The sequence below is a fragment of the Streptococcus sp. 21.1 genome (assembly GCF_016648635.1).
Classification (GTDB): domain Bacteria; phylum Bacillota; class Bacilli; order Lactobacillales; family Streptococcaceae; genus Streptococcus.
Window position 1 is genome coordinate 1 of sequence record NZ_JACLQL010000004.1, and the last position, 56,419, is coordinate 56,419.

The 56,419-nt window shown below is 39.3% G+C and carries 64 protein-coding genes and 1 other RNA gene; 12 read left to right on the plus strand and 53 right to left on the minus strand.

All coding sequences use genetic code 11. The annotated features are described in order from the left end of the window. Window positions 1–372 precede the first annotated feature (372 nt). From tgt to rplK, 18 genes are all read right to left on the minus strand, one after another. Complete coding sequence (tgt, locus tag H7U01_RS03910; RefSeq protein ID WP_037600045.1) at window positions 373–1,515, minus strand: tRNA guanosine(34) transglycosylase Tgt; 1,143 nt, start codon at window positions 1,513–1,515, stop codon at window positions 373–375. Between the two features lie 204 nt (window positions 1,516–1,719). Next, on the minus strand, window positions 1,720–1,854 hold the full coding sequence (gene rpmH / locus H7U01_RS03915) for a 50S ribosomal protein L34 (protein ID WP_002885866.1): 135 nt from the start codon (window positions 1,852–1,854) through the stop codon (window positions 1,720–1,722). A gap of 194 nt (window positions 1,855–2,048) precedes the next feature. Continuing rightward, a complete protein-coding gene (locus H7U01_RS03920) occupies window positions 2,049–2,612 on the minus strand; it encodes an NAD(P)H-dependent oxidoreductase (protein WP_064523422.1) in 564 nt (187 codons plus the stop codon). Beyond that, on the minus strand, window positions 2,609–3,205 hold the full coding sequence (locus tag H7U01_RS03925; RefSeq protein ID WP_064523425.1) for a TetR/AcrR family transcriptional regulator: 597 nt from the start codon (window positions 3,203–3,205) through the stop codon (window positions 2,609–2,611). Before H7U01_RS03925 ends, H7U01_RS03920 begins: the two co-directional genes overlap by 4 nt. A 105-nt stretch (window positions 3,206–3,310) precedes the next feature. Next, window positions 3,311–4,354, minus strand: a complete 1,044-nt coding sequence (gene jag, locus H7U01_RS03930) for an RNA-binding cell elongation regulator Jag/EloR (RefSeq protein ID WP_064523428.1) — start codon at window positions 4,352–4,354, stop codon at window positions 3,311–3,313. An 11-nt stretch (window positions 4,355–4,365) separates the two neighbouring features. Beyond that, the gene (locus tag H7U01_RS03935; RefSeq protein WP_064523431.1) at window positions 4,366–5,172 is read right to left on the minus strand and encodes a membrane protein insertase YidC; all 807 of its coding nucleotides are present in this window, start codon (window positions 5,170–5,172) and stop codon (window positions 4,366–4,368) included. Between the two features lie 114 nt (window positions 5,173–5,286). Beyond that, entirely contained in the window at window positions 5,287–5,622 is a 336-nt protein-coding gene (gene rnpA, locus H7U01_RS03940) for a ribonuclease P protein component (protein ID WP_037601516.1), read from the minus strand. 84 nt (window positions 5,623–5,706) lie between these two features. Continuing rightward, the gene (argH, locus tag H7U01_RS03945) at window positions 5,707–7,092 is read right to left on the minus strand and encodes an argininosuccinate lyase (RefSeq protein ID WP_002891959.1); all 1,386 of its coding nucleotides are present in this window, start codon (window positions 7,090–7,092) and stop codon (window positions 5,707–5,709) included. A gap of 326 nt (window positions 7,093–7,418) precedes the next feature. Beyond that, window positions 7,419–8,618 (minus strand): argininosuccinate synthase, encoded by a 1,200-nt coding sequence (locus H7U01_RS03950; protein WP_201041164.1) that lies wholly within the window; start codon window positions 8,616–8,618, stop codon window positions 7,419–7,421. Between the two features lie 941 nt (window positions 8,619–9,559). After that, window positions 9,560–10,303, minus strand: a complete 744-nt coding sequence (locus tag H7U01_RS03955) for a response regulator transcription factor (protein ID WP_049545218.1) — start codon at window positions 10,301–10,303, stop codon at window positions 9,560–9,562. Between the two features lies 1 nt (window position 10,304). Then, complete coding sequence (locus tag H7U01_RS03960; protein ID WP_021144662.1) at window positions 10,305–11,621, minus strand: GHKL domain-containing protein; 1,317 nt, start codon at window positions 11,619–11,621, stop codon at window positions 10,305–10,307. 23 nt (window positions 11,622–11,644) lie between these two features. Continuing rightward, window positions 11,645–12,925, minus strand: a complete 1,281-nt coding sequence (locus H7U01_RS03965) for a hypothetical protein (RefSeq protein WP_073950620.1) — start codon at window positions 12,923–12,925, stop codon at window positions 11,645–11,647. A 21-nt stretch (window positions 12,926–12,946) separates the two neighbouring features. Continuing rightward, a complete protein-coding gene (locus H7U01_RS03970; protein WP_014635088.1) occupies window positions 12,947–13,837 on the minus strand; it encodes a hypothetical protein in 891 nt (296 codons plus the stop codon). Between the two features lie 59 nt (window positions 13,838–13,896). After that, a complete protein-coding gene (locus H7U01_RS03975) occupies window positions 13,897–15,204 on the minus strand; it encodes a GHKL domain-containing protein (protein WP_002885760.1) in 1,308 nt (435 codons plus the stop codon). A 450-nt stretch (window positions 15,205–15,654) separates the two neighbouring features. Next, window positions 15,655–17,109, minus strand: coding sequence for a glutamate--tRNA ligase (gene gltX / locus H7U01_RS03980; protein ID WP_037611119.1), 1,455 nt, complete (start codon window positions 17,107–17,109; stop codon window positions 15,655–15,657). 235 nt (window positions 17,110–17,344) lie between these two features. Next, window positions 17,345–19,315, minus strand: coding sequence for a peptide ABC transporter substrate-binding protein (locus H7U01_RS03985; protein ID WP_037611118.1), 1,971 nt, complete (start codon window positions 19,313–19,315; stop codon window positions 17,345–17,347). A gap of 180 nt (window positions 19,316–19,495) precedes the next feature. Beyond that, window positions 19,496–20,185, minus strand: coding sequence for a 50S ribosomal protein L1 (rplA, locus tag H7U01_RS03990; RefSeq protein ID WP_002885800.1), 690 nt, complete (start codon window positions 20,183–20,185; stop codon window positions 19,496–19,498). Between the two features lie 99 nt (window positions 20,186–20,284). Next, complete coding sequence (rplK, locus tag H7U01_RS03995; RefSeq protein WP_002885648.1) at window positions 20,285–20,710, minus strand: 50S ribosomal protein L11; 426 nt, start codon at window positions 20,708–20,710, stop codon at window positions 20,285–20,287. Between the two features lie 171 nt (window positions 20,711–20,881). On the opposite strand from rplK, the gene H7U01_RS04000 reads away from it, so the two are divergent. Further along, window positions 20,882–21,235 (plus strand): DUF3397 domain-containing protein, encoded by a 354-nt coding sequence (locus H7U01_RS04000; protein WP_002885872.1) that lies wholly within the window; start codon window positions 20,882–20,884, stop codon window positions 21,233–21,235. A 95-nt stretch (window positions 21,236–21,330) separates the two neighbouring features. Here the strand turns inward: H7U01_RS04000 and H7U01_RS04005 are convergent, their stop codons facing one another. From H7U01_RS04005 to H7U01_RS04025, 5 genes are all read right to left on the minus strand, one after another. After that, window positions 21,331–21,828: a beta-class carbonic anhydrase gene (locus tag H7U01_RS04005; protein ID WP_002885818.1), complete on the minus strand. Its 498-nt coding sequence runs from the start codon at window positions 21,826–21,828 to the stop codon at window positions 21,331–21,333. A 150-nt stretch (window positions 21,829–21,978) separates the two neighbouring features. Further along, window positions 21,979–22,674, minus strand: coding sequence for a TIGR00266 family protein (locus tag H7U01_RS04010; protein ID WP_002885783.1), 696 nt, complete (start codon window positions 22,672–22,674; stop codon window positions 21,979–21,981). An 87-nt stretch (window positions 22,675–22,761) separates the two neighbouring features. Continuing rightward, complete coding sequence (radA, locus tag H7U01_RS04015) at window positions 22,762–24,123, minus strand: DNA repair protein RadA (protein ID WP_201041205.1); 1,362 nt, start codon at window positions 24,121–24,123, stop codon at window positions 22,762–22,764. Beyond that, window positions 24,120–24,587: an isochorismatase family protein gene (locus tag H7U01_RS04020; protein ID WP_201041165.1), complete on the minus strand. Its 468-nt coding sequence runs from the start codon at window positions 24,585–24,587 to the stop codon at window positions 24,120–24,122. Before H7U01_RS04020 ends, radA begins: the two co-directional genes overlap by 4 nt. 9 nt (window positions 24,588–24,596) lie before the next feature. Continuing rightward, window positions 24,597–25,043 (minus strand): dUTP diphosphatase, encoded by a 447-nt coding sequence (locus H7U01_RS04025; RefSeq protein WP_175057814.1) that lies wholly within the window; start codon window positions 25,041–25,043, stop codon window positions 24,597–24,599. 206 nt (window positions 25,044–25,249) lie between these two features. Between H7U01_RS04025 and H7U01_RS04030 the strand changes: the two genes are divergently transcribed. The 6 genes from H7U01_RS04030 to galU all read left to right on the plus strand — a co-directional run bounded on the left by H7U01_RS04030 (window position 25,250) and on the right by galU (window position 30,670). Continuing rightward, window positions 25,250–25,852, plus strand: a complete 603-nt coding sequence (locus tag H7U01_RS04030) for an NADPH-dependent FMN reductase (RefSeq protein ID WP_002886986.1) — start codon at window positions 25,250–25,252, stop codon at window positions 25,850–25,852. An 18-nt stretch (window positions 25,853–25,870) separates the two neighbouring features. Then, window positions 25,871–27,118, plus strand: a complete 1,248-nt coding sequence (locus H7U01_RS04035; RefSeq protein WP_049545211.1) for an NAD(P)H-dependent oxidoreductase — start codon at window positions 25,871–25,873, stop codon at window positions 27,116–27,118. 117 nt (window positions 27,119–27,235) lie between these two features. Further along, the gene (locus tag H7U01_RS04040) at window positions 27,236–28,027 is read left to right on the plus strand and encodes a formate/nitrite transporter family protein (protein ID WP_021144672.1); all 792 of its coding nucleotides are present in this window, start codon (window positions 27,236–27,238) and stop codon (window positions 28,025–28,027) included. 8 nt (window positions 28,028–28,035) lie between these two features. Further along, entirely contained in the window at window positions 28,036–28,596 is a 561-nt protein-coding gene (locus H7U01_RS04045) for an MptD family putative ECF transporter S component (protein WP_038676838.1), read from the plus strand. Between the two features lie 118 nt (window positions 28,597–28,714). Next, a complete protein-coding gene (locus H7U01_RS04050; protein WP_064525582.1) occupies window positions 28,715–29,737 on the plus strand; it encodes an NAD(P)H-dependent glycerol-3-phosphate dehydrogenase in 1,023 nt (340 codons plus the stop codon). 18 nt (window positions 29,738–29,755) lie between these two features. After that, window positions 29,756–30,670, plus strand: a complete 915-nt coding sequence (gene galU / locus H7U01_RS04055) for a UTP--glucose-1-phosphate uridylyltransferase GalU (RefSeq protein WP_002888695.1) — start codon at window positions 29,756–29,758, stop codon at window positions 30,668–30,670. A 43-nt stretch (window positions 30,671–30,713) separates the two neighbouring features. Here the strand turns inward: galU and H7U01_RS04060 are convergent, their stop codons facing one another. From H7U01_RS04060 to ffs, 7 genes are all read right to left on the minus strand, one after another. Beyond that, entirely contained in the window at window positions 30,714–31,388 is a 675-nt protein-coding gene (locus H7U01_RS04060; protein ID WP_073950626.1) for a rhomboid family intramembrane serine protease, read from the minus strand. Then, the gene (locus tag H7U01_RS04065) at window positions 31,379–31,906 is read right to left on the minus strand and encodes a 5-formyltetrahydrofolate cyclo-ligase (RefSeq protein ID WP_064523472.1); all 528 of its coding nucleotides are present in this window, start codon (window positions 31,904–31,906) and stop codon (window positions 31,379–31,381) included. The genes H7U01_RS04060 and H7U01_RS04065 overlap by 10 nt, the downstream gene beginning before the upstream one ends. A gap of 68 nt (window positions 31,907–31,974) precedes the next feature. Continuing rightward, window positions 31,975–33,108: an N-acetyldiaminopimelate deacetylase gene (locus tag H7U01_RS04070; RefSeq protein WP_073950628.1), complete on the minus strand. Its 1,134-nt coding sequence runs from the start codon at window positions 33,106–33,108 to the stop codon at window positions 31,975–31,977. Window positions 33,109–33,183: 75 nt separating this feature from the next. Continuing rightward, window positions 33,184–33,882 carry a 2,3,4,5-tetrahydropyridine-2,6-dicarboxylate N-acetyltransferase gene (dapD, locus tag H7U01_RS04075; RefSeq protein WP_064520931.1) on the minus strand — a complete coding sequence of 233 codons (699 nt, stop codon included), beginning with the start codon at window positions 33,880–33,882 and terminating at the stop codon, window positions 33,184–33,186. An 85-nt stretch (window positions 33,883–33,967) separates the two neighbouring features. Beyond that, window positions 33,968–34,720 carry an HAD family hydrolase gene (locus tag H7U01_RS04080; protein ID WP_073950630.1) on the minus strand — a complete coding sequence of 251 codons (753 nt, stop codon included), beginning with the start codon at window positions 34,718–34,720 and terminating at the stop codon, window positions 33,968–33,970. Between the two features lie 113 nt (window positions 34,721–34,833). Then, the gene (locus tag H7U01_RS04085) at window positions 34,834–35,673 is read right to left on the minus strand and encodes a methyltransferase domain-containing protein (protein ID WP_073950632.1); all 840 of its coding nucleotides are present in this window, start codon (window positions 35,671–35,673) and stop codon (window positions 34,834–34,836) included. A 14-nt stretch (window positions 35,674–35,687) separates the two neighbouring features. Continuing rightward, window positions 35,688–35,773: signal recognition particle sRNA small type (ffs, locus tag H7U01_RS04090), an RNA gene on the minus strand. A 321-nt stretch (window positions 35,774–36,094) separates the two neighbouring features. On the opposite strand from ffs, the gene H7U01_RS04095 reads away from it, so the two are divergent. From H7U01_RS04095 to H7U01_RS04105, 3 genes are read left to right on the plus strand one after another with little or no spacing between them, the layout of a single operon-like run. Continuing rightward, window positions 36,095–36,253, plus strand: a complete 159-nt coding sequence (locus H7U01_RS04095; RefSeq protein WP_073950634.1) for a class IIb bacteriocin, lactobin A/cerein 7B family — start codon at window positions 36,095–36,097, stop codon at window positions 36,251–36,253. Window positions 36,254–36,272: 19 nt separating this feature from the next. Further along, the gene (locus tag H7U01_RS04100) at window positions 36,273–36,440 is read left to right on the plus strand and encodes a class IIb bacteriocin, lactobin A/cerein 7B family (protein WP_002885883.1); all 168 of its coding nucleotides are present in this window, start codon (window positions 36,273–36,275) and stop codon (window positions 36,438–36,440) included. Window positions 36,441–36,487: 47 nt separating this feature from the next. Next, window positions 36,488–36,739, plus strand: a complete 252-nt coding sequence (locus H7U01_RS04105) for a hypothetical protein (protein ID WP_014635104.1) — start codon at window positions 36,488–36,490, stop codon at window positions 36,737–36,739. Between the two features lie 86 nt (window positions 36,740–36,825). Here the strand turns inward: H7U01_RS04105 and tadA are convergent, their stop codons facing one another. From tadA to H7U01_RS04145, 8 genes are all read right to left on the minus strand, one after another. Further along, window positions 36,826–37,344, minus strand: a complete 519-nt coding sequence (gene tadA, locus H7U01_RS04110; protein WP_014635105.1) for a tRNA adenosine(34) deaminase TadA — start codon at window positions 37,342–37,344, stop codon at window positions 36,826–36,828. Window positions 37,345–38,113: 769 nt separating this feature from the next. After that, a complete protein-coding gene (locus H7U01_RS04115; RefSeq protein ID WP_037601494.1) occupies window positions 38,114–38,506 on the minus strand; it encodes a single-stranded DNA-binding protein in 393 nt (130 codons plus the stop codon). A 228-nt stretch (window positions 38,507–38,734) separates the two neighbouring features. Beyond that, window positions 38,735–38,962 (minus strand): sulfurtransferase TusA family protein, encoded by a 228-nt coding sequence (locus H7U01_RS04120; RefSeq protein WP_003095911.1) that lies wholly within the window; start codon window positions 38,960–38,962, stop codon window positions 38,735–38,737. Window positions 38,963–38,976: 14 nt separating this feature from the next. Beyond that, a complete protein-coding gene (locus tag H7U01_RS04125; RefSeq protein ID WP_021144677.1) occupies window positions 38,977–40,008 on the minus strand; it encodes a YeeE/YedE family protein in 1,032 nt (343 codons plus the stop codon). Between the two features lie 137 nt (window positions 40,009–40,145). Then, window positions 40,146–40,769, minus strand: coding sequence for a YtpR family tRNA-binding protein (gene ytpR / locus H7U01_RS04130; protein ID WP_013991252.1), 624 nt, complete (start codon window positions 40,767–40,769; stop codon window positions 40,146–40,148). A gap of 31 nt (window positions 40,770–40,800) precedes the next feature. Further along, complete coding sequence (locus H7U01_RS04135; RefSeq protein ID WP_201041166.1) at window positions 40,801–41,325, minus strand: hypothetical protein; 525 nt, start codon at window positions 41,323–41,325, stop codon at window positions 40,801–40,803. A 3-nt stretch (window positions 41,326–41,328) separates the two neighbouring features. After that, complete coding sequence (locus H7U01_RS04140) at window positions 41,329–41,643, minus strand: thioredoxin family protein (RefSeq protein WP_155222516.1); 315 nt, start codon at window positions 41,641–41,643, stop codon at window positions 41,329–41,331. Then, the gene (locus H7U01_RS04145) at window positions 41,640–41,924 is read right to left on the minus strand and encodes a DUF4651 domain-containing protein (RefSeq protein ID WP_155222517.1); all 285 of its coding nucleotides are present in this window, start codon (window positions 41,922–41,924) and stop codon (window positions 41,640–41,642) included. Before H7U01_RS04145 ends, H7U01_RS04140 begins: the two co-directional genes overlap by 4 nt. A gap of 99 nt (window positions 41,925–42,023) precedes the next feature. Between H7U01_RS04145 and pepA the strand changes: the two genes are divergently transcribed. Together pepA and proC are read left to right on the plus strand one after the other, a co-directional pair. Beyond that, window positions 42,024–43,091: a glutamyl aminopeptidase gene (gene pepA / locus H7U01_RS04150; RefSeq protein ID WP_155222518.1), complete on the plus strand. Its 1,068-nt coding sequence runs from the start codon at window positions 42,024–42,026 to the stop codon at window positions 43,089–43,091. Window positions 43,092–43,106: 15 nt separating this feature from the next. Then, a complete protein-coding gene (gene proC, locus H7U01_RS04155; protein WP_002892025.1) occupies window positions 43,107–43,877 on the plus strand; it encodes a pyrroline-5-carboxylate reductase in 771 nt (256 codons plus the stop codon). A 26-nt stretch (window positions 43,878–43,903) separates the two neighbouring features. Here proC and H7U01_RS04160 read toward each other — a convergent pair whose 3' ends face one another. The 15 genes from H7U01_RS04160 to rpoC form a co-directional block, all read right to left on the minus strand. After that, complete coding sequence (locus tag H7U01_RS04160; RefSeq protein ID WP_037598525.1) at window positions 43,904–44,566, minus strand: CPBP family intramembrane glutamic endopeptidase; 663 nt, start codon at window positions 44,564–44,566, stop codon at window positions 43,904–43,906. Window positions 44,567–44,678: 112 nt separating this feature from the next. Then, window positions 44,679–45,122 carry a hypothetical protein gene (locus H7U01_RS04165; RefSeq protein ID WP_002892029.1) on the minus strand — a complete coding sequence of 148 codons (444 nt, stop codon included), beginning with the start codon at window positions 45,120–45,122 and terminating at the stop codon, window positions 44,679–44,681. 73 nt (window positions 45,123–45,195) lie between these two features. Further along, complete coding sequence (locus tag H7U01_RS04170; protein WP_002892031.1) at window positions 45,196–45,852, minus strand: CPBP family intramembrane glutamic endopeptidase; 657 nt, start codon at window positions 45,850–45,852, stop codon at window positions 45,196–45,198. Between the two features lie 11 nt (window positions 45,853–45,863). Next, window positions 45,864–46,061, minus strand: coding sequence for a helix-turn-helix transcriptional regulator (locus H7U01_RS04175; RefSeq protein ID WP_037598528.1), 198 nt, complete (start codon window positions 46,059–46,061; stop codon window positions 45,864–45,866). Between the two features lie 246 nt (window positions 46,062–46,307). Then, window positions 46,308–47,501 carry an acetate kinase gene (locus tag H7U01_RS04180; protein WP_002892033.1) on the minus strand — a complete coding sequence of 398 codons (1,194 nt, stop codon included), beginning with the start codon at window positions 47,499–47,501 and terminating at the stop codon, window positions 46,308–46,310. Between the two features lie 56 nt (window positions 47,502–47,557). Beyond that, window positions 47,558–48,514, minus strand: a complete 957-nt coding sequence (locus tag H7U01_RS04185; RefSeq protein WP_002885753.1) for a class I SAM-dependent methyltransferase — start codon at window positions 48,512–48,514, stop codon at window positions 47,558–47,560. A gap of 44 nt (window positions 48,515–48,558) precedes the next feature. Then, window positions 48,559–48,876 (minus strand): competence type IV pilus minor pilin ComGG, encoded by a 318-nt coding sequence (gene comGG / locus H7U01_RS04190; RefSeq protein ID WP_021144683.1) that lies wholly within the window; start codon window positions 48,874–48,876, stop codon window positions 48,559–48,561. After that, entirely contained in the window at window positions 48,854–49,291 is a 438-nt protein-coding gene (gene comGF / locus H7U01_RS04195) for a competence type IV pilus minor pilin ComGF (protein ID WP_002887014.1), read from the minus strand. Before comGF ends, comGG begins: the two co-directional genes overlap by 23 nt. After that, on the minus strand, window positions 49,278–49,508 hold the full coding sequence (gene comGE, locus H7U01_RS04200) for a competence type IV pilus minor pilin ComGE (protein ID WP_014635119.1): 231 nt from the start codon (window positions 49,506–49,508) through the stop codon (window positions 49,278–49,280). Before comGE ends, comGF begins: the two co-directional genes overlap by 14 nt. Before the next feature lie 31 nt (window positions 49,509–49,539). Further along, entirely contained in the window at window positions 49,540–49,968 is a 429-nt protein-coding gene (gene comGD, locus H7U01_RS04205; protein ID WP_260312930.1) for a competence type IV pilus minor pilin ComGD, read from the minus strand. Continuing rightward, window positions 49,928–50,242 carry a competence type IV pilus major pilin ComGC gene (gene comGC / locus H7U01_RS04210; RefSeq protein ID WP_037611125.1) on the minus strand — a complete coding sequence of 105 codons (315 nt, stop codon included), beginning with the start codon at window positions 50,240–50,242 and terminating at the stop codon, window positions 49,928–49,930. Before comGC ends, comGD begins: the two co-directional genes overlap by 41 nt. Before the next feature lie 8 nt (window positions 50,243–50,250). Beyond that, window positions 50,251–51,351, minus strand: a complete 1,101-nt coding sequence (comGB, locus tag H7U01_RS04215) for a competence type IV pilus assembly protein ComGB (RefSeq protein WP_155115607.1) — start codon at window positions 51,349–51,351, stop codon at window positions 50,251–50,253. Beyond that, window positions 51,233–52,174 carry a competence type IV pilus ATPase ComGA gene (gene comGA / locus H7U01_RS04220; protein ID WP_201041167.1) on the minus strand — a complete coding sequence of 314 codons (942 nt, stop codon included), beginning with the start codon at window positions 52,172–52,174 and terminating at the stop codon, window positions 51,233–51,235. Before comGA ends, comGB begins: the two co-directional genes overlap by 119 nt. Window positions 52,175–52,253: 79 nt before the next feature. After that, the gene (locus tag H7U01_RS04225) at window positions 52,254–52,616 is read right to left on the minus strand and encodes a DUF1033 family protein (protein ID WP_201041168.1); all 363 of its coding nucleotides are present in this window, start codon (window positions 52,614–52,616) and stop codon (window positions 52,254–52,256) included. 162 nt (window positions 52,617–52,778) lie between these two features. Next, window positions 52,779–56,417, minus strand: a complete 3,639-nt coding sequence (gene rpoC, locus H7U01_RS04230; protein WP_002887020.1) for a DNA-directed RNA polymerase subunit beta' — start codon at window positions 56,415–56,417, stop codon at window positions 52,779–52,781. Window positions 56,418–56,419: the final 2 nt, after the last annotated feature.

A 56,419-nucleotide genomic window follows, 5' to 3' on the forward strand; every position in this document is an offset into this window, starting at 1 on the left:
ATTCTTGTAAATTGACAGGTTATAATTTCTTCTATCATAACCCTGCACTTGGTTTCTTATTCAGTTCTCAAAGGTCTTTGCCTCTCTTAAGACAACTCCTATATTCTAGCAAATCTAGAATAACTTGTCAACACTTTTTTGAAGTTTTTTTACTTCTCGTGTTCGCCGCCCCTTCCGAAACAGCTTATTTATAATATCATCTCTGACTTATTTTGTCAATAACTTTTTTAAAGTTTTGGAACCTTTTCAAGTTTGTGGCAAGTCTGTTAAGACAACTTTTATATCCTATCACCCAAATCAATACTTGTCAATAGGTTTTTTCAAAAAAAAAAAAAATAAAGCAGTACAATTATGTACTGCTAAATAAATTATTTAAAAATTTCTTTTACTTGCATTATAACCATATTTTTCAATGAAATCTTGGCGAAACTCAAGTAAATTGTCATCTATAATAGCTTGTCGTACCTTGGCCATTAAATTTACCAAGAAGTAGAGATTATGATAACTAGTCAGACGAATTCCAAATGTTTCATCTGCCTTCAACAAATGTCTCACATAAGCACGTGTGTAATTCTTACATGTATAACAATCACACTCAGGATCTATTGGACTAAAATCTTCTGCATACGCCGCATTTTTTACCACGAGACGCCCTTGACTCGTCATACAAGTTCCGTTACGAGCAATTCGAGTTGGAAGAACACAATCATACATATCAACGCCACGGATAACACCGTCAATCAAACTATCTGGTGCTCCTACTCCCATGAGATAACGTGGCTTATTTTCAGGTAGTAGAGGTACAGTAAAGTCTAGTACGGCATTCATCTCTTCATGAGTTTCTCCAACCGCAAGACCTCCAATTGAATAACCTGGAAAATCCATAGAAACCAAATCCTGTGCAGATTGTCTACGAAGGTCTTCAAAACCTGCTCCCTGCACAATTCCAAATAGGCCTTGATCATGTGGACGACGGTGTGCTTTTAGCCCTCGTTCTGCCCAACGACTTGTCCGTTCAATAGAATTTTTCACATAATCGTATGGTTGGTAAAATTGAGGACATTCGTCAAAGCTCATCATAATATCTGAACCGAGATTGTTCTGAATCGAGATCGCTTTTTCAGGAGATAAAAACATCTTACTTCCATTAAGGTGATTTTTAAATGTTACACCTTCTTCAGAAATATTGCGTTTTTCTGCCAATGAATAAACTTGGAAACCACCGCTATCTGTAAGAATCGCTTGATCCCAATTCATGAATTTATGGAGTCCTCCAGCTTTAGCAACGAGCTCATCACCAGGTCTTAGCCATAAATGATAGGTATTGGCCAAAATAATTCCTGAACCCATCTGTTTTAATTCTTCAGGGGATTGCGTTTTTACTGTAGCTTGGGTGCCTACAGGCATAAACATCGGCGTTGGAAAAGTTCCATGAGGCGTGATAATTTCCCCCAGGCGTGCTCCTGTGTGTTTTTCTTTCTTTATAAGACGATATTTAATAGGAAAATCAGTCATTTATACTCCTTACATTAGGAAAAACAGTCCTAAGTATTTTTTAGTCAGTGGTCATTATCCACAACCGCTTTAGTTTATCAAAAATTACAAGAATTGTCAGCTCTATATTTTCAAACTCTCGATGAATACCATCAAACACCAACACTAACATTCATAGCAAACAAAAAAACAACAGTCTCGAGCACTGTTGCTTTCAATAATGTCTTAAGCTGAAAGAACTTTACGTCCTTTACGACGACGAGCTGCAAGAACACGACGTCCATTTTTAGTTGACATACGGTGACGGAATCCGTGTTTACGTTGACGACGGATTTTACTTGGTTGATAAGTACGTTTCACGTTGAATACCTCCTGATAGATTTTCGTATTCGTTTAGCCGGCTATTTTTGATCAGTTACTAAACATACCATACTATTTTATAGCAATAGCTTAATCTTGTCAAGAATTACTTAGATATTAATTTCATTATATCTTTGAAACCCGAAGGCTAGTGATAATTGTAGTCTACAACGCAACCCCATAGCATCGCTTACTCATAACCTTCTTGCTAGTTTAGCTATTTTCTTGAGCACCTCTTTTCGCTTATGGTCACCCATATACTCAACAGGTGAAATCTGGGTAACTTTGACCGATTTAATACCACAAGGTTTTAGGACTTGAAATTTTAGAACTTTGCTGTAATCTTGAACTAAAGGTAGAACTATCTTTGGTGTATTGTGGGTTGTAATAATCCAAGCTTTCCCAGTCAGTTTACCATCCAATCCACGGGGTGTATTTTCATAGGCAAAATTAGCAGCAAAGACGCGTTCAATAAATCCTTTCAAGATAGCCGGCATTCCACTCCACCAAATTGGAAAAATAAAAATCAACTGATCTGCCCAAATTATTAAATCTCGATAGTCTTTCATAGCTACATCGTGCGCTAGGTCTCTTCTCCTATGCGTTGTATCAAAGCGTAAAACAGGATCGAACCGCTCTTTATACAAATCTAGAACCTTTAACTCATGTTTAGACGATAAATTCTCCTTGACTGTCTCTAGTATAGAGGCGTTGTAGCTCTTAGAGTTTGGATGCGCGTAGATAATTAAGATTTTCATTGTTTCGCTCCTTTAACGTAGATGTCTAACATAGTACTAACAGTCTCTTCAATAGTGTTACTATTGAAATTATCACCAATAGGACTCCTTACCAAAACAGCTAATCCAGTAATAAAACTCCAGATATGAACTAATATTTCTGTCTCACTACCAGAAATGTTCATTTCACTTTTTAGCTTCAAAACCACACTCTTAAAGTGCTCAAATCCTGGTAAATGGGCATTAACAGAGATACTGTTCTGGGTTAGTTCCATATAATTGAAAGGAAACTTAATAAATAAGGCCTCAAAACTGTTTGTTTCTTTTTGAGCAAATTCCACAAAATTATACCCCATTAATACTAATTGATCCCTTACATCAAGAGAAGAGTCTATTCCTTGTGTCAGATATTTCAAAAAGATCTCAGATAAACGCTCTAAAACTACCTGAAGATATACACCCTTATTTTCAAAGTGCTTATAGGGTGCTCCATGGGTGATTCCGCATTTTTGAGCCACCGTTCGGATAGATAGTTGATCGATCCCTCTTATTCTTATCTCCTCAATTCCAGTTGTGATTAACTTTTCCTTCAATTCAGCAGTATTACGTTTCATTTTGACTCCTATTTACATATAAGTATACACTGTCTACTTTAAATTGTCAAAAAAAAACTAGCCTTCAAATAAGACTAGTTTCTGTAAACAATAACGCTATTCTAATTATACTTTTGTCACAACAACGTAACGATTAGGATCGTCCCCTTCCGAGTGACTTTCAACCCCTTCAATTTGAGAAAGTGCCTTATGGATAATTTTTCGTTCGCTATTCGTCATTGGATCCATAACATACTCTCGGCCTGTTTCTTTTACTTTAGCTGCCGTTTTTTCTGCTAAATCAATCAGAGTCTCTGTGCGTTGCTCCAAATAATCACGAACATTAAGAACAACACTAAAGCGTTTAGAATGACGATCGTGCAAATAATTTTGCGCTAAAAGTTGTAAAGACTTGAGAACCTTGCCATGATAACCGATAACACGACCAGGCTGGTCTGTTTCAATCTGAATGATAATATTGCGACGATTGTGACTAACCTCTAGGCTAGCATCAACATCCATTTCATAGATAATTTTTTCGAGATAAGATAAAACATCATCTGCAGCAGCTTGAATATCTTCTAAATTATTTTCAGAAGAATCATCTGAACTAAACTCAGATGCCACAAAATCACTGAAATCTCCTTCTGGAGTTTCCAGAGTCTGAACTTTAGCGATCGATTCTAGTTGAGGTTCAAGCGAACTTGCCATAAATTCTGTAGCATCCTCTTCTGATGACTCACGTTTAACAGATAGAGGAATAATTGTTGCCTTTGGTTGCTCCTGTTTCTTATCTAGCAGCTCTTCACCAAGGTGCTCTGTAGACACTGGTTGCTTTAAGTTTTCTTGTGCAATTTCCTTATTATCTGAAACCGTAACGAGTTTTGTCACTTTATTGAAAGCAATCGTTTCGTCTTTTGGACTTGCGACAGAATCGTCGAATTGTTTTATAGCATCAGGAGCCACTTTAACGGTGTTTTGATCTGCTTCATGAGCTATCTTTTCATTTATTGGTTCAACGCTAACTCGAGCTGGCTTCTTTCCGAACCCTAAAAAACCTTTTTTCTCACGAGAAATCACCTTAATATGAGCCCTCATACGGGGTAAATTAAGATCTTTCAAACCTTTTTCAATAGCTTGTTCGACTGTTCGTCCAGAATAGACAACCATAATAAGCCTCCTTATTTACGTTTATGCGCCTTTTTCTTGGCACGACGAATCTTAGCTTTACGTTCTTTTTCTTCCGCTTCCAAACGATTACGTTCTTCGATGATTTTAAACGGATTATTAAAAACCAAAATCTGAATAACTTGGAAGGCGTTTGAAACCGCCCAATAAAGTGCTACCCCTGAAGAAATCTGAGTTCCAAACCAGAAAATAAAGATTGGAAGCATGATATTCATAACAAGAAGCATTGCACTACGATCTTTAGCTGCCTTATTGGTCAACCAAGTTGAAAGGAAGGTGAAAGCAGCCGCCAAAATCGGAAGAATAAAGTAAGGGTCTTTCTGACCTAGGTCAACCCAGAGGAATGTTCCTTCTCGCAATTCTGGCACTCGCGTGAGTGCTCCATAAAGAGCCATCAAAATAGGAAATTGAATCAAGAGAGGAACAAAGCTTGCGTAAGGATTTACACCATGCTCTTTATAAAGATCTTGTTGTGCATAAGCAAGAGCTTCACGATTCTCGCGTCCAGGATACTCACTCTGCAAGCGACGTAACTCTGGCTGCAACTCTTGTAGTTCACGGCTTGACTTAATTTGGCGATTATAAAGAGGAATCATTACCGCACGAATTAAGATCGTGAAAATGATAATCCCTAATCCAATGGAACCTCCGAATGAGAGCCCTTGAATAGCCTTCCCAAACATTAAAATGAGACGTTCCCAAAGGCCTGTAGAATGACTTGTAACATCACTTCGTCCACATGCGGACAAAAGTAAGAGAACTCCTGCACCTAAAACAGATAAATTAAGTTTTTTCTTCACTAAAAACTCCTTTTTAATACGATAAAGAACTGCTTGCTTCCATTCATTAAGACTATCTCAAAAATCAGGAATGATCTTAGTTTATCCTACAATATAAAGAAGCAAAATAATTTTCTAGTCCTTATATAACTTTGCTATTTTTAAGACATGAACGAGATTGCTATAAATGTCTTGATAACTTAAGTCTTCGACACCTTTACGAGCAATAACGACAAAATCTTGATGTTCTAACTGAGATGACATGTCCATCAGTGCATGTCGTAGACGACGTTTTACCCGATTCCGAGTAACCGCATTACCAAGACGCTTACTGACCGACAAACCTACTCTAAAATGAGGCAGATCACGATTCAGACTGTAGACAACAAATTTTCGATTAGCAACACTGTGTCCCGCATCAAATAATGCTTTAAAGTCTTTCTCTTTCTTAACGCGATAAGATTTTTTCAAAATGCGACTCCAAACTCAAAATTAGTACTATTATATCATAAATAGCAAAAAAGCCCAAAACCTTATGGTTAGGGCCTTAGAGACTTATTTTTTTAGAGCTTTTTGAGCTTCTTTGATTTGCCATTTAACCTGGTCAAAACCAGTTCCACCAAGGGAATGACGACGTTCAACAGCTGTATGAGATTTAAGCGTCTCATAGATGTCCTCTTCAATTAAATCTGAAACTCCTTGATAACGTTCGAGAGGAACATCCTGAAGATAATAACCAGCTTTGGTACACTCAAGGACAAGTTTTCCAACAATCTCATGTGCTTCACGGAATGGAAGTCCTTTAGACGCAAGATAATCAGCCAACTCTGTAGCATTTGAAAAATCTTTCTCTGTTGATTCTGCCATATGCTTGTCGTTAACAGTCATTGTATTGAGCATACCTGCGAGAATATCAATAGCAACAGTAATCGTTTCTACCGTATCAAACATACCTTCTTTATCTTCTTGGAGATCTTTATTGTAGGCTAAAGGTAATGACTTCATCACAGTCAATAATCCAATCAGATTGCCATAGACACGACCTGATTTTCCACGAATTAGTTCTGCCATATCTGGGTTTTTCTTTTGAGGCATAATGGAAGAGCCTGTTGAAAAAGTATCTGATAGAGTCACAAACTTAAACTCGTTAGAACACCAGTTAATGATTTCTTCACAAATACGTGTCATATGCATCATTAGAATACTTGAGTTTGACAAGAATTCGAGAATAAAGTCACGATCAGAAACAGCATCCAAGGAATTGCTATATGGCTTTGCGAAGCCCATTAAGTCAGATGTCATATTACGATCAATTGGGAAAGTTGTTCCTGCCAGTGCAGCAGCTCCAAGTGGAGAAATATCCGTATGCTTGATATTAAATTCAAAACGTTCGGCATCACGTGTAAACATGTTGTAATAAGCCATCAAGTGGTGACCAAAAGAAATCGGTTGTGCATGCTGCAAGTGGGTGTAGCCTGGCATAATTGTGTAGGTATGTTTGTCTGCTAGGTTGACTAAAGTACCACGTAAATTATCAAGCTTCTCAATAACTTCCACTAATTTAGCTTTCAGATACAAGTGCATATCCGTTGCCACTTGGTCGTTACGTGAACGTGCTGTATGAAGTTTTCCTGCTACTGGTCCAATTTTAGCTGTTAAAAGGCTCTCCATATTCATATGAATATCTTCATTGGAAACATCGAATTCTAGTTTACCAGCCTTATATTCCTCAAGCAGCTCTTCCAAGCCCTGTTTAATTTGTAAAGCTTCCTCTTTAGTAATAATTCCTGTCTCACCAAGCATAGTGACATGGGCAATAGACCCTTTAAGGTCAAACTCTGCCATCTTTTGGTCAAAGGAGATTGAAGCACCAAATTCTTCTACCCATTTTTCAAGACTAGCTTCGAACCGACCGCCCCATAGTTTATGATTTTCTGCCATAGTTTTATTTTGAAGATTTCCCTACACTGAGATAATCTTCCATCCTTTCTTAATACTTATAACAAGCAACGACCTCTTAGGTCACAATAACTTAAATGAAAAAAGCTAGATAGTATTTGTCTAGCTTAATTTGTCTCTCTGGACACTTGTTTTCCTAAATCTCGATCTCTGTCGTAGTTTATTTAGGCTCGTGACGCCTCTCAGAACGCCTTAACGATAATAATATAAGTTATAAGAAAAGAGTATCAGATGTGGCTCCCTGTCCACTTTTATCTGATATTAAGAATTTTCCTTCTCATATCCTGCTTTTCTTATGAAATCTGTCATTAATTGTCAAACGGATGGTTAACTTGAGAATTTACCTGTGTTGGAAGCCCCCAAAGCTTGATAAATCCAATCGCAGCATCCTGATCAAAGCTGTCCGCTGATGTGTAAGTAGCCAAGTTTTCATCATACAATGAATTAGCTGATTGACGTGCTACTACTTGAGCATGCCCTTTGTAAAGTTTTACTTTAGCGATACCATTAACAACTTTTTGTGTTTCCTTAATATAAGCAATGATAGCTTCTGTTGCCGGACTAAACCACAAAGCATTGTAGATAAGGTTTGACAATTCATTTTCAAGAATTGGTTTGAAATGAGAAACTTCACGTACCAAAGTTAGGTCCTCAATTTCTTTATGAGCTGTCAAAAGCGCAATAGCTCCTGGGCATTCATAAATTTCACGTGACTTGATACCCACAAGACGATTCTCAACGTGGTCGATACGTCCAACACCATGTTTGCCAGCAATAACATTCATTTCTTGGATAAGGTCAGCCAATTTCATTTCTTTACCGTTAAGGGCAACTGGTTTCCCTTCTTTGAAGGTTACATCGACATATTCAGCTTCATCTGGTGCAGACTCTGGTGAATTAGTAATTCCAAAAGCTTCTTCTGGAGCTTGATTCCAAGGATTTTCAAGAACACCACACTCGTTAGCACGTCCCCAAAGGTTTTGATCGACTGAGTAAGGATTATCAAGGTCTGCTGGAACTGGAACACCATTAGCCTTAGCATACTCAATTTCTTCCTCACGAGACCATTTCCATTCACGCACTGGCGCTACTACTTTAAGACTTGGATCTAGGGCAGCAATGGCAACTTCGAAACGAACTTGGTCATTACCTTTACCAGTACAACCGTGAGCGATAGTTGTTGCTCCTGTTTCATGAGCAATCTCAACTAATTTTTTAGCAATAATTGGACGGCTAAGCGCTGAAACCAAAGGATATTTTTGTTCATAGTAAGCGTGAGCCTGAAGTGCTGGAAGCACATAGTCTTCAGCAAACTCATCTTTGACATCAAGCACGTATGACTCGATAGCTCCAACTGTCAAAGCTTTGTCATGGATGAACTCAAGATCTTTACCTTCACCGACATCCATACAAACAGCGATAACATCGTAATCTTTTTTAAGCCATGTAATAGCGACTGAGGTATCAAGACCTCCCGAATAGGCAAGAATAACTTTCTCTTTTGACATAATATTTTCTCTTTTCTTATATTTTCTTACGGTTGCTATCTCTATCAACCTTACGAGATTTATTATATTGCATATTTATTCACTTGTCAACACTTTTTTGTTATTTTTTTATATTTATTTCGTTTTTATTTGTTTTTATTTACTATTTTGACCTAAAAAGTGCCTAATTCTTAATTTTTATTGATTTTTATGCAAAAGGTGATGAAAAATAAAAAACACTTTTGAAACTATACAAATAGATTCAAAAGCATCTTTAACTATTTATCTTCTAAAATGCCAAAAGGCCTGTACAAAGTACAGACCTTTTGAACAACAGCATCATCGGTAGAGAACACAACAGCAATTTTAGATAGAATGAATGAGGGAAATTATTATGTTTAAGGGACTAACTTAAACCATACATTCTTCTTGCTCTCTAACCTTGATTACATTATAGCATGCAATCCCCAAATGTATATCTTCATTTCCTAAAATGTCGAATTTCACTCACAGAATGTATTTTTTTATCCTAATCTGCACTAATCCCCTTAAAAACAAAAAAGGCTTGATTTCTCAAGCCTATTAATTTCTATAAAAAAGATATGTAATTGGACGAGCGGCCAATAAAAAATGGGGATTAGGAAAAAGTTATATAAAAGTACATTATTTATTTTCATAAAGTGTATGTAGATTTCAATAAGATTGACGATGTCTCATTTCCGAATCACATATCTTGATTACATAATAACTTTTTTCAATTTAATTGTCTACACGATTTCATAGAATGTCGTTTTTTCATCCTGAACTGCATTTTTTTTAGTTATTTTTTTATAAATCTCTAAATTCCATCACTAAAGGACATCTATTTTGTGTTTTTACAGAATTTGCTCACCTATAAGATAATCAATCACCTATAAAATAAACACATGCTTTTTTAGACTAAAAAGAACATTAGTCGATGACTAATGTTCTTTTACATCTGACCATTTTTTAAGCAAGGCCTTCATTTTCAAACGTGAAACTGGACAAGAATCGCCATTCTCAAAGTAAATCATCAACTGACTCTTATCAATACGAGAAATATTATCCAAATTAACTAAAAACGAACGATGACAAGAAAAGAGTTTTTTATTCACCGAAGTAATATCTCCAAGATTGGCATAAAACTCCAAACGCTCTGTTTTGGTAATCAGCATCACCTTATGAGGTGTCACAGCAGTCGCAAAATAATAAATATCTCTCATAGGGACTTGGATTCGAGACTGTGCTGTTTCAAACACAAATATCTCATCATCATCCACATCTCCAACTTTTTGATTTACAAAAGTCAATGTTTGTTTTAGTTGTTGTTTGAACTCTGCATTAGAAACTGTCTTATCAATAAAATCTAACGCAGAAACCTTGTATTTAAAACTAATCGGTGCAAACTCTGAGTGAGTTGTCACAAAAATAATAACCGCATTAGCATCTTGTTGGCGAATTTCTGAGGCGACTTCTAGCCCCTTCTTTCGCTCACCATCAATATCGATATCTAAAAGGAAAACCTGATGGTTGCCCTTTTCATTGATACTGGACAATAGTTTGTGAGGTTTAGAAAAAACTTCAAGTTTTCGTACGGAAAACGTGCCCTCTGAAACCAATTCTCTGATGATGTCACTAATACGTGTTTGCTGCATTAAGTCATCTTCTAAAATGTATATATTCATATTAGGGCCTCATTTCTAGTATTTGCATCATTTTATGATTCTGACTACGGACAGAGAAGGACGTGTTCGGATAACGTTCCAAAATATCTTGAACAGCATTAACACCTATACCACCCTCAGGATGAGAAAGCTGGGTACTCATCATTGAAAGTGGCACTTGCTCTTCTGCAATTGTACTTTCAATAATAAAACTCTGGCAATCCTCTTCATCAAAATAGGCCAGACTAATAAAACCTTCACTGGCTTTACGAGCACCATCAATAGCATTATCCATGAGGTGACCCAAAACAACAGCTAAATCTAAATCAGTTAGATAGTTATGAATCACTGGATCTGGAATCTCTGCATGAATATTGAGGCGATGCATCTGAGCTTCATGATATTTTGATGAAAGTAGACTATGAATACTTGGATTTTGGATATTATCCAAATCAGTGACCTGAGTTGAAAAACTATGCTGATCTCGATTGACATAAAGATCAACCAAATCTTTTTTATAAGAACGAATATCCCCTGTTCTTTCAATATCTCTCAGATTATTAAGTAGGAAATTATAGTTAGAGCGAACATGCATCAAGTCTCTATACAAACCTTCTACCCTAGTATTCTCACGCTTCAAATCATCAAGATAGTTAGCCTGCTTCATCGCTAAATCCTGCTCTATTTTCTCCTTAGCAAACTGGTTTACAGCACCAAGTACAAAGAGGAGTAAGTAGAGATATCCCATTACTAATGGCAACCTAAATCTACTCTCAAGATGTAACTCTGGAAAATAAGTATCAAATGTCGACACTAAAAAGATAACTAAATAATAAAGCAAAAGAAGCATGTTGACCAAACCCAGACGGTTCTTTTTTTCTTGTTGGGCAGCAACTTTCAAGATATCTGTAAAATCTAGACGTAAAATAAAATCTACTATTCTGACCGTCAACATGACGAAGGAAAGTGGTACCATAGACCACCAAATATTAGTGTTTAAAGTATCAACAGTTATGCCAAGTATCGGTGGAAAGAAGAAAGTAGCCAAAAAACGTCTTGCCAAATCGACTAGTACCACTGGGTAAAAACCTAGAAAAAAGCGCTCTACGGAGGTGACACTTTTATTCAATTGGTAACTAAATGTCAATGTTACAATGGCTACTAAGGGAGGTACTATGCCTATATAGCGTCCAATGAGTTGTCCCCAAATGCATAGAGCAACATCAAATAACAAATAAAGTATACGATTTTTAAGATTAGTGTTTTGTCCACCAATACGTAAGTAGATATCCCAAATAATGATAAACATCAAAATTTGAAATAGGATGTTACCCAGCATAGTTATCCCTCTCCTTTCTACGATTATAGTCCTACCGTGACAATTTGATAGGTTTTAAATAATTCTTTTTTATTTGTTAAACCGATACCGTTTGACCAGCAAAACTGGGCAAAATCACGACTAATAGCCAGACTACCATCGAGTTTCGGATCAGCTTCCTGATTGGTATTCTCAAGAATAAAGCTGAGATTACCATGCTCATTCTGTTGAATAAGGAAACCAATATCTGTCTCCGGCTCCTTGGCCCAAAGTTTTTCAGCTAAATTCATGCAACGTTCTAAAACTCCAATAAGAACTGCAATATTTAAATTGTTAGGATAAGCATCAACATTGACATCCAGCCTAACGGTGATACCTTTTTGTTCCAAAGGAATGATTTGGTTTACAATCCAACTTCTTAATACCGGATAAGGAATCTCAAACAGAGGAGCCAACTTATCATTTAAGTCCAAATTATCAAGTTTAAGATGATTCAAATGCTCATGATAAACGGATAAAACTTCTGATAATTGATTTTTAGCCAATGGGGTCTCAAGAGCTACCAAAAGACTCTCAAAATCTTTTTCAATAGGTTTTACTTTTGTAAAAAGATCCTCAATATGCTTATTATAGACTTCCAAGTTATAGACATAAGTCTCCACAGCTTCCTTACTACGTTCTCTGACAAATTTATGAGAATAGCGGTTCAAGGTTGTTACCATTAGGAGATAAACTGCCATCGCAATAAAAATTGGCCCTCCCACATCACTACCTGTTGATACCAAAAGAGTACTACAAATAATGTAGAGTGCAAAGGTCAGATCAACGGCTATCAACAGACGTTCACGACCACGTGAATAAATCAATTCCTTGACCTTATCAACATCTGAACTGGAAAGATAATTGATATAGAGAAAGAATGGGTAAATCATCACATAAGATAACAATTTAAGCAAGAAGTTTTCTTGAATCTCACCCAAGGTCATATTTGTGAACAGATTATTGAATACATAAAATGGGGTAAAAGTCGCAAATAAATCTGTAAAAAGAACCGAGAAGGCTCCAAAAAAGAGGCTTGCCCAGAGCGTCAAACGATGTTCCCGCCGTTCCTTTAAGGCCAAAGCTAAAAAGATAACAACTTGATAATAGAAGCCATCACCTTTACCAAGTGATACCACTATACCTAAGAGACTTAAACAAAATACTTTCCAGTAAGCTAATGTGCTCCTTGTTAGTTTTTTATAAATAAACCAGGTAATATGAAAACTAATAATCTGAATAATACTATTTTCAAGGGATACCATGGTCCAAAGCTGTAAGTTCATGATAATATTTCCTGTTTATACTCAAGAGACATTTTCGTCATCTTCTTCAATGAGTTCTTGACCTGCCTTTTTCAAAATATCCTGATAGGTTTGTTCAATAAGGTCAAAATCCCCACTATCAATACTTGTCTGCATACTAATGAGTATGTTTTCATAATCATGTTTAAACGAACGTACACTCTTATAGGCAGTTTCGATTTTTTCATTATAAGCTTCCAGACTCCTCAAGTGCTCCTCTTGTTCTCTGAGAATTTTGCTATCTCGTACGTCTTTACCGTAGGAAACAAAACGAACAAGAATATACATGTGTATAAGGAAACCAACCCAAATATAAATTTGAGGGTAACCTGGGAGGTAGGTCTGACTCAGAAGCAAGGAGAATATCTCCTGTTTAAAGAGGATAAGCAGATAACTGATAATTAAAATAAGATCAACTTGCAAGAGCATGCTCTTATATTTATCCTGCAAGTCCTGATAGGGTTCCTGGAAGAAGCTATCTAAACCAAACATTTTTTGCAAGCCTAGAAAGAAGGGAAGAACAACACTATCTACAGCCAGGATTCCTAAATGGTTTGGAACCAACTCGACCGGCTTATTAAAGAAAACTCGGAAAAGATAAAAACTAAAGAAACTTGTAATCAAAGTCCAAAAGACAGGGGCAAAGAAAGCATAAAAATACTTTTCTTCTCGTAGAGCCTGAGGTTTTTCAATAAAAATAAAGACTAGGAGATAGATTGCATCTGGAATGTCAATTTGCCATAGCACCTTGGCTAACCACTTAACGGCAGTTACTACGATTACATAAGGAATGTAACGGTAAGTAAAAACATCTAGATAAGCCATTCTAGCTAAAATCACAAGATGTGAAACGACAACAACCAAAGCAATAAGGCCATCAATCGCAAGTTGCATATGCTTTTCCCCTTTCTATTTCCCTTATCCTATTCCCCACAAATAGTATCTTTGATTTATCAATTATCCTGAAAAGAGAGGACCTGTGTAAAATGATGGTCACAACTACGAGTCTCAAGATTTACTTTTGGATAGCGATTAAGTATATCTGCGACCTTAGACAAACCAAGCCCTCGGCCTTCACCTTTGCTAGAAACCCCTTCATCAAAAATCCTTGACACAGGAATACGTTCTTCTCTGGTTGTATTGTCAATAACCAAGATAAGATAACCTTGATTTTTAAAGAAAGATATAGTTAAAGTAGGATCTTCAGAATCCACCGCCGACTCAATAGCATTATTTAAGAAGACAGAAGAAATCACAACCAAATCTAAGGCCTCTATCTGAGTTGACGATATGACATCTGGCAACTCCAAGTTAACCTTAATTCCTAAGTTCTCTGCCTCAAGCACTTTAGCAGAAAAGAGACTCTTGAGAGATGTGATTTCTAAGTTGATCAAACGTGATAATTCATAATTTGATAACGTTAAGCTATTACCAGATTTCTCTAAAAGTTCTGCATACTCTTGTTTCAAAGCAGGTAAGTCTCGACGTTGGATACTAACCTCCATTGTTTTAAGCCCTTCGAGATAATCCTTCTTCACCTGAGAAATATCATTATAGAGTTTTTCTAAACGGTGGCTATATTCTTCTAAACTTTCCTCGTGTCTAGCCATTTCTTCAGCCAACTGATCCTTCACTCTTCTCTTAGAATAAATATTAAGCTGAGCAAAGAGCAAAATAAAGAGGATGGAGTAGACAACCGTAATACTGCCTGCTAAATAAATAAAGAGGCCTGTGTAAGGAAAGATGTTACTAGCATAGAAAATAATTAAAGATAAAATAATATAAGCCAGAGTCACCCCAACCAATAAGCGTTGTCTAACTTGGTAAGTATGGTTATTTCCCATAACATTGAGAGCACCAAAGTCAATAAAGAACACTTTGACAATCAGATGAAAAATTGGGTAAATCAAGAGATAAGACAAAGCAATGAGTACTGGGGTGTCTTTGACCTGTAAATAATTAATTTGAAAAATCCATGGGAAAAAATAAAGTTGAAGCAGTTTCGAGGTGACTTCAACAAAAACCCACGGCAAAAAGGTGAAAAGAAAAGAATTCTTTTCACTACTTGATATTTTATTTAAGAAAAGATAGCAGAACAAAAGTGCTAAGAGCGACCCTGTAATGCCTCCAACAAATAGAGAGAGCAAGAGACTCCCTGCGATAAACCAGCATTTACTCTTCCAAGTTTTGAGTAAACCTGACATATCGTGACTAACAATTAAAATAGCCAATAGACGTAGAACCGTAAATAAAACGATCATCTCTAGACTCCCCCCTTCCTTTCAAAATCAACCTACTTTATTGTAACATAAATATATAATTTAGCGTCACTCCTATTAGAAAAAGCTAAAAATATAAAGCTATTTTTTCCTGATTCAGAGCAAGCTAACATCAGACGACCCCACATATCCCTTACTTTTCATAAACATAAAAAGAGCTTAGAAAAACTAAGCTCTTTAACTGACTCATTACCTCTTTTTATGGGTACATGCCAATAACGTAGTAGAAATACCAACCAAATCTTCTCATAATGCTCACTCCTCCCTAATTTTTATTACCAATCTATTATAAAACTAATTTAAAGTTTTTAAAATGATGATATGGTTACGAAATATCATCATTATATTACAAAATAGGTTTAGCAATTATCATATAATCATTGACATATCGCTTATGTGCATTCGAAAACCCAACAATTGTTGGGTTTGTTTTTATAGTGTTGCAAGAACTTGATCAATATGTTTGATTGATTTTTCACGTCCGAGCAAGAAAATAGTATCTGGCAATTCTGGACCGTGCATTTCTCCTGAAACAGCAATACGAATTGGCATGAAGAGATTTTTCCCTTTGATTCCTGTTTCTTTTTGAACAGCCTTAATTTGTGGGAAAATGTTTTCAACAACAAACTCATCATCAGACATAGCTTCGAGTTTGGCTTTAAAGGCTTTAAGTACTGTTGGTACTGTTTCACCAGCCATAACTTCTTTTTCAGCCTCTGTCAATTCTGGGAAATCTTCAAAGAAGAGATCTGTAAGAGGGACAATTTCTTCTGCTGCTGTCATTTGTGGTTTGTAGAGTTCCACTAATTTTTCAGCTTTATCTGTCAAACGACCAGCTTCTTCCAAGAAAGGTTTGCAAAGAGCAAAGACCTTATCGAAATCTGCATTCTTAATGTAGTCGTTACTCATCCAGTCCAATTTTTTCTGGTCAAAGGCCGCTGGTGACTTGCTTAGACGGTTTTCATCAAAAAGTTTAATGAGTTCTTCACGAGAAAAGATTTCGTCTTCACCGCCAGGATTCCAACCAAGAAGAGCAATGAAGTTAAAGACTGCTTCTGGAAGGTAACCTTTTTTACGATAATCTTCGATAAATTGAAGGGTGTTAGTGTCACGTTTAGACAACTTCTTACCAGTTTCAGAATTGATGATAAGGGTCATGTGTCCAAACTCAGGTGCTTCCCAACCAAGAGCTTCATAAACCATGAGTTGTTTTGGTGTATTGGCAATATGGTCATCTCCACGGATAACGTGTGAAATTTGCATATCATGGTCATCAACAACTACCGCAAAGTTGTAAGTTGGGTAGCCATCTTTCTTCTGGATAACCCAATCACCACCGATATTACCACCTTCAAATTCGATATCTCCCTTAACGATATCATGCCATTTATAAATCCCTGACTCATTAACCGCCAAACGAACTGTAGGTACAATACCTGCCGCTTCACGTTCTGCGATGTAGGCAGCTTTTTCTTCTTCAGTCATGCCAAGGAACTCGTTAATGTAACGAGGAGTTTCACCAGCTGCTTCTTGACGTTCACGCTCTGCAGCTAACTCTTCTTCAGTTACGTATGACTTATAGGCTTTACCTTCTGCCAAAAGTTGATCAATATATTTTTGGTAAAGCGGTAAACGTTCTGATTGACGATAGTTTTCGTGTGTTTCAGGACTTTCATCCCAGTCAATTCCCAACCAACGCAAGTTATCAAGCTGTGAACGCTCACCATCTTCAACGTGACGTTTACGGTCAGTATCTTCAATACGGATAATAAATGTACCGCCATGATGACGTGCATAAAGGTAGTTAAACAATGCTGTACGAGCATTACCAATGTGTAGAAGCCCTGTTGGACTTGGTGCGTAACGAACGCGGATATCTTTAGCCAAGATAAATCTCCTTTTTATGTTTCATTCTTCAGTCTTTGGATACCTATTGAGCCTAAAGTCCCTTTCTTAGGACTAACTTAAGATGATAAGTACCAGTAGGCAACTCTATCCCCCAAACTTTCCAAATAAAAATCTAGAAGCGAGTACCAATCTTTCTTATTATATCACAATCTAGGGGTGGTTCGAGAAATTTTGTTAAAAAAACGACTACCTAAAGGTAGACGTTTTCGATAGATTACTTAACGTGTTTGGCAAGATCTTTTTGAGCTTTATCATTAGATTTCGCTCTTTCTTTAAGCCAATCTTTATAAGCTGAATCGTATTGTTTCTTAGTCACAATATCATCTTGAGATTTAAGATACTTAAAGTAGTATGTAGAACCTTTATCACCAGCTTGAGCATAAGCTCCTGAGAATGGCTTAATACGAGAAACTACAGCGGCTGCACCGTTATAAGTAGTCGTTGGGATATAAAGTGCACTATCCGTCAACCATGCCTGAGCTTTTGCATATTTTTCATAACGAGCCGTCAAGTCTGTTGTTTCCTTAGAAGCATCATCAACCAATTGGTCATATTCTTTAAGACCTACTTTTTGAACCGCTTGACTATTTGGATCGTCATAACCCATGAAAGATTTAGTATTTTCACTATTTGTAGTCTTCAAAACATCAAGATAAGTTGATGGATCAAGGTAATCAGGCTCCCAAGCCACACCTACTGACAAATCCCAATCCTCTGCCGCTGCATTTGAAGCAGAGTAGGTAATGTTATAGAAATCATCAGTTGACAATTGGTGAAGATCAAGTACAACATTATCTTTTCCAAGAGCTGATTCAATAGATTGTTTAAGTGACTGCACTTGGTTCACAAAGATTTTATTTGACTGATTGACAGGAACATCCAAATGGATTGGGAACTGAACCCCTTCTGCTTGAAGAGCTTCTTTGGCTTTAGCAAATTCAGCCTTAGCTTTTTCTGGATTATAAAGACCATCTTGACTATCTGCAAGATTCACACCAGACCACTCATCACCATAAGCTGGAAGTTGATCCATTACCATTGTTCCGAAGTCCTTACCATCTGCTTGAACAAAGTCTGGTTTAACATAGATATTACGAACGGCAGTACTACCACCCTCTTTACCGTTAAGTTGTGCAGCATAATTCGTACGGTCAATAGCAAAACCTAATGCTTGACGGAAATCTTTGTTAAGAAGAGCTGTCTTAGTTGATGTCTTTTGCTGATCATTTTCTTTAGATGTATGGTCATAAGTTTGACGATCGATATTAATACCGACACCTTCTACAGCTGCTCCAGGTTGTGTATAGAAAATATTGTCTTTGTACTGTTTTTCAACTTTAGAATAGTTTGAGCTAGTTGGGTATAGACGAGCTAAGTTATAGACTCCATCAGTGAAGTTACGTTCCAAGGATTCTTGGTCTGTACCATCATCGTAAGTCAATTTGACTGTATCAAAATAGACATTATCCTTATCCCAATAGTTTTCATTCTTGGTGAACTCAATAGATGACTTCGTTGTCAAAGATTTAAGAAGATATGGACCGTTATAAAGAATAGATGTTGGGTCTGTTGACTTACCAAAGTCTTTACCTTTAGATTTCAAGAAATCTTCATTAACAGGCCAAGTAACTGAGTAGGTCAATTTTGAATTCCAGTAAGGTTCTGGTTGACTAAGCGTATATTGCAAAGTGTAATCATCAACTGCTTTGATACCTACATTTGAGAAGTCCTTGTTGGCACCTGACAGGTAATCATTCAAGCCCTTAACAGAGTTTTGTAGCAAATAAATCGCTTCAGAATTAGTATCAGCAGCATGCTTAAGACCTGTTACAAAGTCTTTAGCTGTTACATTGGCATACTCTTCGCCGTCTGAAGTGTACCATTTGACACCCTTACGAATCTTGTAAGTATATGTCAAACCATCTTGAGAAACAGACCAGTTTTCAGCGACAGAAGGTTTTAGATTCCCATATTGGTCATTTTCAAACAGACCATCAACACCGTTACTAACGGCTGTCGTCATGTTTTTCTTATTTGTAGAAACATAGTCTAGGGTTGCAGGATCACCACCGTAAACATAATTATAAGTCTTACCAGATGTCTTACTTGATGATGAGCAAGCCGTTAAAACACCTACAGATAATAGGCCTACGGCTGCTAGTAAAAATACCTTACTCTTTTTCATTCATTGCCTCCTTAATTCGCAACGTAAAAAGTTCAAAATCAATAATTATGTGTATACGTTTAAATTATACCATAAATTCGAAAAAGCAGCACTACTTTCTGAATATTTTTTATTTTCTACTCAAATTTCGTGCCTAGAGTAAGAAAAAAAACCTATCCGAAGATAGGTTTTTTACTACTCTTACAATGAGTTAGGATCAACTTTGATACCAGCACCTTGTGTAGTAGTGATTGAAAGGTTTGTGATGTAAGTACCTTTCGCTGTAGCTGGTTTAGCTTTTTGGATTGCATCGTTAAATGCTTTGAAGTTTTCAACCAATTTTTCAGTTTCGAATGAAACTTTACCGATGATAGCTTGTACGTTACCTGCTTTATCAGCACGGTAAGTGATTTTACCACCTTTAGACTCTTCAACTGCTTTAGCAACGTCCATAGTTACTGTACCAGTTTTAGGGTTTGGCATCAAGTTACGTGGTCCAAGGACACGTCCAAGACGACCAACGATTGCCATCATATCTGGTGTTGCAACAACAACGTCAAAGTCAAGCCATCCACCGTTGATTTTAGCAACGAGTTCGTCTTCACCAACGAAGTCAGCACCTGCTGCTTTAGCTTCTTCAGCTTTAGCACCACGAGCAAATACAAGAACGCGTTGAGTTTTACCAGTACCGTTTGGCAATACCATTGCTCCACGGATTTGTTGGTCAGCTTTCTTAACGTCGATGTTAAGGTTGTATGATACTTCAACAGTAGCATCGAATTTTGCGAAGTTAGTTTCTTGTGCAAGAGCTACAGCTTCTTCTACGCTGTAAGCTTTTGTGCTGTCGATTTTCTCAAGAGCAGCACGCATTTGTTTGCTTTTTTTAGCCATGTTAATTATTTCTCCTTGTGTAATGTGGTCATAACGACTTTCATCTTCCACGTCACTCAGCGAAGTGAGACGACGTCTGTGGTTTTCTTGTTAACTGAATTAGTCAGTAACAGTGAATCCCATTGAACGTGCAGTACCTTCGATCATACGCATAGCTGATTCGATGTTTGCAGCGTTCAAGTCAGGCATTTTAGTTTCAGCAATTTCTTGTACTTGTGCACGAGTTACTGAAGCAACTTTAACTGAGTTTGGAGTACCTGAACCTTTTTCAACACCTGCAGCTTTTTTCAAAAGAACAGCAGCTGGTGGTGTTTTAGTGATGAAATCAAATGATTTATCTTCATACACAGAGATAACAACTGGGATGATCATACCAGCTTGATCAGCTGTACGAGCGTTAAACTCTTTAGTGAATCCCATGATGTTGATTCCGGCTTGACCAAGAGCTGGTCCAACTGGTGGAGCTGGAGTCGCTTTACCAGCAGGAATCTGAAGTTTTACGATGTTTTCGACTTTTTTAGCCATTTTGTAATTTCCTCCTATTGTGGTTTTGGCGGTAAGTAAGTTTTGTTACCTCCCACAAGTATGTTTTTACATACCTTATCTATTATACAGAAATTCTTTTTAGATGCAAGAATTTCTTATTAAGTTTAGGAAAAAATTTACATAAAGGACTTTTCGAGGTAAAATAGACTTATGATTCTATATAAATTCTTTGCTATAGCTTTTTTGATTTTAACACCTATCTTTGCTTTTATCATCCACCGATTCTTTAGTTTAAAATACCTCGGGCTTAATTTTGCTGACCTTACCTTCCCACTTTATTTTATTGAGGTGGTTGCTGTGTCAGCCCGTTTCTTCACCCATAGCTTTCTGCCTTACATCACTATCTTATTATCCTTGGCGGCTATAATTATCACAATTCAGATGCTAAGAAAAACACAATCTTTCAAGTTTAAACGTTTTCTTAAGTTATTCTGGCGTATCAGCTTTTTTATCACCAGTCTTTTCTATTTAGGGACTGTGATTCTCATTTTTATCGTTTCTTAAAAACTAGATTAACTCAGCATTTATATTTTATGCTGAGTTTTTTTATGTCAAACCATGAAAAAAGCAGGCAATCATGCCTGCTAAACTTTTCGGTATTAGGGATGAACTTGAGTCATTCGACCAGTATCTACATCATAAACCGCACCGGAGATGATAACATCCTCAGGGATAAGCGGTGACTGACGAAGAATAGCCATATCTTCACGAACACTCTCTTCTACATCTGTGAATGGAAGAAAATCTTGATCAGAAACATCAACACCAAGTTCCTTATTGAGATAGGCGGTAAACTCGTCGTTCTTAAAGGTCTGAGCACCACAATCTGTATGGTGAAGAACTACGATTTCTCGTGTCCCCATCTGTTGTTGAGAAATGACCAAAGAACGAATCATATCTTCCGTCACACGACCACCCGCATTACGCAAAATATGAGCGTCACCTAGGGCCAACCCCAAGGCCTGGGCAACGTGAAGGCGTGAATCCATACAAGTCACAATAGCCACCTTAGTCTTTGGTTTCAAGGGAAGATGGGCTGTCCCGTGGAGGTCAACATAGGCTTTGTTGGCATTGAGAAAGTTTTCAAAATAAGACATAATAACTCACTTTCTAATGAAGAAAATAATTTGACTATCAAATTATTTAAACACTATCTTATCATCTTTTTATTAACTTGTCAGCTATTGAGTTCGCAATATAAAAAGGAGAATAGATGCTAACAAGCATCCACTCTCCTTCAATTTATACTATGAACGTTTTGGTAAGTATCTATTAAGCAAGCCTGCAAAGGTTTGAAGATTGAGACTTTGAACATAAATTTCACCTGTTCCTCTAAAGGTATTCACAACACCCTCTCCTGTCCCAATAGACTGCCAGAAACCATTTTCCAAGTGAATATTGTAATCAAGTGTCTGACTCCAGGCAACGACATGAGCATTATCAATAGTCACTTCTTGGTTGTTTAGCTCAATTTTTTTAATAGAACCGTAGGCATTCGCCAAGAGTGTTCCTTGACCTTGGGTTGTCATCACAAAGAAACCACCCTGACCACCAAAAATAGCCTTACCAACTGACTGGAGCTCCATTGTATAGTAAGCTGTGCCATCAAGTGCTAGAAAGGCACCGTCATTTAGTCGGTACTGTTTTTCACCTAAATAAAGTGGAATCACTTGACCAGGAGAATCAGGGGCCAAGGCTATATAACCGTTATTGGACTGTGAGACAACCTGAGTAATAAAGCTACTTTCGCCCGAAACCATTGAACGCCCAACGGCTTTTACAAAGCGACCTAGACCTGATCCACTGGCATTCAATTTGGTACTCAGTGTCACATTTGGTGTGTGATATACCATACTGCCACGCTGGATAAAGACTGTTTCACCTTGATTAAGAGATAACTCTACTAAAGGGAATTGCATGTTGCTGTCTGTGAAAAATTGCATAATAAATACCTCCCTATCCTTATGAAAAGTATAGCATTGGAGATATAATTTTGCAAACGTTTTCAAATTGACTTTTTTATCACTTTTTTAAGAAAAGACTTTTTTGAGTACTTCTCCCACTGTCGTAACGCCAACCACCTGGATACCTTCTGGAATTTTCATGCCGTGCAGAGAATTTTTGGGAGCATAAATCTTAGTAAAACCTAGTTTAGCAGCTTCATTAATACGCTGTTCAATGCGAGTTACTCGGCGTATCTCTCCGGTCAAGCCAATTTCTCCTATAAAGGCTTCTTGTGGATTGGTTGGAAGCTCCTTGTAACTAGAAGCAATGGCAACGGCAACAGCAAGGTCAATAGCCGGCTCGTCCAATTTGACACCACCAGCTGATTTTAAATAAGCATCTTGATTTTGGAGAAGAAGGCCACAACGTTTCTCTAAAACAGCCATAATGAGGCTGACGCGGTTAAAATCCAGTCCTGTTGTTGTCCGCTTGGCATTACCAAAGACGGTTGGGGTCACCAAGGCTTGAACTTCAGCTAAGATAGGTCTGCTACCTTCCATTGTTACAACAATGGCAGAACCTGTGGCTCCGTCTAGGCGTTCCTCTAAGAAAACTTGGCTAGGATTTAGCACTTCTACCAAACCACCAGACTGCATCTCAAAAATCCCAATCTCATTAGTTGAACCAAAACGGTTTTTGACTGCTCGCAAAATACGGAAGGTATGATGACGTTCTCCCTCAAAATAGAGCACAGTATCCACCATGTGTTCCAACATACGTGGTCCAGCCAGTTGTCCCTCCTTGGTCACATGCCCAACAATAAATGTGGCGATGTTATTGGTTTTGGCAATCTGCATAAGTTCAGCAGTGACTTCACGAACCTGAGAAACAGAACCTTGAACGCCAGAAATCTCTGGACTCATGATGGTCTGAATAGAGTCGATAATGAGGAAATCCGGTTTGATGGCCTCTACTTGACTGCGAACCGCTTGCATATTGGTCTCAGCATAAAGATAAAATTCGTTATCAATATCACCTAAACGTTCGCTCCGCAATTTGATTTGCTCGGCAGATTCTTCTCCAGATACATAGAGGACCGTACCCTTGTTAGCCAGTTGCGTTGACACCTGTAAGAGGAGGGTTGATTTCCCTATCCCTGGATCTCCTCCAATAAGAACCAGACTGCCCGGAACCACACCGCCACCTAAAACACGGTTAAACTCGTCCATATCAGTCTTTATGCGGGCATAATTGATTGAGGATACTTCTTTTAATTTAGTTGGTTTAGACTTTTCACCCGTCAAACTGACACGGGCATTTCTCACCTCCTGCATCTCAACCTCTTCTTCAAAAGAGGACCAAGAAGAACAGTTGGGACAGCGCCCTAGATATTTGGGCGAATTGTAGCCACATTCTCGACAAACAAAAGTTGATTTTTTCTTTGCTATGATAATTCTCCTTCTACGATTACTCCGACAGAATGCCACTTATGCAATGTATTTTGAAATTTCTTCTGGTTGACAACTCCGACAGCAGACAAATCGACAGAAACCTGATAATTCTCCTTGACAGCTGCCAAAACGGAAGCCTTGACACAGCCATTGCCATCTACCCCTATAAACTCTATGCTTCTAGCAGCATTCCCCTCCAGAAACTCTTTTAAATCCAGATTGGTAAAGCAAGAAGCCCGACGCTTCTCAAAGATACGAGAAGATACAAGCAGCAAGCCGGTCGCAAATTTCTTCTTTCTATCTTTTCTCTCCCAGAAAAAACGGTTGAGAATATAGATAACCCGGTCACTGGGATAGCTGGCAATTTTGTCATTTACAGCTACAGTCAGTTCTTCATGATATGCTTTTCCTACAGCAACATAGTCTGACTGCATATCTACAACTAATAAATAGTCTGCCATATTCTTTCTCTATTTCCCTGTCGATCCGAAACCACCTGTACGAACACCGTCAGCTTCATCTCCATCTACAATTAAGAAGGGCATAAAGACACCTTGAACGATGCGTTCGCCAACTTCAAGAGTCACGGGGTGATCCGTAATATTTTTCATCTGGGCGAAGATGTGACCCTCATTCCCTGGATTTCCATAGTAATCGCAATCAATAACTCCAACAGAGTTGATCAAGACCAGACCTTTTTTGCGAGGATTAGAAGAACGATCATAAAGATATAGCACCTCACCCGCTTGCATATAAGCCTTGACCCCAGTTGGGACGAGGACGATTTCTCCTGGTGCAATCACTGTGCGCTCTGCCACCTTTAAGTCGTAGCCAGCTGCATGGGCTGTCTCCCGTTTTGGAAGCAAGTCCTGATTGGTATAGGTTGATACAAGTTCAAATCCACGAATTTTTGTCATTATTTTTCCTTTCGATACATCTATAAATTAATTCTTGTAAAACTAGCCATGCTAGCTTCAGACTTTTAAATCTATCCCATTATAATCTATTCGAAATAAGATGACAAAGGTAATAGTCTAATCACTTTCTCATTAAACGAAGATTGACTTTTAACTAGGAAAACGCTAACATAATAATAGATATAATACTTTTAAGGAGAATTGTCATGAAATTCATCGGACTTGTTGGTACGAATTCAAAACGTTCAACTAATAGACAATTATTGCAATATATTCAGAAACATTTTGCAGATAAGGCAGACATCGAACTTGTTGAAATCAAAGACCTCCCTGTCTTTAACAAACCCGCTAACAAACAATTGCCAGAAAGTGTCCTTGAAATCGTTAAAAAAATCGATGAGGCTGATGGGGTTATTATTGGAACACCTGAGTATGACCACTCAATTCCAGCTGTTCTCATGAATGCTTTAGCTTGGGTCTCATACGGTGTTTTCCCTCTTTTGAATAAGCCTGTTATGATTACAGGAGCATCTTATGGAACTCTAGGAGCTTCTCGTGCACAGCTACAACTTCGTCAAATTTTGAATGCTCCAGAAATCAAAGCTAATGTGCTTCCAGACGAATTCTTGCTTTCACATTCCCTTCAAGCTTTTGATAGCAACGGCGATTTAGTTGACCTCGATGTCATCAAAAAATTAGATGCTATTTTCGATGACTTCCGTCTCTACGTCAAAATTACTGGTAAACTCTCACATGCTACAGAGTTATTACATAAAGAAGCTGAAGACTTCGACTGGGAAAGCCTATAGGACAGGAGAATAGAAACTATGAAATTTGTTGGACTCGTTGGAGCAAATTATGACCAATCATATAACCGTAAACTGCTCGAATTTATCAGAAGACATTTTAAAATAAAATTTGAACTTGAAGTTTTGGAAATTGATGAAGTTCCTATGTTTAACCAAGATGAAAAATGGGATGACAGCTTCCAACTTCGCTTACTTAATAACAAAATTACACGCGCTGACGGTGTTATCATTGCAACACCTGAACATAACCACACTATCTCTGCAGCACTTAAGTCAGTTTTAGAGTGGCTCTCATTCGAAGTGCACCCATTTGAAAACAAGCCTGTAATGATTGTTGGTGCTTCTTACTACGACCAAGGAACTTCACGTGCCCAAGTGCATTTGCGTAAAATCCTTGAAGCACCTGGTGTCAATGCCTATACACTTCCAGGTAATGAATTCTTGCTTGGAAAGGCTAAAGAAGCCTTTGACCTTGAGGGGAACATTACTAACGAAGGTACTATTAACTTTCTTGAACAATGCTTAGATAATTTCATCCAATATGTAGGAGTGGTTTCTAAATTGAAAAAACCAAAACCAATTGAACCTGAAGACTTGGATTGTAACAACCCAATCGCTACAACTGTTACCGAAGTTGATCCTGACGATCCAGAGTGGGTAGAAAAAGTAGCTGAAATCACTGGTGCGGTATCTGGTGATACCTACGTGAAATTGGACCACGGTATTTTGACGGTTAATCAAATTGACATGTTCCTCAAGGCTATGCCATTTGAATTGACCTATGCCGATGATAACAACCAGTTCCTCTACTACAATAACGCCCATCAAGATCCTGACACTATGTTTGCTAAACGTGTGCCACCTCAATCTGGTAGCCGTATGTCAACTGTTCACGGCTCACTTCCACCAGCTCGTATGAAAAATGTAGAATGGGTTATCGGTACACTTCGTAATGGTAACCAAGAATATGTTCGTACGATTGTTCCAGGGTCACCTGAAGGAGTTATCAATACGCACAACTATCAGGCTATGTACTATGATGATGGTTCTTATGCAGGAATCAATGAAATCGTCTTTAACTTTAAACCATGGCTTGACTGGTATCTCGAAACAACTGGTCAACGCCTTGTCGGAGGAAGCGGTCCTTTTGCACCAGCTGCAGCTAGTCATGGCGGTAGCGACGCCACATCTGGTGCATCAGATGCGGGTGGTCACGGCGATGCATCTTCAGCCGCAGATGCCACATCCGGAGCATCCTCATATTAAGACTTGGAAAAGTTGGGACAACTGTCCTGACTTTTTTTCATGGTCATCTTAGATTTATTTTCACTCGAGCTTGCGCATTTGCCCATGCTCCATGCCACACATTTTAGAGGTAAACCTATGTCTCAATTTAAAGAAAAAGTATTCGCTGCCTGCGCTAAAAAAGAAGCTCTCTTTGACGAAAGTCTGGGGCGCTATGCCTTGCGCTCTATGCTCGCTGGAGCTTATCTTACTATGTCAACTGCTGTAGGAATTATTGGTGCGGATGTTATCGCTACAGGTATTCCAGCCCTTTCTCGTTTTGTCTTCGCCTTTATCTTTGCCATCGGACTGGTCTTCGTTCTCATATTCAATGGAGAGTTGGCTACTTCAAACATGATGTTCCTGACCAGTGGTGCCTATTATGGTAAAATCAAATGGAGCAAGGTGTGTGCCATCCTCCTCTACTGTACCTTCTTTAATTTTGTCGGTGCCCTTATCTTGGCCTGGTTCTTCAACCAATCCTTCTCTTTCCAACATTTGACTGACAAGAGTTTCTTAGTTACTGCTGTCTCAACCAAGCTTGGAAAAACAGATTGGATGAACTTTACAGAAGGTATTACAGCTAATATGTTCGTTAATATTGCCATCTTGGGCTACATGCTCCTCAAAGAAGAATCTGCTAAAATTTTCATTGCGCTATCAGCTATCTTTATGTTTGTATTTTTGATTAATGAACACTTGATTGCTAACTTTGCTTCTTTCATGTTGCTCGGTTTCAACGGTGTGCGTGATGCTGTGGATAATTTCACTTTGGCAAATATTCTACGTCAGTGGGTAGTCGTTTTCTTCGGTAACTGGATTGGCGGAGGTATTTTCATTGGTTTGGCATACTCTTGGCTCAATAAAACTAAAACACCTCACATTGATTAGGAGACCACATGCGTCAAAAGACATTCATCAAACAAACCAGCCTAGCTATTCTACTGTATTTTATTTGCCTAGCCCTTGCAGTTGCTATTGATTTAATCTTTTTCAAAGTCAAAAATATGTATCATACACCTGCCTTAGCGGCTATCTTTGCAGGCTGGGTCTACTTGGGGCTTATCAGAAAGACAAAACAATTTGGAGCGATTACCTGTCTGGGTATCTTTATGTCCCTCTTCTTCTTTGCTTCTGGGCACTTTGTTCTAGCCTTTCTTCCTAGCTTTCTGGCTGGCCTTGTCGCTGACTTTCTAGCTAAGAAAGGGAACTATGAGAATAGTAAACTTAATTTACTTTCCTATATGATCTTTTCCCTAGGGAACTTAGCACCCATTATCACCATGTGGCTTGCGCCCAAAGCTTATATCGCACAGCTCCTAGCCAAAGGGAAAACTCAAGATTATGTAAATCAAGTTATGGTTCCCTTTACAGCCAGTCATGTCTTAATCCTGATTGGAGGAACGCTCATGGCTGCTCTCATTGGGGGCTACATTGCCCAAAATTGGCTGAAAAAATAAATAGCCATCAGCCCTCCTAACAGAGAGTACAAGACAAACATGCTTTTCTTATGTTATAATGAGAAAGAATACAGTCTTTTTCTACTTTGTTAGAAAGGACCTAAAGGGAGACCTAATGATGAAAAAACAAAAAATCGCTGTCTTGGGCCCTGGTTCATGGGGAACTGCCCTTGCTCAGGTACTCAACGACAACGGACACGAGGTTCGTATTTGGGGAAACATCCCTGAACAAATTGATGAAATTAACGAGAAACACACCAACACCCGCTACTTCAAGGATGTGGTTTTGGATGAAAACATTAAAGCCTACAAGGAACTGTCTGAAGCCCTAGATAGTGTCGACGCTGTTCTCTTTGTTGTTCCAACCAAGGTTACTCGCTTAGTTGCTAAACAAGTTGCCGAACTTTTGGACCACAAAGTTGTTGTCATGCATGCTTCAAAAGGATTGGAACCCGGAACACACGAACGTCTTTCAACAATCCTTGAAGAAGAGATTCCTGAGGAACTTCGCAGTGACATTGTTGTCGTATCTGGTCCAAGCCACGCTGAAGAAACTATCGTTCGCGATATCACTTTGATTACAGCAGCATCTAAGGATCTTGAAGTGGCACGCTATGTCCAAGGCATTTTCAGTAATAACTACTTCCGCCTCTACACCAATTCAGATGTGATTGGTGTTGAAACAGCTGGTGCTCTTAAAAACATTATCGCGGTAGGTGCAGGTGCCCTCCACGGTATGGGATATGGGGACAATGCTAAGGCAGCCGTTATTACTCGTGGACTTGCAGAAATTACTCGTCTTGGTGTGAAACTCGGTGCCGATCCTTTGACTTACAGCGGTCTATCTGGGGTTGGTGACCTTATTGTTACGGGAACTTCTATCCATTCACGTAACTGGCGTGCCGGGGATGCGCTCGGTCGTGGTGAAAAACTAGAAAACATTGAACGTAACATGGGTATGGTAATCGAGGGGATTTCAACTACTAAGGTTGCCTACGAAATCGCTCAAGAACTCAATGTCTATATGCCAATTACAACAGCAATCTACAAATCCATCTATGAGGGTGCTGACATCAAGGAATCTATTCTCAATATGATGTCCAATGAATTGCGCTCTGAAAATGAATGGGATAAAAAATAAATAATCTAAGGAGTTCTCATGAAGAATCAAAAAGTCAAAAAAGCTGTCATCCCTGCTGCAGGACTTGGTACACGCTTTTTGCCAGCTACAAAGGCCTTGGCCAAAGAAATGTTACCAATCGTTGATAAACCAACTATCCAATTTATCGTTGAAGAAGCTCTCAAATCAGGCATCGAAGATATTTTGGTCGTGACTGGTAAGTCAAAACGATCTATCGAAGACCATTTTGACTCAAACTTTGAGTTGGAATACAACTTAGAACAAAAAGGTAAGACAGACCTGCTAAAATTGGTTAATGATACTACTGCTATCAACCTCCATTTTATCCGTCAAAGTCACCCACGTGGTCTCGGAGATGCTGTACTTCAAGCCAAAGCATTTGTCGGTAACGAACCATTTGTTGTTATGCTTGGTGACGATCTAATGGATATTACCGATGACAATGCTGTTCCATTAACCAAACAACTTATTGATGATTATGAGGAAACACACGCTTCTACTATTGCGGTTATGCCTGTACCACACGAAGATGTTTCAGCTTACGGTGTTATCGCCCCTCATGGTGAAGGTCACAATGGCCGTTATAGCGTGGAAACTTTCGTTGAAAAGCCAAACCCAGAAGATGCCCCAAGTGACCTTGCTATCATCGGGCGTTACCTTCTGACACCTGAGATTTTTGGAATTTTGGAAACACAAGAACCAGGTGCAGGTAATGAGATCCAATTGACTGATGCTATTGATAAACTCAATAAAACGCAACGTGTCTTTGCTCGCGAATTTACAGGTAAACGTTACGATGTAGGAGATAAATTTGGTTTCATGAAAACCTCTATTGACTACGCCCTCCAACACCCTCAAGTTAAGGAAGACCTTAAAAAATATCTTATTGACTTGGGACACAAACTCGAAGGCAAACCTGAGCAAAAAGACTAATATAAAATCCATCGAAAAATTTTCGATGGATTTTTCATATTATCTAAAGATAGGTAAAACCTATAATAGTCACTAAAAGAATAATATAAGTTAAAAGAGCTGTAGAACGCCAACCCCTACTAAATAAGCGACTTTCAACCTTGTTGGCCAAAAAGATAGCTGCAAGAGCACCTCCAACTAAACCACCGAGATGGCCTATAATCCCAACACTAGGTGTAAAAAGGTTGAAGATTAAGTTAATAACAATCAAAGCCAAATAATTACGGCCTAACTGATTAAGCAAGGGGCTGTGACTGTAATAACCAAGAATCACAACAGCCGCAAAAAGTCCAAACAAGGATGTCGAAGCACCAGCTGCAATAACATTAGGCGTAAAAAGTAAGGTAAAGGCATTTCCCATAACACCAGCTAACAAATAAAGTCCTAGAAAACGTGGAGTCCCAAAAATCTGCTCAGCCATTTTCCCCATAAAGTAAAGAGTAAGCATATTAAATAGAAAATGCTCAACACCTATATGCACAAAAATTGGTGTTACAAGACGCCAAAGGTTCAAGGGACTGTACTGAACAAACGCACCGTACATAGCTCCCATCTTAAAAAGGCTCAAAGGCGAGGTCGCTTGAAAGCCGTTTAAAAGATATTGACAGATAAAAGTCAACGTCGTAAGCCCCAACAATAGATAGGTTGCTGGGTATTTTTTCCACTCATTTACTTGCATGTGATGACCTCCTTAACAGGAATATCATAGCTGTCTGGTTGAAAATCATGTTTCTGACAAGGGTAAACTGTACTCACTGTCGCCCCTTCAAAATCAGACAAATAGCGATCATAATAACCCGCTCCATAACCAATACGGTAACCTTCAGCATTGAAGACTACTCCTGGCACATGAATCAAATCAATCTCTGATTTTTCCACAGCCAAATCAGACGCAGGTTCCATCAAGCCAAAAGAGGTAGCAACAAGATTATCTGGATCATAATCCACAAAAATCATTCGACCTTGTTTATATGTTTTAGGAATCAAAAGTCGTTTACCATCCTTTAAAGCCTGATTGATTAAAAGACTGGTATCATATTCATGAGGAAAAGACAAATAAGTCGCAATCACCTGAGCCTCTTTATAAGCAGGTAAGGCAATCAATTGCTCCAAAAGATGTTTATCTATCTTAGCCTTAGTCTCAGGTTCTTGTGAAGTTAATTGAGCCAAGACTGTTTTTCTAAGTTCATTTTTCATAGGTTTATCATATCAAAAAATCTACCAAAAGTCAGACTTGGTAGATTTTTTAGCTTTATCGACTCTGATTAGGCTTCTGCCATGTGTTTAAGGAATTTTCCAATTTCAGCCACTGCAAAAGCGAGGGCATCTTCGTTTGGACTCATCTTAGGATGGTGAAGTGCATATGGTGTGTCGATTCCCAACCAGAACATGACACCAGGAACCTTACTAAGCAAATAACCAAAATCCTCTCCAGTCATAGCCGGTGGACAATCAATCAGGTTAACTTCTGGGCTAGCATCAAAGAAGGCCATCAACTCTTTGGCCAAGGCTGGATTATTTTCCACAGGAAGATAACCACCTTGTTTTAACATGATATCCACTTCCATACCAAAGCTAGCTGCTACACCTTCTGCAATCTGGCGCGCGCGCTTCTGGATAAGGAGACTCATTTCCTGAGTAAGAGTACGAATAGTTCCATAAACCTCTGCAGTTTCAGCGATAACATTATTAGTAGTTCCTGCATGGAAAGAACCAAAGGTAACTACCCCACCCTGGATAGGGTCAACATTACGACTGACAATCGTTTGCACCTGAGTAATAAAGTAAGAAGCTGCTACAAGAGCATCATTTGCCTCATGTGGAAAGGCCGCATGTCCACCTTTCCCCTTGAAAGTAACAAGGACTTCACAAGTCCCAGCAAAAAGGGTACTTGTGTTAGTCGCAATATCACCTACCTTGAAATCTGGACGGACGTGGAGGCCATAGAACTCATCTGGCAACCAATCTCCAAAGGCACCATCTTCATACATAAGCATACCACCAGCTTCATTTTCTTCGGCTGGTTGGAAGAGGAAGAGCATGTTATTTTTAGGCTGTACTTGAAGCATCTGGTCCAAAAGACCAAGTGCTGTGGTCATGTGCATATCGTGTCCACAAGCATGCATACGACCTTCATGAGTAGACTTGAAGTCAAGATCTGTTTCCTCTACGATTGGGAGGCCATCAATATCTGTACGCCAACCAATGGTTTTTTCAGGAGCATGCCCGTGAAGATAGACAAGAATTCCTGTACGCCAAGTACGTTGCTCCACAAAGTCCTTACCTTCAGTCATTTCAACAATACGTTCTAAGAGATAAGCCTGAGTTTTAAATTCTTCCAAACCAATTTCAGGAATTTGGTGAAGGTCGCGTCTGATTTTAATTAAATCAAGTGTCATGTTTTATCCTTTTTATTGTCTTATTTTATAGAGAATCTAGAAATAGAGGCCTTACAGGCCTCTACTATCAATATGTTACAAGTTACGCAAAGCGTCTTCGAGTGCTGTTTTTTGTTGTGTTTTTTCATCGATTTCCTTGATGATGCGAGCTGGAACACCAGCTACAACCACATTTTCAGGAACATCTTGAGTAACGATAGCTCCAGCAGCAACGACTGAACCGTTACCAACTTGAACACCTTCAATAACAACAGCATTAGCACCAACAAGAACGTTATCACCGATACGAACTGGGTCTGCTGAAGCTGGTTCAATCACACCAGCAAGGACTGCACCCGCACCGATGTGGCTGTTTTTACCAACAGTAGCACGACCACCAAGGATAGCACCCATATCAATCATAGTACCAGCACCAATTTCAGCACCGATATTGATTACAGCACCCATCATAACGACAGCATTGTCTTCGATAGTTACTTGGTCTCGGATAATAGCACCTGGTTCGATACGTGCATTAAGGTAACGTTTATCAAGCAATGGAACAGCTGAGTTACGGCCATCTTGTTCCACAACATAGTCCTTGTTTTCAGTCAAATTCGCAAGAAGTGGTTCGATATCTTTCCAGTCTCCGAAAAGAATGTTACCAAGTTTAGTGACAGAAGCTGGAACAGTAGTTGCCAATTCCCCTTCAAAAGTTACTTTAACATTCGTTTTCTTTTCAGCATTACCGATAAAAGCAATAATTTCTTGTGCAGACATTTTTTGTGCAGTCATGAGATTCTCCATTCACATAAAGTTAGGAATTATTATACCAAAAATTCTGATAATTGTCTTTGCTTTTGCCAAATAGAGTGTATTTTTATGTAAAATTTGTCTTTAGAGCCTCTATGTCAGTAATCACTCGATCTGGTTTGATTGGGGAATTCTCCAACTCTCGACGAGAATAAGGGAAGGTATTCAGCAAGATACCATCGATCCCAACTGCCTCAGCCACAGCAATATCAGTCGTCAGGTCATTTCCCACCATGACAGTCTCAGATGGCTTTAACCCATGATCATCCAAAACTTGCTTTAAAAATTCAGGTTGAGGCTTACAGATACCCACATCCGAAGACAGGTAAATGGCATCAAAGTAAGGGCTTAACTCCATTAAATCAATCTCAGCATTAGTAAAGGCTGCTTGAGCATTAGACAAGAGATAGAGACGACAGCCCTGCTCTTTTAGAAAGGCTAGAACTTCCTTCGTATGGGGATAAGCCGTCACATGTTTACGAGATAAGACGCGAAAGACCATAGCTATCAATTGTCCCCAATCGTCCGACTGATTAGAGTTACTAGACTGAGGCCGAGCATCTACATAAAGCTGGTTGAAAATGTGAACTAAATCAACTTCTGGATAAGCAACTCCTTTAATCTCTATTAACTCCTTACGAGCCTGAGCCACACGCTTAGCATAAGATTTTTTAAGACCTTCACCCTTATAATCCGCCCCATAAGCTTGGTAAAGTTGGGCTAATTTATCCCATAACACAGGATCCTTCTCATCGGTTAGGATATCAACCAAGGTACCATAAAAATCAAAAATGTAGTTCTTATAGGCTCTATTTTTCATCACTTTTTACCCATTACTGAAACTTTCTTACTTATTGCTCCCATCATACACCTTTTAGGAAGACCAAACAAGCTAACTGAGATATTTTCCCATCAAAAAAATCCCAACGACTGTTAGGATTGCTTATCATCTCTAATACGACCAATCAGCAGCTCTCCCGCAACGGTTAATTGCGTCACTGAAGTCAAGTCCAAAGTATCCTTATTGGTATGGAAGAAAAGAGGTGTCATCTCAGCAAATGTTTGAACATGCTCTGATGGCATAGACCAAGTCTTAGCAATCGTCACACGCTCCAAAAGCTCACAAGACTCTTGAAAATGTTCCAGAACATCCTGGTTAGAATAAGCCTGCGTCTCCGGTAACAGTTGACGAAACTCTTTAAGATGATCTTCGTGAGGAATAACCTTGAAAATCAAGCCATGATCAGACAAAAGTCTTCCAAATTCTTGATAATTAGCTGGTGAAAAGATATCTAAAATGACATCAATACCGTGTTCACGTAAGGGCAATTGAGCCAAATCACCAACAAACCAAGCTACATTTTTCTGAGGATTTTGACGAGCCGCAAGAAGGATAGAATCCTTAGACAAGTCAAAGGCCATGAAATCCTTGTCAAACTCTTGAGCCAACTGACGGCTGTAATAGCCTTCACCACAGGCAACATCTAACACGTGCGAGTGTCCAGGAAGGTCACGCAAGCGCTCTGAAATCACCTTCAAGATAGGATCGTAATAGCCTGCTGCTAAAATCTGACTCCTCTTTTCAAAAGAAGCCATATCATAGTGCTTATCTCCCTTAGTCTGTCTTAAAAAATTGACAAAGCCCTGCTTAGCTATATTAAAGGTATGCCTATTCTGACAAACCAAGCTAGACAAATCCAAATGCATTGGCACCTGACAGATTGGACAAGCAAAAAGGCTCTCTTGATCTTTAAAAACACTAAATTTGGCCATAAATCCTCCTCGACACAAAAAAAGAGCACACACCTGAAATCGCTTAGGGCTGCTGGATTCCTCCCCTGACCCGCTTCACGCACAGATGTTGCTCCGAAAAATATTATACCATAAATCGAAGTGATTGCAAGTAGAGAACTTAAGATAAGACTAGCTAGACCTATCCCCTATCCGTCCCTATTATTTCCTTCGATCAGTCTAAACTTCGATAAAGCATAAGACTTACCATGGTGACATTTATGTCACTACTTTTTTATTTCTCGACACCTTATAATAAATCCATAACTTGAGGAAAGCACCAAAAGCTAGTGACATGGCTGACTTTATTGAAAGGAGAAGTCATGTTTAACACATCTCTTAACTCGTGGTGAGAGGGTATGAGATTTAAAAACTCACCAAAAATAAAAAAAGGAGAATGACAATGATTAATAAAGAAATGAAGGCAGCTGACCTAGCCTCAGTAACAGGAGGCGGATGGAAGACTAACCTTGCCATTGGAGGGCTCTGCCTAGCTTCAGGACCTATTGGAACTATGATGTGCCTTGGAGCCTACAATGGCTACGTGGACTCTGCGCGATAAAAGAAAGGACATATGAACAATGACTAAGACCATTAACAATCGTAAAAACATGACTACTCAAGAACTTGAAGCTGTATCAGGTGGAGTGGTTCCTTGGGCCGCTATTTCTGTTGGCATTGCTGCTGCAAAACTGACTTATGACCTTAGCTATGCTGCAGGTAAGTCTTTCTATAACCTCACCCACTAACTAACAGAACTCAGCTGACATCTCAAAGATTTTGAGGATGATAATTCATGAAACATACAAAAAATCAAACAAATGATACTACTGCTAATCAATCACCTAAAACGAATAACTATTTACTCGTAAAAATAGCTTTAGCTGGAATTATCGGTAGCCTACTTTTGATACTCCTAATCAACCTTATCTTTCATGTACGATTAGGAACACCAATTATCGATACTAATTTGAAGTCCGCTTTTGGTACTCTAATCCTCTTTATGCCTATTTTTCTTTTAACAAGAGAAAAAGAAAAAAAATCATAGAAAGAGTGACCTAAACTGCCTTCAGGAAAACAAAAATACTCTTCTTCCATTAAAAAGTGCAAGTCCCTTTGGACTTGCACTTTTGTTTACATATCTTGCCTTGTTTCCAATTTAGCCAATCGTTTGGCTTCTTTTTTACGTTCACGACTCTGACGGAAAAAGTCTTGCATAATCTTAGCACACTCTTCCTCCATGACACCAGTCTCTACTTCTACGCGATGGTTGAGACGCTCATCTCTTAGGATATCGTAAAGGCTACCCGCACCACCAAACTTTTGATTGCTTGCTCCATAGATAACTTTAGGAATACGAGCCAAGCCAATTGCCCCACTACACATGACACAGGGTTCGATGGTTACAAAGAGGGTACAATCTAACAAACGCCAATTGCCCACAGTCCTATTAGCCTCCTGAATAGCCATGACCTCCGCATGCATGATAGCTTGATTGAGCTCCTCACGTGCATTGTGCCCACGACCTATGACTTCGCCATCTTTAACGATGACACAGCCAATTGGAATCTCTGCTTTATCTAGAGATTTTTCGGCCTCCTTAAGAGCTTCAGACATAAAAAAGTCTTTCTCTTCTTGGGTAAAGTCAAGCATTAGTGTCACTCCCGTTCCAAGATTTGCGAGACAATATCTCACTTAGTCCTTCTATTATAGCATAAGAAAAGAAATACCGAAGACCTCCATTTTAAAGGACACAAAAAAAGCTAAGACGAATCATCCTAGCTTCAAACACATTAGTCTGGTGAGTCTTAGGAATCACACCAATGTGTTCCCCCAAGGCTAGACGAAAAGTCAACGACCGCTTAACATCCTAATTCATATGTCAGTCGGAGTGTCATAGTCAATTGTCTGTGAAATCATTATATAGGCCTAAGGCCTCACAACGATAAACAAAAATGCAACTGTCTCAAACAATTGCAAGGATAGCGTTATAGTTGTGATATTTCACACTTTCCTTCCAAACAAATAATGCCTACTATAAAAGTAACTTTTATAGCTTTTTCCTTACCCACCTATAGTTTATCATGAAACCTCTATCATTTAATTTAAAAATCGGTAATAAAACAATGATATACATTAGAAACAACTGTTAATTGTATGCATTCTTTTGAATATTTTGCTTAACATTTAAAAGGTTGATATATCAACCTTTTAGAGCTTCATAAACTATTTTTTCTAGTCTATCTACACTATTAAACACCTATCATCCTAAGTCTTATCTAATTTTACTGTTTATTAGTCTAACAAGTGTTTAATATTTTATCTCCAACAATTCTTTAAAACAAGGTATGGAACAAGATAATGATTTTTTAGAGAGGTTGCTTCAAAGATAGGAGACCTAGATAGCTAGTCAAAGGATAAACTAGAAGGGAAGTTCTTCTTCCAAGACGAGGTCAGCCAAGTCATTATCAGGATTATTTTCCCTAACAGCACGCTGAGCACGACTCTCCAGAAGTTGGAAAGAGGAACAAAGCACTTCAGTAACGTAATGGGTTTGACCATCCTTATCGTACTTACGGGTACGAAGCTCCCCATCAAGAGAAATTAAACTCCCCTTGCTAGCATAAGATACTAAGGTCTCAGCCAAACGCCCCCAGACAACCACTGTAATAAAGTCAGCCTCACGCTCACCATTTTGCGTCTTATAGCGACGATTAACCGCAACTGTAACACGTGTAAAAGACCTATCACTAGCAGTTTTTACCATTTCAGGAGTCGCTGTCAAACGTCCAATTAAAATAACTTTGTTATACATTTTTTTACCTCCACCTATCTATTCGTAAGCGGAAGTAAAAAATAGATTATTTTAAATAGCTTTACAGATTCCTTTGAGAGTATCCTTACTAATACTCCAATCTACATAACCAAATTATCCTAATATCCCTAGTAAATAGGAGACTATTACTTTTCTAGTAATACTGCTCTCTCAGATATTTTCATGACAGCAGTTGAATGATAAATTTTCTCTACTCGTTTAACTAACTCAACGTTTTTGAACCACAATTTCCCATGAAGCAGGACCGACTTGTTCAAAGCGCGTCACAGGATAATCATTATCTGCAGCCCAGTTTGGTATACTTTCCGTTGCCTGCGTACAATCGAAAGCTATCAACAGCTCATCACCTGTAGCTAATTCAGCCATTTTTTTCTTCGCATCAATCAATGGGAATGGACATACCAATCCACCCGTTTCAAGTTTTATCAAAGCCATATGATATTCTCCTCTTAATTTTTGTTGGGTTTTACAAAGATAATATAGGAAGCCGTCCAAACACCTAAAATAGTCACTGGTAAAGCAATCCATCCCTTACTAGAAAAAATTGCTGTAGCTGTTAAACCATTACCAATCGTACAGCCACCAGCCCATGAAGCACCGATTCCCATAAAAATACCCCCTAGTGTGCTCTTACCGATGGTTGACAAGTCTGGCAAGCGCCAACGAAACTCTCGAGAACCCTTTGCAGCAAGAAAGGAACCAAGAAAAATCCCCAATACAAGAAAAACACCCCAACCAAGCTGTTTACTATCACCTGTAATAATATAACTAATTAGATGTGCTGAGGGAGTTGTAATCCCTAACCCTCCAACACGACCTGTCAACTGACTAGCAGGCCAAGCAATTAAAGCAACAAGACCTATTAGAAATCCTGCAAAATATTTATGGTAAGTTTTCTCAAAAAGATAGTGTCTCACTCCCTTATATTTTGATGGAAGTGTAGCAATCTGACGTCTGGGCTTACGTAACTCTCGAATGACAATGAAACTTGTTATAGCTACTAAGAAAACAAGAAGATACCAAACCGGAATTCCTAATTGACCAGCTAAATCATCATTAATTACCCATCGCTTAGCTATTAATTGATTCAAAGGAACAAGAAATCCTGATTTCATAGCCGCTGCACTTGTCATATAAAAGAATAGTGCAACCCAACTACCTAGGAGACCTTCACCGGCACGATACCACGTTCCTGTGGCACATCCCCCAGCGAGAACAATTCCAATACCAAATAGATAGGAACCCACAATTGCTCCTAACACGGAAAATTCTTCATAAGGGTTTCCAATAATACCTAATTGAATCAGGGAAAGTACTCCTATACTTTCTACTGTGATTGCAATAAGAAAAGCGTAAAATAATGTATTATTACGTGCAATATACATATCTCGGAAACCACCAGTCAAGCAGAAACGAGTTCGTTGCAAAATGAATCCAAATATCAGACCAATGAGCCCACCAGAAAGAATAGTTGTAAGCATAAGTACCTCCTAAAGTAAATATTGATTACATTTTAAGAAAAATATTATAACTTGCATAATCTTTCTTTTTTATGATTAGCCATAAACTTTCTTTATGACAAACAAAAAAGCGGCTTTCTTACCGCTTCTTGTCCTATTTACCCTTTCCAGTGTTTAGCTGGATCAAAAGCCTCTCCGACTACTGCTGAATCATCAAGTTCAATAATACCACGTTTTTGTGGGGCATTTGGAAGTGCCAACTCACGTGGGGCACACATCATACCATAACTTTCTTCACCACGAAGTTTTCCTGGGAAGATAAGGGCACCGCTAGGCATCATAGCACCAGGAAGGGCTACGATAGTTTTAAGCCCAAGCGCTGCGTTTGGTGCTCCTGCAACGATTTGGACCTTCTTATCACCAATGTTCACTTGGCAGATGTTAAGGTGGTCACTGTCTGGATGTGCAACCATTTCATCAATTTGTCCAACCACAAAGACTGGTCCTTGTGTGTTTTCCAAACGCTCTTCAAAGCCCTCTTTAGCCAATTCCTCGTTCAAAACAGCTACATCTTGGTCTGACAAGAAAACTTGACCGTTACCTTCGATATCAATGAGGCTTGATGCTTCAAAAATATTCCAAGCAAGAGTCTTGCCTGTTTCATCAGCTGTGACACGCGCCACCTTACCTTTACGTTCTACGCTACGTTTGATGTCCTTAGTATCTTCCAAGATAACCAACAAAACGTCGCCAACTTGTTCCTTATTGTATGCAAAAATCATGGGTTCTCCTTCAATAGTTCTTTTATAGATTTTAAAATCGACTGACATGCCAAGAATCGTCATTACTACCATAGCGATAACTAATCTTGTCAATTTTCCAGTCACTCTCTGTTAATTTTATGATAAATTGTTTATGGTACCAAAAGTCATTCCCATAAGAAAATTCGAGAAACATCTTAGCCTTACTCTTCATAATAAACTTAGCTCGACAGGGCTCTAACACAAAATCATAGGTGCCTGGAGAACCAAAAGAAGCTGAAAAACCTCTTTTATAACAGTTATCAGTCAAGTGTTTTTGAGCTAAAGGAGTCAACTTCTCTTTAAATTCATCAAATAACTCCATTTCTCCAGGAATAGTTTGATGTGTAGGAAGATTATTTTCCTTTTTGTAGGTGTTTATTTCTTGGTGTTTTAGGAAGATATCACTTTCAATTTTGGAATGCTCTACTAAAACTTGGCATAATTCTTCGATGATTTTCTCATTTTTTTCTGTCAGATACTTTTCTTTGGTTTCTGAAATATCAAGAGAGATATTAGGAAAGTGATTGATTTTCATCTTTTAAATCTCCGACAAAAAGGCATTGATTTCTTCTTTGGTTTTACGAGCTTTACTGACCAAGCGCCCCAATTCCTGACCTTTCTTAGTCACAACAAAGCTTGGGATACCAAAAATATTCCAAGTTTGTGCCAAAGCCATATAATCATCACGATTAACACGCACAAAGGTCATATCTGGATGGAGGGCTTCGATTTCAGGCATAACGGGATAGATGAACTGGCAGTCTGGACACCAGTCGGCAGTGAAAAAGAAAACCACCTTTTGATCACTATCGACATAGCTTGCCAGTTCTTCAAGATTCTTAGGAATAATCATGCCTGCTCCTCCTCATAGGTCAAGATATCCTCTGCATAAACAAAGCTATAGGCACGTCCATCCTCTAAGACGATACCTCCTGTAAGCCCTGAATTTTCCTTATCAGTGGGATTCGTATAGAGGACTGCGATAGTCCCTAGGTGTGATAATTCTTGTCTAATATCTTGGATTAATGCAGCCTTCTTCATTTCTGCACGTAACTGTCTATACTTCTCTGCCATTGCCAAGAGACCTAAAGCTCCTACGCCTCCAGCAAACAAGGCCAATGTTTTACGTTTCATAAGAAACATTTTACCATAATTTTAGATGAATGGGGAGAGGCTACCTATCTCTTAAGAATCGTGCTAAAATAGTAGCAAGTACTACTCAAGGAGGATTTTATGACTACCCTATTTGACAAGATTAAAGAAGTAACTGAACTCAGTGCCACTTCAGGATTTGAAGCGCCAGTACGCGACTACCTTCGCCAAAATATTACACCACTCGTAGATGAGGTCCAAACAGATGGTCTCGGTGGTATTTTCGGTATCAAACATAGCCAGGCGGAAAATGCCCCTAAGGTGCTCGTGGCTGCCCACATGGACGAAGTTGGGTTTATGATTAAGGAAATCAAGGCAGACGGGACTTTCCGTGTCGTCGAACTTGGCGGTTGGAACCCACTGGTTGTCAGCTCACAACGCTTCACCCTACACACTCGTGATGGCCGTATCTATCCTGTCATCTCAGGTTCGGTGCCACCTCATTTCTTACGTGCCAGCAGCGGAGCTTCAAGTCTTCCTAGTGTTTCTGATATTGTCTTTGATGCTGGTTTTGCCAACCAAGAAGAGGCTAATGCCTACGGCGTTTTCCCAGGCGATGTCATCATTCCTGAATCAGAAACGATTCTCACAGCCAATCAAAAAAATGTGATTTCTAAAGCTTGGGACAACCGTTATGGTGTTCTCATGATTCGTGAACTCTTGGAAAACGTTAAAGATCAAGAACTCAATAATACTCTAATTGCTGGTGCCAACGTTCAAGAAGAAGTTGGTTTACGTGGTGCCCATGTTTCTACCACTAAATTTGATCCTGAAGTTTTCTTTGCCGTGGACTGTTCTCCTGCAGGTGATATCTATGGTAATCAAGGTAAGGTAGGTGATGGTACCCTTATTCGTTTCTTCGACCCAGGTCACATCATGTTGCCAAATATGAAAGATTTCCTTTTAACTACAGCTGAAGAAGCTGGTATCAAATACCAATACTACTGTGCTGCGGGCGGAACAGATGCTGGTGCCGCTCACTTGCAAAATGCTGGTGTCCCATCAACAACTATCGGTGTTTGTGCCCGTTACATTCACTCGCACCAAACCCTTTATGCGATGGATGACTTCCTAGAGGCACAAGCCTTCTTACAAGCGATTGTTAAGAAGTTGGATCGTTCAACAGTAGATTTGATTAAAAACTACTAAGACAAGGAGTAACCCATGATTATTGGTTTTATTGGCGTTGGAAAGATGGCGACAGCCATTATCAACGGCCTAAATACAAGCTCACATCGTATCATTATTTCAGGGTCTTCCTTAGCTCGTTCACGCCAAATTGCAGAGGAACTAGAGGTTGAGGCTGCTGCTTCCCATCAAGAATTGTTGGATAATGCTGACCTGGTCATCCTCGGTATCAAACCTCAAATGTTTGATAAGGTACTAACTGGCCTCAATTTCCATCAACCTATCATGAGTATGGCTGCTGGAGTAACCTTGGAACGCCTCGCTTCACTCACCAGTCCAGACCTTCCTCTCATTCGTATCATGCCTAACCTTAACGCTCAGATTCTCAAGAGCACTACTGGTCTTTGCACCAACGATAAAGTATCTGAGGACCTTTTGGCAGTTGCCAAGGAAATCACAGATAGTTTTGGAACTACTGTTGAATTGGCTGAGAAGGACTTTGATACCTTTACTGCTCTAGCTGGCTCTAGTCCGGCCTACATCGCCCTCTTTATAGAGGCTCTAGCCAAGGCTGGCGTCAAAAATGGCCTAAGTAAGCAAGTTGCTCTGACCATTGCCACACAGACAGTTCTAGCTACTGCTGAAAATCTCAGTCTTGGTAGCGACAGTCCACATAATCTTATTGACAAGGTGTGTAGCCCTGGTGGAACCACTATCGCCGGTCTCATGGACCTTGAGCGTACAGGTCTCACCCATAGTGTGGTTTCAAGTATTGATACAACCATTGCTAAAGCTAAAAAACTATAAGAAAAAAGCTCGGAATCTTCCGAGCTTTATTTGATATATGGTGCTAACAATTGTAGGAGTAACATCATTGAAACCGCAATACTATTGTTAATCATATGAGCCATGATACAGTACTCTAACTTTTGACACTTACGATATGCTATCCCAAGGACAAACCCCATACCTGCATATACAATCCAAACACCGATGCTATTAGGCATATGAGCAAGGCCAAAGAGTAAGCTACTCAAAATCAAGCCAACAATAGAATCTGGATTAAAGACACGTCCCATGAGGATCCCTCGAAAAACCAACTCTTCCACAATCGGTGCCATAATTACTGTCAACGTTATGAGAACAAAGGGATTCATATGGATGTTTTCTATGGTTGCCTGATTGGTGCTGTTACTGACACCTTCCATCATCATGACCATTGCACCAATCCTAGTAACAATGTAAATACCTAGGTAGGTCAAGCCAATCATCCCCCAGGCCTTTAGGGAAGAAAGTGTCTTGAAGCCCTCAAGAAGACCCAAGCGTTTTCCCAAGAAAAGAGCTCCTGCGCTCATAAGAAGCAAGACAAAAATTAAGAGACAGACCAGCCTTATATCTTTGACACCTAAATAGATGGTTGGACCTTGAATAATAATTAGTATTAAGAAAGCTAGTAACAAATAGAGAAAGCGTTTAAGAATTGACCCTTTGTTCATGAGAAGCCACCTCTTTTCATCATTTATTTGTATCTTTATTATAATACAACAAAACTTATTTGACAAGACAAAAAGAGAACGAGAGGTGAATTTTTCAAGATAATATAGGCTCTTATCTTATTTTAGATAGGATGAGACGAATAAGAGAAAATCCCAATACTAAGCCATAGAGCAAGACTGATAAGACTGTAACATATGGCAACTGAATATTGACAAAGGCATATAGAGCAATCAAAGCAAAGACAAGCAAAAACTCTAAAATCAGAGTTGCAACTGCTGTCGCTTGCAAAATCTGTTTATTTCGCTCATCATAGGTAGCAATATACATCTGATGAAGACGTTTCGAATTCCTAAACGCTGCAAAATAATAAATCGACAGGGCATAACTCCCAATGGTAACCCCCACTACTAATCCTAGAGTATAATCACTAAGACTATTAGAGCGAACAATAAATAATCCCAAAATAGCCAAAGAAAGGAAAGAACATGCTACTCGGGCTATGTGTTTTTTATACTCTGATTCTGTTTTTTTCTTTCCTAATGTTTTTAATAACATATCTTGACACTCCCTTCATTATCCTTTAAAAGAGCGATATAAACTTTTTCAATGATAACTTTAAACATTCACCTTAAACAAAAAGGCTGAGTAGTACACTTATACTGTTGTTTAAGATATGGACACCCATACTGTACTCGATATGCTTAGTCTTATAATATGTTACCGCATAACCAGCTGACACAATACCATAGATGACAATTGTCTTAGGCGTAAATGCTGAGTGACCAGCCATAAAGAAAAGACTGGAAATAACAAGACCTGTCTTAAAGTATTTTCCAAAGAGCACCTTGGCTAAGAGTCCCCTAAAAACGATTTCTTCCATAACAGGAATGATAAAACCTACTACTGCAAACTGAAGATAGGTTGGTACGTGAATAAATATCTTTTTTAAAGTATCTTGATGTTCCATAGCCGCATTGTGTGTTAACTGACCAACAAAATACCCTAGAAGATCACCTAGGAAAAAGATGACGAGATTTAGAGAAGCAATCGCAACGAGACGTCTCCAATTAATCTCTTTAAGCGATAAGAGTTTAAATCTATAAGCAATCACGATAAAAATAGCCAAACTCCCTAATGCCCAAACACCGTAACCTATTTGCTCCACAAGTGAAAACTTACCATCCTGAGTAAGTAGCGGGAAAGCACGTGATAGTGTTAAATCTAAGATTAGTAGAGTGAGCGCTAAAAAAATAACACCAATTTTCTTCATTACTTGTTTAAACATATCTTTACTCCTTAATCTTCTTCAAAAATAAAGACTTCTTCAATAGCCTTTCCAAAATACCTAGCAATTTTAAAAGCTAGTTCCAACGACGCATTATAGCGTCCTTTTTCGAGTGAAATGATGGTCTGTCTCGTGACTCCCATCTCATCTGCTAACTCTGCCTGACTAATCTTATTAGCCTTGCGAAGTTCCTGAATCTTTGTTTCCATATGATACCTCAACTCTATCGTTTCTTCTCAACTATTTCGACTCCTACCCCTTTTGTCAAGTTCGCTTTACACTTATAGTATAGTTTGCTTTACATATTTTGTAAAGTTTTTTTACATTTTTTGCGAAATTTTCTTTAGCTTTTTAATGACCATATACAGAAATAGTTGAATGATTTTTTCAAAGCACTCAAAAAAGCTGACCAATTGCTCAGCCAACTTTTCTGGTCTTATCAAATTTTTGATAACTTATTTAGTTTTAAGGCGCTCAACATCACGCGCAATCACCAATTCTTCATCCGTTGGAATAACAAACACTTTAACAGCTGAATCTGCTGTTGTGATGTCGCCAACATGTCCGAAGACATTCTTTTCAGGATCCACTTCAATACCAAACCAAGTGAGACCATTCAAAACTGAAGCGCGAACTTCTGCAGAATTTTCACCGATACCCGCTGTAAAGACGATAGCATCCGCTCCGTTCAAGACACCAAAGTATTGAGCGATGTATTTACGCAAACGATCCACATAAAGATCATAGGCCAAGGCACATTTTTCATCGCCAGCATTCTTACCAGCAATGATATCACGCATATCACTTGATTTTTCAGAAATACCAAGAAGACCTGATTCCTTATTAAAGACGTGACGGATACGCTCAGCATCTGCCATGTCAGTCTCACGGTCGATAACAAATGGAATAATCGCAGGGTCAAGGTCCCCAGTACGTGTTCCCATCATAACGCCACCAAGTGGTGTCAACCCCATTGACGTGTCTACTGATTTACCACCATCAACGGCAGTAATAGAAACACCATTTCCCACATGGGCTGTGATAATCTTAGTTTCTTCAATTGGCTTACCTAACAACTTAGCTGCTTCTTGAGAAACATATTGGTGGCTAGTTCCGTGTGCTCCATACTTACGGACTTGGTAGTCTGTATAGTAACGATTAGGCACTGGATAACGGTAGGCCACTTCCGGCATAGATGTATGGAAGGCTGTATCAAAAACAGCAACACTTGTAATATCTGGGAGGAGCTCCTTAAAGGCACGAATCCCTGAAGCTGCACCTGGATTGTGTAAAGGCGCTAAGGCTGACAATTCTTCAATCTTAGCCAAGGCATCTTCATCCACCAAGCTTGATTCTTTGAAATATTCTCCACCAGCAACCACACGGTGACCAACACCTGTAATTTCATCATAGCTCTTGATAATATCAAAACGAATCAAATCATCAAGCAAGATTTTTACTGCCTGAACATGGTCAGCAATATCTAGAGTTTGCGATTCTGAACGGTCATCAAATTTTACTGTTGAAACAGAATCTTTCAAGCCGATACGTTCAATCAAACCCTTAGCAAGAACAACTTCATCTGGCATCTCATATAGTTGCCATTTCAAGCTTGAGCTTCCTGCATTAATTGCTATTGTTTTTGTCATAAGCCACCTCTTTGTAAAACGCTTTCAATAATATAGTCCTATTCTAACATGTTTTGCTAGAAAATGGAATTATCTGATTTCCATTTTTGGAAATTCTCTGTAAAATCTTTGAGGACCTCTGGGTTTTGCAAATCACTAAGTGGATAAACAAAGGTCTCAGGAGCATTTTCAGTTTGTTTTTTAAGCACAAAGATAGACTTCATGTTATGTTTATTGCCAAAAGCTGCTTCTGGAAGAGTGATAACGGCAATAATATCAGCATATCCTGATAGCCATTTCTTAAGCAAATCACTTTGTGGGCTTGTCAAAAGATTAGTTGGTGCCAAAAGAATAGCAATACCATCTTTCTTCAGGTACTTGAGTGATTGCTCCATGAGAAGGTGATGGGCATAGGTGTGTTCACCGGTTGCTGCAACCTTGAAACGACTCGCAATCTCATCATTTGGGTAATAACCAACAGGTAGATCACTGATAATAACATCACTCTCTTTGAGAATGTGTGGTCGAACAGCATCTTCTTGGATGTAAACTGCACTTGAATTCACCACATCAGCAATGCTAGCTGACAAATCGATAAGGAGATCGTCAACTTCCATTCCCATATAATTAAGGGTTTTCTGACTATTATTTAGAAGAGTTTCAGCCAAGTTTCCTGTCCCCGAACCAATCTCCAAAATATCTAATTGGTCGTCCTTGGTCAAACCTTCAAGTAGGTAAAGAATGATAAATCCAATAGCATCCGGTGTAAATTGGTGATTGGCTTGTAAGGCTTCCAATTGCCCTAGTTTAATAAACAAGAACTGAAAAGCACGACGCCACTCCTCTTTACTTAGATCAAGGGCACGTAATTTCTCGTTGTTTTTGATGATGACTTCATTAGCTACCTCAGCCCCCAAATAATAGGAATTTTGCTCAATAAGCGCATCGTAAGCATGGGTTCCAAGATCATTTTCAATGGTTTGGACATTTTCTAACAACAGCTCAAAGGCTGTCTCAATTGCTTCAAAATTCATGGTTTCCTCCGTCCTTCTATCATATCAAAAAGGAAAGAGAATTTCTATTTCTGCTCCTGCTTCTTCACATAACGATAGGTCTTGATTTGACCTTTACTGGCAACTCTAACAATCACTTGTTTGTCCTTAACCTCATAAGTCGTAGTTCCCTGAGAGAAACTAAAAGCACCTGCTTCCTTGTCCGCCAAGTCCATGGTCATCTCTGCCATGAGACGACTCTGACTGGAGATCATTTGCGCTTGGTTCTGTCTAGAGCTAGCAACCACCCGCTCCAGATAAACATGAAGAAGGAGTGTGAAAATGCCAGCCATAAAAAGAGCGTAGAGAAGAACGCCTCCCCTAACCTGTTTTTTCAAAAGCATAAACAAAACTCCTTTGTAGCCCATTTTTAAGAGTCACTTGGATGGTGACTATCTGGTTATTTTGGCTAATTGTACTAGCTTTTACATTGAAAAGCATTGGTTGATAGCCTCGACCATCAGCATTTGTTTTTCGAAAATCAGTAGCACTTGAAAGTCCAAAAGCCAGGTCTTGATTATCCTGCTTGACATAGAGTTTGTTCCCCTCTACCTTTACCAACTGACAACCTTCTAATTCTGCCTCCATTTGTTGAACGAATAGAAGCCAGTCTTGGCTTTCTTGTTGCTTGACCTGCTTAACATTGCTCACCAATACTGTAGTCAGACCTTGATAAACTTGAACTGAACCAGCAATCACCAACAAGGCCACTAGACATTCCAAGAGGGTAAAGGCGCGAACCTTACTATTGAGAGACATGAATAATCTCCTTTCCTGATTCATAAACCTCGATACCTTGCTGGCTACGTTTTACTGTCACTGTGATACCATTTAAAGTCAACTGATCCTGTTTGGTCTGAACTGCCATGGTTGCCACACTCAAAACCTCCTGTTGGTGGAGATTCCTAGCCATTAGCCTACGATTGGTATTGATCTGATCCAAGATAAGACCACTGACGAGTACTAAGACAGCCATTGCTACCAAGCTTTCGATAAGAATATAGCCTCTAAGAGACCGTCTTTTTATATTTACCGCTGCCCATGTTAAGCTGATAGGTCACCACCTCCTTATCACTTGAAAAACGAATCTTTGTGAGGCTAGAGTTGCCTCCTTTGGCATCAAACACTAGCGTCTGCCCCTTATCCAGATGTATATTTTTAGGAATCACCAGACTTGATTTTCCGTTACTGATTTTATCCTTGGACAACTGCAATTCAACATTGGACCCTTCCGCCGCTGCCAAGCGCTGACTATCTCGGTATAGGTACTCAAAGCGCAGATAAAAAAGATTAGTCTCAACCTGCTGAAAAATACCTGTGACTGAGCCTGATAAACTCATAGTGAGAAAGGCAACCACTGCTAGAGTCACCAGACTCTCCAACAAGGTAAAGGCTCTAATTGGCCACTGAGCGGCTTTCGCCACCATGTTTCGCATAGTAATCATTGTATGAATCTGCCTGTTTTTGCGTGATTTGACCTTCTGAAACAAGAGCGGCTAAGCTAGCTGTCTTGTTATTCTTCATTTCATAAAGTTCTGCTTGAGAATCCACGACCTTGACCACAGCCGCATTTCCAGTCTCTTTAACAGAATCCTTCTGCTTGCTCAAGTTAGGTACAAAGAGCAAAAGGAGAATACTGATAATGAGAAGCACGACCAGCATTTCAATCAGCGTAAAAGCACGTAATTTAACGGCATTCAATTTTTTCAACATCATTTTCATGACATCATTCCTTCCATATTTTGATACATTGGTAATAGCATGGCTGCATAGATCATTACAATCACGACAGCAACAATAACAAAAATGAGGGGTTGCACAAAGGTTGTTGCCTTATTAAGACGGTTAAAGAAAGCCTGCCAAACCTCTTCAGCATAGACTTCTAACTCATAGCCCAACCTAGCATTAGCCTCTCCATAAGCAATAATTAAGGATAGTTCCTTAGTGAAGAAAGGGTGACTAGCAATACGGTCAGGAAAACTCTGTCCTAGCATCAAGCCCTCTTCTAAATCAGCCCCCAGCTCACGAAATAGCTTGGACTTTTGCTCTTGCATAAGAGAAACCAAGTCTAACAGGTCAATGCCTTGTCCTAAGAGGTTTCCCCATTCCCTAGCATAATAGGCGGTCGTATATAGCCTGACAGTTTGGCCTATGAAAGGGATTTTTGCCATTCGTCGATAAAAGACAAGGGCTGGCTGGTGTTTGACCCATAGATAAAGAATTAAGCTTAATACAAGAAGTCCACACAAACTCACAAAGAAGAGCTGAGGAAAGATTTGAACCAACTGTACAGCCCAATTATCCTTACCATCACCCTCTAACAGTTGCGGTAAAAGATAATTTTTAAGTCCTAACATAATCAGAATCAGGAAACCCAGGAGTAGGATAGGGTAGGTCGCTACCTCCATGAGTTTCTTACGAACCTTGGTCATACGAAGCATGTAGGTTTCAATCTTGGTTAAACTCCCTAGAAGATTACCGTGCTTATCAGCAAGGGCAATCTGAGTAACAATATTGTCCGAAAAACCCACTGACGCAAACATCTGGTCTAGCCTGTCGCCTCGCATTAAGCTTGCTTTCATAAGAGATAATGACGATTCTTTCAACAAGTGACTTCGCTCCAAAAAGGCTACGATTTCAGTTAAAGTAAACCCTGCCTTTAGAAGTTGTTTGAAAAGCTGGATAACCTTGACTTGCTGATTAATCTTTAATTTTTTCCCCTTGGATATCCCCTTCAGTGAGATATCCTTGTTGAACCAAGCCTTCCAACTGTTGGTTCCAGCTGGTTGACGAATGGCTTTGGAAATTTTCACTGGCAAAATCAATCACACCTCCTCCCTTAATCAAACGCATATAGGCAATCCCTTGAAGAGCATTATCCAACTCAGACTTATCTACACCGAGGTCCAGAAGACGCTCATAAACACCTGCCACACTCTTTGCGTGAATAGTTGAAAGAACAGTCACTCCCGTCAGACTAGCTCTAATAACCGCTCGAGCAGTCTCCTTATCTCGAATCTCTCCAATAATCAAAACATCCGGGCGGTGACGTAATGATAGCTTAATCAAATTATCATAGGTCATGTCAATTGCTTGATTCACCTGGAGTTGCAAAACATTATCCTGTTTAATTTCCACAGGGTCCTCAATCGAAATCACCTGCTGCCCCTTAAAACGCTCCTGAACCAACTCATGCATAAGCGTAGTCTTTCCAGAACCAACGGGACCTGCAAAGAGATATAAGCCACGATAATCCAAAGCATCCATAATAGGCTGGATTCCTTGATTCCAGTACACTAATTCTCGACGTTCGGAATGTAGAACACGAATAACTAAACTTTCTAAGCCGCGATAATCCCCAACGGTAGACAAACGCAGAGAAACCCTTTGACCATCACCACAATCATAGTCACAAGAACCTAGTTGACTCCTACGCTTCTCACCCACCATCATTCCCGCCACAAATTTAAAGTGACCAATAAGACTAGCCATGAAATCAGGCCGATATACATCAATTAATCTCCTCTCCTGGCCAACTCGCATATAGAGCTCGTAAGTATCCTGACGTGGAATGACATAGATGTCTTGAGCCCCACAACTATCAGCATTTTTGATCATTTCCTTAGCAAATTCTGTTACCATAAGGACCTCCTCATAGTCCTATTCGTAAAAAGTTTAAGAAAATGAAAAAAAGCTCGAAAATTTCGAGCTTCTGCATTATTTAACGTTTAATTTTACAGTGGGCATGACTTGGAAGGTCATTTCGCTTTTCATATCCCGGACGGTATTTTTCCTCAGGAATTTCCTGCCAATCATCCAAAAGAGCAATCGATTGATAGACCTGCAGGTATTCGTCACACTCCTCACACCAGTGCTTATCCTCTTGATCCCAAAAAGCAGTCATGACACTACTACGGCTGATATAACTTGGAAAGGTTTCCTCCATCGCAAACCAAAGTTTTTTATAGTACTTGAGGGCATCGTAAAAATCTTCAAATTCCTTAGTACTGATGATATCCTCTTGCCAGCCTTCTAGGAACCACCACGGTTCCAAATCCCCTTTCATTTCAACTACTTGGTACATTTTTCTTTCTCACTTCATCTTTGGTGTTCTTATTATACAAAATTTTCTGGAAAAGATAAAAAAAATGGTCTTATATTTTATATTTATCAAAAATAGAAGAGATTCTAGTCATATAAATACGAAAAGAACCCACAATTCATTGTGAGTTCTTTTGCTTTCATTTTAGTCTTCAGATGATTCCACAATTGCTTCATCAACAGCAATGTTTTCAATAACTTCAACTTCGTTAACTGAAAGTGGTTCAATGTTACGGTAACGAGCCATACCTGTACCAGCAGGGATAGTCTTACCAATGATAACATTTTCTTTAAGACCAAGGAGATGGTCTTTCTTACCACGGATAGCTGCATCTGTAAGCACACGTGTTGTTTCTTGGAAGGAAGCCGCTGACAAGAATGAATTTGTTTCAAGTGAGGCTTTAGTAATACCAAGAAGGACTGGACGAGATGTTGCAGGAACACCACCAGAGATAACAATATCCTTGTTAGCATCTGTGAAGTCAGAAATGTCCATAAGTGTACCTGGAAGGAGATCTGTATCACCTGGATCCATAACACGTACTTTACGAAGCATTTGACGAACCATTACTTCGACGTGTTTGTCACCGATTTCTACCCCTTGGCTACGGTAAACTTTTTGTACTTCTGCAAGAAGATAAGTTTCAACTGACAAGGTATCACGTACTTCAAGGAGACGTTTAGGTTGGATTGACCCTTCTGTCAAGGCCGCACCACGGTGTACTTCGTCACCAACTTCAACTTTCATACGAGCTGTAAATGGAACAACGTATTCACCCATTCCAGTCTTACCTTGAACGAAGACTTTCTTAGTACGTGTTGCAGCATCTTCTTCGATTTCAATAACAGTACCCTTAACTTCAGTGATAACCGCTTCCCCTTTAGGGTTACGTGCTTCAAAGATTTCCTGGATACGTGGAAGACCCTGTGTGATATCGGTGTTTGAGGCTACCCCACCGGTGTGGAAGGTACGCATAGTAAGCTGTGTACCAGGTTCCCCGATAGATTGAGCGGCGATAGTACCAACTGCTTCACCAACTTCAACCGCATCACCTGTTGCCAAGTTGATACCGTAACAGTGACGGCAGACACCGTGACGTGTGTTACATGTAAAGACTGAACGGATAGTTACTTCTTCAACACCAGCATTGACAATAGCAGCAGCCATGTCTTCAGTAATCAAAGTATCTGGACCTACGATTACTTCACCTGTTGTAGGATTCTTAACTGATTTCTTAGTGTAACGACCTTGAAGACGTTCTTCAAGTGTTTCCGTCACTTCTTTACCATCAGTAATCGCACGGATAAGAAGACCTCGGTCTGTTCCACAGTCATCTTCACGAATGATAACATCTTGGGCAACGTCAACCAAACGACGAGTAAGGTAACCTGAGTCGGCTGTCTTAAGGGCCGTATCGGTCATACCTTTACGCGCACCGTGAGTAGAGAAGAACATTTCCAAAACGCTCAAACCTTCACGGAAGTTTGAAAGGATAGGCAATTCCATGATACGTCCGTTAGGCGCGGCCATCAAACCACGCATACCGGCAAGTTGAGAGAAGTTAGAGATGTTACCACGAGCTCCTGAGTCCATCATCATAACGATTGGGTTCTTAGGATCTTGTGTCTCAATCAGACGTTTTTCAAGTGCTTCTTTCGCTTCACGCCATGTTGTTGTAACAGCAACATAACGGTCATCATCTGTCATCAAACCACGACGGAAGGCCTTGTTAATTTCTTCAACACGATGGTGAGCAGCATCGATAATTTCTTGTTTGTTATCGATAACTGGGATATCGGCGATACCCACTGTCAAACCAGCAAGTGTTGAGTGGTAGTAACCAAGGTCTTTCAAACGGTCAAGGAAGGCTGATGTTTCAGTCGTACGAAGACGTTTGAAGGTTTCAGCGATGATGTTACCAAGATTTTTCTTCTTGAATGGCGCATTAATTTCCAAACTATCAATAACTGTTTGGATATCTTGACCTGGTTCAAGGAAGTACTTATCTGGTGTACTATCTGTCAAGTTCTCATTTGTTGTTTCTTGAAGATATGGAATTTCTGCTGGAATGATTGAGTTAAAGAGAATCTTACCAACAGTTGTAACCAAAATCTTGTGAAGTTGGTTTTCTTTCCAAGGTTTATCAGGCATGCTGTCTACTGCGATACCGACACGGCTATGCAAGTGAACATAACCATTACGATAAGCCATAACTGCCTCATCAATATCCTTGAAGACCATACCTTCACCCTCACGGCCTTCTTCTTCCATAGTCAAGTAGTAGTTACCAAGAACCATATCCTGAGATGGTGTTACGACCGGTTTACCGTCTTTAGGGTTAAGGATGTGTTCAGCCGCAAGAAGGAGCAAACGTGCTTCAGCTTGAGCTTCTTCAGACAATGGAACGTGGATGGCCATTTGGTCACCGTCAAAGTCGGCATTGTAGGCCTCACATACCAATGGGTGAAGACGAAGGGCCTTACCATCAATCAAGACAGGTTCGAAGGCCTGGATACCCAAACGGTGGAGGGTAGGTGCGCGGTTAAGAAGTACTGGGTGTTCCTTGATAACATCTTCAAGAATATCCCAAATACGTTCGTCACCACGTTCAACCATACGTTTAGCGGCTTTCACGTTACCTGCGTATTCACGCGCAACGATTTCACGCATCACAAATGGTTTGAAAAGTTCGATGGCCATCAAACGTGGCACACCACATTGGTACATTTTAAGTGTTGGACCAACGGCGATAACGGAACGTCCAGAGAAGTCAACACGTTTACCAAGCAAGTTTTGGCGGAAACGACCTTGTTTACCTTTAAGCATGTGGCTCAAAGATTTAAGTGGACGACTACCTGGTCCAGTGATTGGACGACCACGACGTCCATTATCGATAAGGGCATCTACCGCTTCTTGCAACATACGTTTTTCGTTTTGCACGATGATACCTGGGGCATTCAATTCAAGCAAACGAGCCAAACGATTGTTACGGTTGATAACACGACGATAAAGATCGTTCAAGTCAGATGCCGCAAAACGTCCACCATCCAATTGAACCATTGGACGAAGGTCCGGTGGCAATACTGGCAAGATGTTAAGCACCATCCATTCTGGTTTGTTACCAGACTTGTAGAAGGCATCAAGAACGTCCAAACGACGAACAGCTTTAACACGTTTTTGACCAGTTGCTGTTTTCAACTCTTCTTTGAGTTCAGCAATTTCAGCTTCCAAATCTACTTGTTTCAAGAGATCTTGGATAGCTTCGGCACCCATTTTAGCGACAAATGAACCATGTCCATACTCTTGCAATTTTTCACGATATTCACGTTCTGTCAAGAGAGATTTTGGTTCAAGTGGTGTTTCCTTTGGATCAATAACCACGTAAGCTGCGAAGTAAATAACTTCTTCAAGCGCACGAGGACTCATGTCCAAAGTCAATCCCATACGAGAAGGGATTCCCTTGAAGTACCAGATGTGTGATACTGGTGCTTTCAACTCGATGTGACCCATACGTTCACGACGAACCTTAGCACGTGTTACTTCAACACCACAGCGGTCACAAACGATACCTTTATAACGGATACGTTTGTATTTTCCACACGCACATTCCCAGTCTTTGGTAGGACCAAAGATCACTTCGTCGAAGAGACCTTCGCGTTCTGGTTTGAGCGTACGGTAGTTGATTGTTTCAGGTTTCTTAACTTCACCATAAGACCATGAACGGACCTTAGTTGGTGAAGCTAGTGTGATTTGCATACTTTTAAATCGATTTACGTCAACCACTA

What these genes read in the sequence shown, in the direction of transcription:
- tgt (WP_037600045.1), bottom strand. Translation starts at nt 1,515, where the DNA reads ATGACTGATTTTCCTATTAAATATCGTCTTATAAAGAAAGAAAAACAC.
- H7U01_RS03920 (WP_064523422.1), bottom strand. Translation starts at nt 2,612, where the DNA reads ATGAAAATCTTAATTATCTACGCGCATCCAAACTCTAAGAGCTACAAC.
- H7U01_RS03925 (WP_064523425.1), bottom strand. Translation starts at nt 3,205, where the DNA reads ATGAAACGTAATACTGCTGAATTGAAGGAAAAGTTAATCACAACTGGA.
- jag (WP_064523428.1), bottom strand. Translation starts at nt 4,354, where the DNA reads ATGGTTGTCTATTCTGGACGAACAGTCGAACAAGCTATTGAAAAAGGT.
- argH (WP_002891959.1), bottom strand. Translation starts at nt 7,092, where the DNA reads ATGGCAGAAAATCATAAACTATGGGGCGGTCGGTTCGAAGCTAGTCTT.
- H7U01_RS03950 (WP_201041164.1), bottom strand. Translation starts at nt 8,618, where the DNA reads ATGTCAAAAGAGAAAGTTATTCTTGCCTATTCGGGAGGTCTTGATACC.
- H7U01_RS03955 (WP_049545218.1), bottom strand. Translation starts at nt 10,303, where the DNA reads ATGAATATATACATTTTAGAAGATGACTTAATGCAGCAAACACGTATT.
- H7U01_RS03960 (WP_021144662.1), bottom strand. Translation starts at nt 11,621, where the DNA reads ATGCTGGGTAACATCCTATTTCAAATTTTGATGTTTATCATTATTTGG.
- H7U01_RS03965 (WP_073950620.1), bottom strand. Translation starts at nt 12,925, where the DNA reads ATGAACTTACAGCTTTGGACCATGGTATCCCTTGAAAATAGTATTATT.
- H7U01_RS03970 (WP_014635088.1), bottom strand. Translation starts at nt 13,837, where the DNA reads ATGCAACTTGCGATTGATGGCCTTATTGCTTTGGTTGTTGTCGTTTCA.
- H7U01_RS03975 (WP_002885760.1), bottom strand. Translation starts at nt 15,204, where the DNA reads ATGATCGTTTTATTTACGGTTCTACGTCTATTGGCTATTTTAATTGTT.
- H7U01_RS03985 (WP_037611118.1), bottom strand. Translation starts at nt 19,315, where the DNA reads ATGAAAAAGAGTAAGGTATTTTTACTAGCAGCCGTAGGCCTATTATCT.
- rplA (WP_002885800.1), bottom strand. Translation starts at nt 20,185, where the DNA reads ATGGCTAAAAAAAGCAAACAAATGCGTGCTGCTCTTGAGAAAATCGAC.
- rplK (WP_002885648.1), bottom strand. Translation starts at nt 20,710, where the DNA reads ATGGCTAAAAAAGTCGAAAACATCGTAAAACTTCAGATTCCTGCTGGT.
- H7U01_RS04000 (WP_002885872.1), top strand. Translation starts at nt 20,882, where the DNA reads ATGATTCTATATAAATTCTTTGCTATAGCTTTTTTGATTTTAACACCT.
- H7U01_RS04005 (WP_002885818.1), bottom strand. Translation starts at nt 21,828, where the DNA reads ATGTCTTATTTTGAAAACTTTCTCAATGCCAACAAAGCCTATGTTGAC.
- H7U01_RS04010 (WP_002885783.1), bottom strand. Translation starts at nt 22,674, where the DNA reads ATGCAATTTTTCACAGACAGCAACATGCAATTCCCTTTAGTAGAGTTA.
- H7U01_RS04020 (WP_201041165.1), bottom strand. Translation starts at nt 24,587, where the DNA reads ATGGCAGACTATTTATTAGTTGTAGATATGCAGTCAGACTATGTTGCT.
- H7U01_RS04025 (WP_175057814.1), bottom strand. Translation starts at nt 25,043, where the DNA reads ATGACAAAAATTCGTGGATTTGAACTTGTATCAACCTATACCAATCAG.
- H7U01_RS04030 (WP_002886986.1), top strand. Translation starts at nt 25,250, where the DNA reads ATGAAATTCATCGGACTTGTTGGTACGAATTCAAAACGTTCAACTAAT.
- H7U01_RS04035 (WP_049545211.1), top strand. Translation starts at nt 25,871, where the DNA reads ATGAAATTTGTTGGACTCGTTGGAGCAAATTATGACCAATCATATAAC.
- H7U01_RS04040 (WP_021144672.1), top strand. Translation starts at nt 27,236, where the DNA reads ATGTCTCAATTTAAAGAAAAAGTATTCGCTGCCTGCGCTAAAAAAGAA.
- H7U01_RS04045 (WP_038676838.1), top strand. Translation starts at nt 28,036, where the DNA reads ATGCGTCAAAAGACATTCATCAAACAAACCAGCCTAGCTATTCTACTG.
- H7U01_RS04050 (WP_064525582.1), top strand. Translation starts at nt 28,715, where the DNA reads ATGAAAAAACAAAAAATCGCTGTCTTGGGCCCTGGTTCATGGGGAACT.
- galU (WP_002888695.1), top strand. Translation starts at nt 29,756, where the DNA reads ATGAAGAATCAAAAAGTCAAAAAAGCTGTCATCCCTGCTGCAGGACTT.
- H7U01_RS04060 (WP_073950626.1), bottom strand. Translation starts at nt 31,388, where the DNA reads ATGCAAGTAAATGAGTGGAAAAAATACCCAGCAACCTATCTATTGTTG.
- H7U01_RS04065 (WP_064523472.1), bottom strand. Translation starts at nt 31,906, where the DNA reads ATGAAAAATGAACTTAGAAAAACAGTCTTGGCTCAATTAACTTCACAA.
- H7U01_RS04070 (WP_073950628.1), bottom strand. Translation starts at nt 33,108, where the DNA reads ATGACACTTGATTTAATTAAAATCAGACGCGACCTTCACCAAATTCCT.
- dapD (WP_064520931.1), bottom strand. Translation starts at nt 33,882, where the DNA reads ATGACTGCACAAAAAATGTCTGCACAAGAAATTATTGCTTTTATCGGT.
- H7U01_RS04080 (WP_073950630.1), bottom strand. Translation starts at nt 34,720, where the DNA reads ATGAAAAATAGAGCCTATAAGAACTACATTTTTGATTTTTATGGTACC.
- H7U01_RS04085 (WP_073950632.1), bottom strand. Translation starts at nt 35,673, where the DNA reads ATGGCCAAATTTAGTGTTTTTAAAGATCAAGAGAGCCTTTTTGCTTGT.
- H7U01_RS04095 (WP_073950634.1), top strand. Translation starts at nt 36,095, where the DNA reads ATGATTAATAAAGAAATGAAGGCAGCTGACCTAGCCTCAGTAACAGGA.
- H7U01_RS04100 (WP_002885883.1), top strand. Translation starts at nt 36,273, where the DNA reads ATGACTAAGACCATTAACAATCGTAAAAACATGACTACTCAAGAACTT.
- H7U01_RS04105 (WP_014635104.1), top strand. Translation starts at nt 36,488, where the DNA reads ATGAAACATACAAAAAATCAAACAAATGATACTACTGCTAATCAATCA.
- tadA (WP_014635105.1), bottom strand. Translation starts at nt 37,344, where the DNA reads ATGCTTGACTTTACCCAAGAAGAGAAAGACTTTTTTATGTCTGAAGCT.
- H7U01_RS04115 (WP_037601494.1), bottom strand. Translation starts at nt 38,506, where the DNA reads ATGTATAACAAAGTTATTTTAATTGGACGTTTGACAGCGACTCCTGAA.
- H7U01_RS04120 (WP_003095911.1), bottom strand. Translation starts at nt 38,962, where the DNA reads ATGGCTTTGATAAAACTTGAAACGGGTGGATTGGTATGTCCATTCCCA.
- H7U01_RS04125 (WP_021144677.1), bottom strand. Translation starts at nt 40,008, where the DNA reads ATGCTTACAACTATTCTTTCTGGTGGGCTCATTGGTCTGATATTTGGA.
- ytpR (WP_013991252.1), bottom strand. Translation starts at nt 40,769, where the DNA reads ATGATTTTTGCATACAATAAGGAACAAGTTGGCGACGTTTTGTTGGTT.
- H7U01_RS04135 (WP_201041166.1), bottom strand. Translation starts at nt 41,325, where the DNA reads ATGAAAATCAATCACTTTCCTAATATCTCTCTTGATATTTCAGAAACC.
- H7U01_RS04140 (WP_155222516.1), bottom strand. Translation starts at nt 41,643, where the DNA reads ATGATTATTCCTAAGAATCTTGAAGAACTGGCAAGCTATGTCGATAGT.
- H7U01_RS04145 (WP_155222517.1), bottom strand. Translation starts at nt 41,924, where the DNA reads ATGAAACGTAAAACATTGGCCTTGTTTGCTGGAGGCGTAGGAGCTTTA.
- pepA (WP_155222518.1), top strand. Translation starts at nt 42,024, where the DNA reads ATGACTACCCTATTTGACAAGATTAAAGAAGTAACTGAACTCAGTGCC.
- proC (WP_002892025.1), top strand. Translation starts at nt 43,107, where the DNA reads ATGATTATTGGTTTTATTGGCGTTGGAAAGATGGCGACAGCCATTATC.
- H7U01_RS04160 (WP_037598525.1), bottom strand. Translation starts at nt 44,566, where the DNA reads ATGAACAAAGGGTCAATTCTTAAACGCTTTCTCTATTTGTTACTAGCT.
- H7U01_RS04165 (WP_002892029.1), bottom strand. Translation starts at nt 45,122, where the DNA reads ATGTTATTAAAAACATTAGGAAAGAAAAAAACAGAATCAGAGTATAAA.
- H7U01_RS04170 (WP_002892031.1), bottom strand. Translation starts at nt 45,852, where the DNA reads ATGTTTAAACAAGTAATGAAGAAAATTGGTGTTATTTTTTTAGCGCTC.
- H7U01_RS04175 (WP_037598528.1), bottom strand. Translation starts at nt 46,061, where the DNA reads ATGGAAACAAAGATTCAGGAACTTCGCAAGGCTAATAAGATTAGTCAG.
- H7U01_RS04180 (WP_002892033.1), bottom strand. Translation starts at nt 47,501, where the DNA reads ATGACAAAAACAATAGCAATTAATGCAGGAAGCTCAAGCTTGAAATGG.
- H7U01_RS04185 (WP_002885753.1), bottom strand. Translation starts at nt 48,514, where the DNA reads ATGAATTTTGAAGCAATTGAGACAGCCTTTGAGCTGTTGTTAGAAAAT.
- comGG (WP_021144683.1), bottom strand. Translation starts at nt 48,876, where the DNA reads ATGCTTTTGAAAAAACAGGTTAGGGGAGGCGTTCTTCTCTACGCTCTT.
- comGF (WP_002887014.1), bottom strand. Translation starts at nt 49,291, where the DNA reads ATGTCTCTCAATAGTAAGGTTCGCGCCTTTACCCTCTTGGAATGTCTA.
- comGE (WP_014635119.1), bottom strand. Translation starts at nt 49,508, where the DNA reads ATGGCTGTCTTAGTACTCGTCAGTGGTCTTATCTTGGATCAGATCAAT.
- comGD (WP_260312930.1), bottom strand. Translation starts at nt 49,968, where the DNA reads ATGCGAAACATGGTGGCGAAAGCCGCTCAGTGGCCAATTAGAGCCTTT.
- comGA (WP_201041167.1), bottom strand. Translation starts at nt 52,174, where the DNA reads ATGGTAACAGAATTTGCTAAGGAAATGATCAAAAATGCTGATAGTTGT.
- H7U01_RS04225 (WP_201041168.1), bottom strand. Translation starts at nt 52,616, where the DNA reads ATGTACCAAGTAGTTGAAATGAAAGGGGATTTGGAACCGTGGTGGTTC.